General features: G+C 52.7%; 46 protein-coding genes (1 of these 46 running past the window's edge). 31 read left to right on the top strand and 15 right to left on the bottom strand.

Translation table 11 applies throughout. The annotated features are described in order from the left end of the window. From ACAW87_RS11110 to ACAW87_RS11085, 6 genes are all read left to right on the top strand, one after another. Positions 1-923, top strand: partial view of an XrtY-associated glycosyltransferase XYAG1 gene (locus ACAW87_RS11110; protein ID WP_370723466.1) — the 3' portion only. It extends 217 nt beyond the left edge of the window; the window shows 923 of its 1,140 coding nt (coding positions 218-1,140); the start codon falls outside the window, past its left edge; its stop codon occupies positions 921-923. A 40-nt stretch (positions 924-963) separates the two neighbouring features. Then, positions 964-1,548, top strand: a complete 585-nt coding sequence (locus ACAW87_RS11105; RefSeq protein WP_370723465.1) for a DapH/DapD/GlmU-related protein — start codon at positions 964-966, stop codon at positions 1,546-1,548. Between the two features lie 96 nt (positions 1,549-1,644). Further along, positions 1,645-2,469, top strand: a complete 825-nt coding sequence (locus tag ACAW87_RS11100) for a glycosyltransferase family 2 protein (RefSeq protein ID WP_370723464.1) — start codon at positions 1,645-1,647, stop codon at positions 2,467-2,469. A 37-nt stretch (positions 2,470-2,506) separates the two neighbouring features. Beyond that, positions 2,507-2,917 (top strand): VanZ family protein, encoded by a 411-nt coding sequence (locus ACAW87_RS11095; protein ID WP_370723463.1) that lies wholly within the window; start codon positions 2,507-2,509, stop codon positions 2,915-2,917. A gap of 6 nt (positions 2,918-2,923) precedes the next feature. Beyond that, positions 2,924-4,216 carry a WcaI family glycosyltransferase gene (locus tag ACAW87_RS11090; RefSeq protein ID WP_370723462.1) on the top strand — a complete coding sequence of 431 codons (1,293 nt, stop codon included), beginning with the start codon at positions 2,924-2,926 and terminating at the stop codon, positions 4,214-4,216. Between the two features lie 420 nt (positions 4,217-4,636). Continuing rightward, positions 4,637-5,119 carry a laminin B domain-containing protein gene (locus tag ACAW87_RS11085; RefSeq protein ID WP_370723461.1) on the top strand — a complete coding sequence of 161 codons (483 nt, stop codon included), beginning with the start codon at positions 4,637-4,639 and terminating at the stop codon, positions 5,117-5,119. A 25-nt stretch (positions 5,120-5,144) separates the two neighbouring features. Here ACAW87_RS11085 and ACAW87_RS11080 read toward each other — a convergent pair whose 3' ends face one another. Further along, complete coding sequence (locus ACAW87_RS11080; protein WP_370723460.1) at positions 5,145-5,909, bottom strand: tyrosine-protein phosphatase; 765 nt, start codon at positions 5,907-5,909, stop codon at positions 5,145-5,147. Positions 5,910-6,150: 241 nt separating this feature from the next. Between ACAW87_RS11080 and ACAW87_RS11075 the strand changes: the two genes are divergently transcribed. From ACAW87_RS11075 to ACAW87_RS11065, 3 genes are all read left to right on the top strand, one after another. Next, a complete protein-coding gene (locus ACAW87_RS11075; protein ID WP_370723459.1) occupies positions 6,151-7,701 on the top strand; it encodes a DUF1800 domain-containing protein in 1,551 nt (516 codons plus the stop codon). A 205-nt stretch (positions 7,702-7,906) separates the two neighbouring features. Further along, positions 7,907-9,472, top strand: a complete 1,566-nt coding sequence (locus ACAW87_RS11070) for a DUF1501 domain-containing protein (RefSeq protein ID WP_370723458.1) — start codon at positions 7,907-7,909, stop codon at positions 9,470-9,472. Positions 9,473-9,554: 82 nt separating this feature from the next. After that, on the top strand, positions 9,555-10,274 hold the full coding sequence (locus ACAW87_RS11065) for a Bax inhibitor-1/YccA family protein (RefSeq protein ID WP_370723457.1): 720 nt from the start codon (positions 9,555-9,557) through the stop codon (positions 10,272-10,274). Between the two features lie 314 nt (positions 10,275-10,588). Here the strand turns inward: ACAW87_RS11065 and ACAW87_RS11060 are convergent, their stop codons facing one another. Further along, entirely contained in the window at positions 10,589-11,308 is a 720-nt protein-coding gene (locus tag ACAW87_RS11060) for an SDR family oxidoreductase (protein ID WP_370723456.1), read from the bottom strand. A gap of 458 nt (positions 11,309-11,766) precedes the next feature. On the opposite strand from ACAW87_RS11060, the gene ACAW87_RS11055 reads away from it, so the two are divergent. Together ACAW87_RS11055 and ACAW87_RS11050 are read left to right on the top strand one after the other, a co-directional pair. Next, positions 11,767-12,939 (top strand): PQQ-dependent sugar dehydrogenase, encoded by a 1,173-nt coding sequence (locus tag ACAW87_RS11055; RefSeq protein WP_370723455.1) that lies wholly within the window; start codon positions 11,767-11,769, stop codon positions 12,937-12,939. Between the two features lie 246 nt (positions 12,940-13,185). Then, positions 13,186-14,310 (top strand): hypothetical protein, encoded by a 1,125-nt coding sequence (locus ACAW87_RS11050; RefSeq protein ID WP_370723454.1) that lies wholly within the window; start codon positions 13,186-13,188, stop codon positions 14,308-14,310. Positions 14,311-14,395: 85 nt separating this feature from the next. Here ACAW87_RS11050 and ACAW87_RS11045 read toward each other — a convergent pair whose 3' ends face one another. After that, positions 14,396-15,271, bottom strand: a complete 876-nt coding sequence (locus ACAW87_RS11045) for an alpha/beta hydrolase (RefSeq protein ID WP_370723453.1) — start codon at positions 15,269-15,271, stop codon at positions 14,396-14,398. Positions 15,272-15,510: 239 nt separating this feature from the next. Between ACAW87_RS11045 and ACAW87_RS11040 the strand changes: the two genes are divergently transcribed. The 3 genes from ACAW87_RS11040 (at position 15,511) to katG (ending at position 19,303) form a co-directional block, all read left to right on the top strand. After that, positions 15,511-16,086 (top strand): DinB family protein, encoded by a 576-nt coding sequence (locus ACAW87_RS11040; protein ID WP_370723452.1) that lies wholly within the window; start codon positions 15,511-15,513, stop codon positions 16,084-16,086. After that, positions 16,087-16,788, top strand: coding sequence for a pseudouridine synthase (locus ACAW87_RS11035; RefSeq protein ID WP_370723451.1), 702 nt, complete (start codon positions 16,087-16,089; stop codon positions 16,786-16,788). A 250-nt stretch (positions 16,789-17,038) separates the two neighbouring features. Beyond that, the gene (gene katG, locus ACAW87_RS11030) at positions 17,039-19,303 is read left to right on the top strand and encodes a catalase/peroxidase HPI (protein ID WP_370723450.1); all 2,265 of its coding nucleotides are present in this window, start codon (positions 17,039-17,041) and stop codon (positions 19,301-19,303) included. Positions 19,304-19,614: 311 nt separating this feature from the next. On the opposite strand, the gene ACAW87_RS11025 is transcribed toward katG, so the two are convergent. Beyond that, the gene (locus tag ACAW87_RS11025) at positions 19,615-21,513 is read right to left on the bottom strand and encodes an AAA domain-containing protein (protein WP_370723449.1); all 1,899 of its coding nucleotides are present in this window, start codon (positions 21,511-21,513) and stop codon (positions 19,615-19,617) included. Positions 21,514-21,664: 151 nt separating this feature from the next. Here ACAW87_RS11025 and ACAW87_RS11020 point away from each other — a divergent pair, with 151 nt between their 5' ends. The 5 genes from ACAW87_RS11020 to ACAW87_RS11000 all read left to right on the top strand — a co-directional run bounded on the left by ACAW87_RS11020 (position 21,665) and on the right by ACAW87_RS11000 (position 28,432). Then, a complete protein-coding gene (locus ACAW87_RS11020; protein WP_370723448.1) occupies positions 21,665-24,004 on the top strand; it encodes a S9 family peptidase in 2,340 nt (779 codons plus the stop codon). Between the two features lie 54 nt (positions 24,005-24,058). Next, positions 24,059-24,739, top strand: a complete 681-nt coding sequence (locus ACAW87_RS11015) for a response regulator transcription factor (RefSeq protein ID WP_370723447.1) — start codon at positions 24,059-24,061, stop codon at positions 24,737-24,739. Continuing rightward, positions 24,739-26,121: a sensor histidine kinase gene (locus ACAW87_RS11010; protein ID WP_370723446.1), complete on the top strand. Its 1,383-nt coding sequence runs from the start codon at positions 24,739-24,741 to the stop codon at positions 26,119-26,121. Before ACAW87_RS11015 ends, ACAW87_RS11010 begins: the two co-directional genes overlap by 1 nt. 133 nt (positions 26,122-26,254) lie before the next feature. Further along, on the top strand, positions 26,255-27,205 hold the full coding sequence (locus tag ACAW87_RS11005) for a DUF8428 domain-containing protein (RefSeq protein WP_370723445.1): 951 nt from the start codon (positions 26,255-26,257) through the stop codon (positions 27,203-27,205). A gap of 45 nt (positions 27,206-27,250) precedes the next feature. Further along, the gene (locus ACAW87_RS11000; protein WP_370723444.1) at positions 27,251-28,432 is read left to right on the top strand and encodes an endonuclease/exonuclease/phosphatase family protein; all 1,182 of its coding nucleotides are present in this window, start codon (positions 27,251-27,253) and stop codon (positions 28,430-28,432) included. Between the two features lie 302 nt (positions 28,433-28,734). Here the strand turns inward: ACAW87_RS11000 and ACAW87_RS10995 are convergent, their stop codons facing one another. Further along, on the bottom strand, positions 28,735-29,706 hold the full coding sequence (locus ACAW87_RS10995) for an aldose 1-epimerase (protein WP_370723443.1): 972 nt from the start codon (positions 29,704-29,706) through the stop codon (positions 28,735-28,737). Between the two features lie 240 nt (positions 29,707-29,946). Here ACAW87_RS10995 and ACAW87_RS10990 point away from each other — a divergent pair, with 240 nt between their 5' ends. Beyond that, positions 29,947-31,161, top strand: a complete 1,215-nt coding sequence (locus tag ACAW87_RS10990; protein ID WP_370723442.1) for a PQQ-dependent sugar dehydrogenase — start codon at positions 29,947-29,949, stop codon at positions 31,159-31,161. Positions 31,162-31,179: 18 nt separating this feature from the next. On the opposite strand, the gene ACAW87_RS10985 is transcribed toward ACAW87_RS10990, so the two are convergent. After that, positions 31,180-33,096, bottom strand: a complete 1,917-nt coding sequence (locus tag ACAW87_RS10985; protein WP_370723441.1) for an OmpA family protein — start codon at positions 33,094-33,096, stop codon at positions 31,180-31,182. Positions 33,097-33,200: 104 nt separating this feature from the next. Beyond that, complete coding sequence (locus ACAW87_RS10980) at positions 33,201-33,833, bottom strand: 7-carboxy-7-deazaguanine synthase QueE (RefSeq protein WP_370723440.1); 633 nt, start codon at positions 33,831-33,833, stop codon at positions 33,201-33,203. A 148-nt stretch (positions 33,834-33,981) separates the two neighbouring features. On the opposite strand from ACAW87_RS10980, the gene ACAW87_RS10975 reads away from it, so the two are divergent. Next, entirely contained in the window at positions 33,982-34,224 is a 243-nt protein-coding gene (locus ACAW87_RS10975; protein ID WP_370723439.1) for a GlsB/YeaQ/YmgE family stress response membrane protein, read from the top strand. 151 nt (positions 34,225-34,375) lie between these two features. Then, positions 34,376-35,596: an MFS transporter gene (locus tag ACAW87_RS10970; RefSeq protein WP_370723438.1), complete on the top strand. Its 1,221-nt coding sequence runs from the start codon at positions 34,376-34,378 to the stop codon at positions 35,594-35,596. A gap of 101 nt (positions 35,597-35,697) precedes the next feature. Here the strand turns inward: ACAW87_RS10970 and ACAW87_RS10965 are convergent, their stop codons facing one another. Next, entirely contained in the window at positions 35,698-36,768 is a 1,071-nt protein-coding gene (locus tag ACAW87_RS10965) for an agmatine deiminase family protein (protein WP_370723437.1), read from the bottom strand. A gap of 64 nt (positions 36,769-36,832) precedes the next feature. On the opposite strand from ACAW87_RS10965, the gene ACAW87_RS10960 reads away from it, so the two are divergent. Further along, a complete protein-coding gene (locus ACAW87_RS10960; protein ID WP_370723436.1) occupies positions 36,833-39,247 on the top strand; it encodes a leucine-rich repeat domain-containing protein in 2,415 nt (804 codons plus the stop codon). Between the two features lie 273 nt (positions 39,248-39,520). Here ACAW87_RS10960 and ACAW87_RS10955 read toward each other — a convergent pair whose 3' ends face one another. Further along, entirely contained in the window at positions 39,521-40,081 is a 561-nt protein-coding gene (locus ACAW87_RS10955; RefSeq protein ID WP_370723435.1) for a superoxide dismutase family protein, read from the bottom strand. A gap of 189 nt (positions 40,082-40,270) precedes the next feature. On the opposite strand from ACAW87_RS10955, the gene ACAW87_RS10950 reads away from it, so the two are divergent. Then, a complete protein-coding gene (locus tag ACAW87_RS10950; protein ID WP_370723434.1) occupies positions 40,271-40,996 on the top strand; it encodes a universal stress protein in 726 nt (241 codons plus the stop codon). 98 nt (positions 40,997-41,094) lie between these two features. Here the strand turns inward: ACAW87_RS10950 and ACAW87_RS10945 are convergent, their stop codons facing one another. The 3 genes from ACAW87_RS10945 to ACAW87_RS10935 form a co-directional block, all read right to left on the bottom strand. Beyond that, complete coding sequence (locus ACAW87_RS10945; RefSeq protein ID WP_370723433.1) at positions 41,095-41,613, bottom strand: DUF4494 domain-containing protein; 519 nt, start codon at positions 41,611-41,613, stop codon at positions 41,095-41,097. Between the two features lie 161 nt (positions 41,614-41,774). Next, complete coding sequence (locus tag ACAW87_RS10940) at positions 41,775-44,384, bottom strand: PspC domain-containing protein (RefSeq protein WP_370723432.1); 2,610 nt, start codon at positions 44,382-44,384, stop codon at positions 41,775-41,777. Positions 44,385-44,399: 15 nt separating this feature from the next. Continuing rightward, on the bottom strand, positions 44,400-44,852 hold the full coding sequence (locus tag ACAW87_RS10935) for a PadR family transcriptional regulator (protein ID WP_370723431.1): 453 nt from the start codon (positions 44,850-44,852) through the stop codon (positions 44,400-44,402). Between the two features lie 211 nt (positions 44,853-45,063). Between ACAW87_RS10935 and porU2 the strand changes: the two genes are divergently transcribed. From porU2 to ACAW87_RS10910, 5 genes are read left to right on the top strand one after another with little or no spacing between them, the layout of a single operon-like run. After that, entirely contained in the window at positions 45,064-48,411 is a 3,348-nt protein-coding gene (gene porU2 / locus ACAW87_RS10930) for a putative type IX secretion system sortase PorU2 (protein ID WP_370723430.1), read from the top strand. After that, positions 48,408-49,628, top strand: coding sequence for a hypothetical protein (locus tag ACAW87_RS10925; protein ID WP_370723429.1), 1,221 nt, complete (start codon positions 48,408-48,410; stop codon positions 49,626-49,628). Before porU2 ends, ACAW87_RS10925 begins: the two co-directional genes overlap by 4 nt. Positions 49,629-49,665: 37 nt before the next feature. Continuing rightward, positions 49,666-50,040: a VOC family protein gene (locus tag ACAW87_RS10920; protein WP_370723428.1), complete on the top strand. Its 375-nt coding sequence runs from the start codon at positions 49,666-49,668 to the stop codon at positions 50,038-50,040. Between the two features lie 38 nt (positions 50,041-50,078). Further along, a complete protein-coding gene (locus ACAW87_RS10915) occupies positions 50,079-51,092 on the top strand; it encodes a zinc-dependent alcohol dehydrogenase (protein WP_370723427.1) in 1,014 nt (337 codons plus the stop codon). A gap of 33 nt (positions 51,093-51,125) precedes the next feature. Further along, positions 51,126-52,463, top strand: a complete 1,338-nt coding sequence (locus tag ACAW87_RS10910; RefSeq protein WP_370723426.1) for an MFS transporter — start codon at positions 51,126-51,128, stop codon at positions 52,461-52,463. Positions 52,464-52,499: 36 nt separating this feature from the next. Here ACAW87_RS10910 and ACAW87_RS10905 read toward each other — a convergent pair whose 3' ends face one another. Further along, positions 52,500-53,804 (bottom strand): DUF3472 domain-containing protein, encoded by a 1,305-nt coding sequence (locus ACAW87_RS10905; RefSeq protein WP_370723425.1) that lies wholly within the window; start codon positions 53,802-53,804, stop codon positions 52,500-52,502. A gap of 172 nt (positions 53,805-53,976) precedes the next feature. Between ACAW87_RS10905 and ACAW87_RS10900 the strand changes: the two genes are divergently transcribed. After that, complete coding sequence (locus ACAW87_RS10900; protein ID WP_370723424.1) at positions 53,977-54,165, top strand: hypothetical protein; 189 nt, start codon at positions 53,977-53,979, stop codon at positions 54,163-54,165. Positions 54,166-54,510: 345 nt separating this feature from the next. On the opposite strand, the gene ACAW87_RS10895 is transcribed toward ACAW87_RS10900, so the two are convergent. Together ACAW87_RS10895 and ACAW87_RS10890 are read right to left on the bottom strand one after the other, a co-directional pair. Then, positions 54,511-55,767, bottom strand: a complete 1,257-nt coding sequence (locus ACAW87_RS10895) for an RNA polymerase sigma factor (protein ID WP_370723423.1) — start codon at positions 55,765-55,767, stop codon at positions 54,511-54,513. A gap of 8 nt (positions 55,768-55,775) precedes the next feature. After that, positions 55,776-56,129, bottom strand: coding sequence for a YciI family protein (locus ACAW87_RS10890; RefSeq protein ID WP_370723422.1), 354 nt, complete (start codon positions 56,127-56,129; stop codon positions 55,776-55,778). A gap of 289 nt (positions 56,130-56,418) precedes the next feature. Here ACAW87_RS10890 and ACAW87_RS10885 point away from each other — a divergent pair, with 289 nt between their 5' ends. Further along, positions 56,419-57,582: a zinc-dependent alcohol dehydrogenase gene (locus ACAW87_RS10885; RefSeq protein ID WP_370723421.1), complete on the top strand. Its 1,164-nt coding sequence runs from the start codon at positions 56,419-56,421 to the stop codon at positions 57,580-57,582. Positions 57,583-57,671: the final 89 nt, after the last annotated feature.

The raw sequence follows: 57,671 nt of genomic DNA, 5'->3' as shown, positions 1-57,671 counted from the left end.
AAGGTAATACGCATGTATCGCCCAGTTTGTGGTTGAGCTTATTTAAGGAATGTGACAAATACGACGTTATCCATATTCATTCCTGGTGGAATCCCCTCGTGGTGATCTCGGCAGCTATATGCCATATGAAAAAGGCCAAGGTTGTTATATCTCCCCGAGGTATGCTCAGTCAATATATCATGACTAAAACGCACGGCACTTTAAAAAAAGCTATTCATAAATACATTGGTCGCTCAGCGTTACAGAAATCTCTTTTCCATGCAACAGCTGAGGGAGAATACATCGAATGCCAGAACTTAATTCAGGATTGGCAAGGATTCTTACTGCCTAATCTTATAAAACTTCCCGAGTTAACTCCGCCCAGATCAGGTAATGAAATATTTACTTTGGTTTTCCTATCAAGAATTCATCCAAAGAAAGGGCTTGAACTTTTGTTTGAAGCGATTTCTCTCCTTAAGATTTCTATTAGATTGCGTATTGCCGGTTCAGGCGAAGAAAGCTACATTCAAGATTTAAAGAAAATAGCTTCTTCATTACATATTGACTCATCAATTGAGTGGCTGGGCTGGATGGATAAGACGCAGAAGTTTGTCGAACTGGCTAATGCTGATTTATTTGTACTCACCTCTTTTAATGAGAATTTTGCTAACGTAGTCATCGAGTCATTATATGTTGGAACGCCTGTATTACTTTCTGAAAATATTGGGTTAGCAGGCTTCGTCAATAAAACAGATTTAGGATGGGTGTCTGAATTGAATGTTAATTCCATAGTCAAAACTCTCGAAACAGCAGTCCTTGATGTCGCAAAAAGAGATTTGATTAATAAAACTGGTAAATCAAAAATTACTGAATGCTTTTCAGAAAAGATAATCGCTACTGCTTATCTGGAAGAATATAGTCGGTTTGTCGGTATTAATAACTGATAGGTGTAATTTTTAATCGCTCATTCGTAGACTGATGTTTATGTCATCATCTCATAACAAGGATACGTACAATGGTCCTTCCTTTCCTTTAAAGAATAGGATAGCTCGTGTCATCTGGAATATTTCGTACGTGTTACTTTTCAAGATCACACCTAATCCTTTCCATCGTTGGCGGTCGTTCCTGTTAAGGTGTTTTGGGGCTACAATTGGACGGAATGTCCATGTTTATCCTGGCGTTAAGATTTGGGCACCCTGGAATCTTGACCTCGGCGACGAATGTGGTATCGCCAATGGTGTCGAGCTGTATTCACAGGGGAAAGTCAAGGTTGGTAAGCGAGCCATTATCTCACAGGGTACATATATCTGTACTGGTACCCATGATTACACATTACAGGGCCATCCACTGATCACATTCCCCATTGAAATTGGTGATTATGCCTGGGTAGCCGCAGAAGCATTTGTCCATCCGGGCGTCACGATTGGTGAAGGTTGTGTGGTGGGGGCGCGATCTGTTGTGACAAAAGATATGCCTGCCTGGATGGTGTGTGCTGGGCATCCCTGTAAGCCGCTTAAAAAGAGAGAATTTCAACCCGAAGCCTCAATTGAGGCAGTTGCTGTCGACTAACGCTTTTGCGGCAATTATGTCATCTGGTCAGTTCCGGTCACTGGGCCGAAGATCCAACGTGGTATTCATAGTTAATCCTTAGAACATTTAGTCATTATGGTATCAGTGCTTATTCTAACGAAAAATGAGGAACAGGATTTGCCTGGTTGCCTCTCATCAGTTGCCTGGGCAGATGATATACATGTATTTGATTCGTTCAGCGATGATAAAACGCTGGCTATCGCAAAAAATGCCGGTGCCATAGTCACTCAGCGGAAGTTCGATAATTGGTCCGCTCATCAGAATTGGGGAATGGCTAACATACCGTTTAAGCATGAGTGGGTACTGTATATCGATGCCGACGAACGAGTTTCACCCGAGTTGAAAAATGCGTTGCTTACACTTGAACCGGCAGATGCTACTATAGCTGCTTACGAAATTCAGCGGCGTGATTTTGCCTGGAACGGCAGGTGGTTAAAACACGCGCAAATGTCTCCGTACTACATGCGCTTGTTCCGCCCTGCCAAAATGCGCTATGAGCGGCTGGTAAACCCGGTCTCGATTCCGGATGGGGGCGTTTTGCGGTTATCAGGCTTTCTGGACCATTACCCATTCAGTAAAGGGTTTCGGTATTGGTGGCAACGTCACTTAGGGTATGCTGATCTGGAAGCTTCCATGCGCATGCAGGACATTGATAAAGGCACCGCCTTTTCCATGCAGAAAGCGATGTTCAGCAAAGATTTTAGCGAGCGGCGGTATCATCAGAAGGGGATTTTCTACAAAATGCCCGGACGTCCGCTAGTGAAATGGTTTTATCTGGCTATTTGGCGAAGAGGCTTTTTAGACGGTCATGCGGGCATGACTTATGCGCTGCTTCAGGCGGTATATGAATACTTCATTGTATTGAAAACGGAAGAGTTAGCGGCTGCCAATACTAAGTAGCGAGTTTCGCATTCTTTAACCTTCTATACTCAGCAATATGCGTTACCTCCCAATTCTTCTTATTCTGAGTGTTGGGGTTATTGGTGTCTGTTATCTCAGCTGGTTGCCTACGCCCAATCTGGGTGTTTATGGTATTCTACCCCGCTGGCTTACCCGATGGACAGATAGTACGGCAAATATGAATGTCAGAACAGCCGTTCCCCTCGGAATACTTGGCTTTTTGAGTGGGCTGTGGTTGCTAATGAGTAAACGTACCTGTTCGAGTTGGCTGGCTGTATGGTTGGTACTCGTTGCTGTAGTCAGTATCGCCGAGATTGGCCAATTAATATTGCCTCATCGACATTTCGATTGGGGCGATATTTGTTGGGGAAGCGTAGGCGCCTGTATTGGTTTGGGTCTGCCTGGCCTGGTTTATTTGATTGAAAATAGGAGGGATATTTTTAAGTGATAGTATATGAGAATCTTGATCTACGGCATCAACTATTCACCGGAGTTAACAGGCATTGGTAAGTATACCGGTGAAATGGGCAGCTGGCTGGCTCAGCAGGTGCAGGAGGTCGATGTGATTACCACGATGCCCTATTATCCGGAATGGGCGGTTCATGACTCGCATAAAGGAAAGTGGTGGTTTACCGAGCAGATAGATGGTGCCAACGTACACCGTTGTCCATTCTACGTACCTGAGCATGTGACATCACCCAAGCGTATTCTGCACGAGTTCTCATTTGTACTCAGCAGCCTGTTCTACTGGTTGCCCATCTTTTTCGGGAAGCGCTACGATGTAGTGATCTGCCTGGCTCCTCCTTTTCATTTGGGGCTGCTTCCGGTTTTTTACAGCAAGTTGCGCCGGGTGCCGTTGTGGTGTCACATTCAGGATTTGCAGATCGACATGGCAAAAGATTTGGGGATGATCAAAAACGCCCGCTTTTTGAATCTCATGTTTAAAGTCGAGGCATTCATTCTGAAAAGTGCCACTGTAGTATCAACGATCAGCGAGGGAATGGTCCGGAAGGTGGAGCAAAAGAAAAGCCTTACCGCCGACTGTGTGCTGTTTCCCAATTGGGTAGATGGCGATTTTATAAAACCCTTGTCGCCGGCACAATCATTACGTCATGAGCTGGGCTTATCATTGTCAGATAAGATTGTTCTCTACTCAGGCAGTTTAGGCGAGAAGCAGGGATTGGAGATCATCATTGATGCCGCTAAATCCTTCTCGGCTCAGCCTGAGGTCAAATTCCTGATTTTCGGCTCGGGTGGAGGTAAGCGTAAATTGGAGGCACTGGTGGAAAACAGTGGCTTAACGAATGTACGATTCTATCCCCTGCAACCTTACAATAAGTTGGCCGCCCTGTTAGCTACGGCGGATATTCATCTGGTTCTTCAGAGAAAATCAGCTTCTGATCTGGTGCTTCCTTCCAAGCTGACCGGGATTCTGGCGGCGGGGGGCTGTGCGCTTGTTTCAGCAGTACCAGGCACTACGCTACACGACGTTGTTGGCAAGCACAAGATGGGCATTCTGATCGAACCGGAATCTGTTGAGTCGCTGGTAGCAGCCCTGTCGACCGCCTTTACGACTGACTTAACAACTTATCGGATCAACGCCCGGCAGTATGCGGAGACGTACCTGAATAAAGAGACGACACTGAGCCGGTTTTTGGGGCATTTGCAAAGACTGGTTAAACCGACTATTGTTTCTGACACGTTTCGCCCTGTAGCCCCGCCATCTGCCACCGGACAGGTACGTTAGGTTTTGGGGGCCAGTATAAATTGGGCTCAAGATCATGGAGGCTTAGCTGTTTGGTTGGCACTTTGTTGGTTGCTATTGTAGTTAACAGGAGTTCATTGCCATTTATGGAGTGCCACCATTGGTGTATTGCTTCGATACAAAGGATGGGGATTGGGGAGTACGTAGGTGGAAACACCCTTTGCTAGAAAATAGCAACGGTTAAGGTAGAAGTCACATATCGACAGTTACGTAGTTTTGGTTGTGGAACTTTGGTATGTATATGTTCATTTGAACAGGTACTATTAAGTTTTTATTCAACTCGTCAGTAATAAAATGCTTTATATCCGAACCACAATAGCTCGCTATGTCTTTAAGGCTTTCTGTGGAATCATACCGTTAGCATTTGTTGGATGTAAAGACCTTGTCTATCTGACGAATCCTATGCCGATCTTCGACAGATTTGATGCAGACAACCAGGGCTGGAAGGTGAGCCCTGACGCTGTTAGTTACTATAACGCTTCCGGAGGAAATCCCGGTGGGTTTGTAGCTGCTGTAGATAACGCTACGGAAGCTTGGTATTTCATCGCGCCAGAGCATATGCTCCTCGAAGCAAAGAGAGGGTATGGTAAGTCGCTCAGCTTTGACCTTAAACAGTCGGCTATAGATTCTCAGTTTAACGGGGATGATATCGTGTTAACAGATGGCATTATTACACTGGTTTACAACACTAGCTACAATCCGGCTACAACCTGGACATCTTATTTAGTAAAGCTGGATGAAGTCAGCGGTTGGAAAAAAGGGAGCCAAAAAGCATCAAAAGAAGATTTTCTGAAAGTACTCTCAAAAGTGAGTGGCCTTAAGATACGGGGTGAATATCGAGCTGGTCCGGATAGAGGCGGACTAGATAATGTTTCTATTAAATAAGGCTTAGCGGTGAACTGCCCTTTGCTTAATCCAGTAATGACGTATTCAGCAGGGGTTGTTCGCTGAGGAGTTGGAGGTCTGCCTGGTTGAGAAGGTTTTTCATGGTTTTCAGGTCATGGGAGCGGTGGAGGTCGCTGCCGATGAAGCTGACCCATTTGCGTTCCAGCAGGAAACGGGCCTGTCGTTCTACCTGCGAGCCGTAGCGGCCGCTGAGCGACATCCAGTTTAGCTGAAACAGACAGCCCGTTTCGCGGAGCTGGGCGAGTGCCTCCCGGTCGGTATGGTAGTATTTGTAGCGTTCGGGATGGGCCAACACAGGTACGTACCCCCGGGTTTGAATCCGAAACAGCATATCGGTCAACTGGTAGGGGGGAGCCGACCAGCCGGTTTCAACGAGCAGGTAGCGTTTTTCGCCGAAGGTGAGCAGTTCGCCCCGATTAAGCTGTTCGATGAAGAAATCGTCGAGCAGGTATTCGGCGGCGAGTTCCAGGGTGATGGGCAGTTGATGCTCGTCGATGAGCGCCTGTACACGGGCCAGTCCCTCCTGCATGATGGCGGGCGTGTTGGGGTACCAATCGCGGCTGACGTGGGGGGTCGTAATCACCTTCCGGATGCCCCATTCGGCAAATTGCTTCAGGCAGATCAGCGTTTCGTCGAGGCTTTTCACGCCATCGTCGATATCGGGAATCAGGTGCGAGTGCATATCGACCTGCCAGGGACATTCCACCGGCTGATCAGTCGAGCCGGAACGGGTTGGAAATAAACGGTGCCAAAGGCTGGTGATGCGCATTAGTACAAAACTACGTTTTGCGTTTGATGTTTAGTGTTTACCCCCAACCCGAAACGTCGGGCCGCCCTGAAGGGGGCTAATGCGCTGCTTCTCTACATCGCGGAGCTTTAGTCCCCTTCAGGGCGGTCCGACGTTTCGGGTTGGGGGTAAAACCAGGGCAGCGCAACTTTAGACATTGAACATTAGACCTTGGACTTTAATACTTACCTTTCGGCCATTATTCTGGTAATCAATCCACTAAATGGCTCTGCTTGATTCCTATACATCCCCATTAACTGCCCGGCAGGCGGCGCATTTGTTGCGGCGGGCTACGTTTGGTCCGTCGCCGGAGCAGATTGCACTGTTTACGGGGATAACGCCGCAGGTGGCCCTGTCATTGCTCATGACCCCGACCGCGTTGCCGTCGCCCCCGGTAGACCCGACCACCCTGAAGCCGTTCGATACGCTGGCGTTTGTGACGGCGCAGCAGACCGTGTGGCAGAACGCCACCAAGTACTGGTGGCTCGGGCTGATGGTAAACGAAGCCCCGTCGCTGACGGAGAAGATGACGCTTTTCTGGCAGAATCACTTCGTGTCGACTTTCAACGACGTAAACGATGCGCGGTATATCTACCGGCAGAACGTGCTGCTTCGTCGGCATGCGCTGGGTAATTTCCAGGCGTTCGTGATCGAGATGACCAAAGATGCGGCCATGCTGCGGTACCTCAACGGCAATCAGAATGTGGTGGGAAAACCCAACGAAAACTACGCGCGGGAGTTGCAGGAGCTGTTTACCATTGGCGTGGGCAACTACACCGAAGAGGATGTGAAAGCGGCCTCCCGCGTGCTTACCGGCTGGGTCGACAGCGGCTACCGCAACACCACCACGCCCACCATTGCCGTTACGTTCAGAAGCGCCCAGCACGACACCACCGACAAGGTTTTTTCGGCTTCGTATCAGAACCGGGTCATCAAGGGGCGGTCGGGCGCAACGGCGGGGGATGAGGAACTGGCCGAACTGATCGAAATGATACTGGCGCAACCCGAAACGGCGCGTTACCTGGTGCGGAAACTGTACCGCTGGTTCATCAACTCAGACATCACGCCGGCGCTGGAACGGGATTTCATCGAGCCGCTGGCGAAGGTATTCAGGCAGGGCAACTACGAGCTGAAACCGGTGGTGACGGCCCTGCTGACGAGTCAGCATTTTTACGACGACGCGCTGCGTGGGGCCATTGTGAAATCACCCCTCGAGTTAAACCTGGGTACGTTGCGCTATTTCGGCATTAAAGCGCCCGATGCCGTAACCAACAACACCGGGTTTACGCAGCTGATGACGTTTGTGCAGGCCCGCAACCGGGAGCAGCAGCTCGACGTGATGAATCAGCCCAGTGTCTTTGGCTGGCCCCCGTATTACGATACCGGTTTCTACGACCTCTGGATCAACAGCACCACGCTGGCCCTGCGCGGCTACTACACTGATCTGCTGACCGGCGGAACGGTGAAGTACGGAGCCGACAAACTCACGCTGGATACCATTGCTTTGGCCAAACAGACTTCAGACCCCGCCGACCCGGTGAAGCTGATCGACGAATGGGCGGCCCTGTTCTACGCCGTTGACCTCACCAAAGCCCAGCGCGATTTCCTGATCGACAACGTGCTGGTATCGGGCCTGCCGCGCTACGAGTGGGCGGTAGAATGGTATGACTACATCAACGACGCCACGAACAAAAACAAGCAAATGGCCGTCAGCATGAAACTCAACACCACCCTCCAATACATGTTCCGCCTGGCGGAGTATCAACTAAATTAGTTCAATGTTTAATGTTCAAAGTTGCTTCGCGAGGTAGGCTTCGTGCTACGTGCCCTTCGACAGGCTCAGGGTGACAGGAAACTAAAAGATGTTAGACTGAACACCCAGATGATTGATGTCACCCTGAGCCTGTCGAAGGGCACGGGGCGCGAAGCAACTTTAAACCTTAGACATTAAACATTGAACCCCCTTTCCCCTTCTCCCCATGGATCGTCGACATTTTCTTCAACATGCGTCTGCTTCGTTGCTGCTGCCCGTTCTGATTGATGGGTTTGGGGCGAAAGCGTTTGGGGCGCCTAACTCGGCGTTTATGCAAACGCTGATTCAACTGGCCACGAAAACGGACCGGGTGCTGGTGATGATCCAGCTCAACGGCGGCAACGACGGGCTGAACATGGTTATTCCGCTCGATCAGATGAGCCGGTACAACGCCCTGCGGAGCAACATCGCCCTGCCGGAAAACAAGGTGCTGAAGCTGACCAACAACCGGGCAACGGGTCTGCATCCGGCCATGACGGGCTTGCAGAGCATGTACAACGACGGGAAGTTGTCGATCGTCCACAGCGTGTCGTACCCCACGCCCAGTTTTTCGCATTTCAGGGCCAACGACATCTGGTTCACCGCCGCCAACGCCAATCAGTTACTGACTACCGGCTGGGCGGGCCGCTACCTGGAGTCGGAATGGCCGGGTTACCCCACGGGCTATCCCAACAGCAACGTACCTGACCCGCTGGCGATTCAGATCGGCTACATCACCTCCACGGCGCTGGCCGGGCCGGGTGGTCCCATGGCCGTGGCGATTCCCAACCCGGATACGTTTGCCCAATTGGTAGGCGATAAACCGGCGATCGATCTGGCCCCGCCCCCCAACACGCCCGCCGGTAAACACATCAGTTACATCCGGCAGCAGCAACTGTCGTCGGTGGCGTATGCCGCGCAGATCAAGACGGCGGCGGGGAAAGGGAAAAATTTTGTGGCGTTCCCGACTGGAAACAGCCTGGCCGATCAGCTTAAAATCGTGTCGCGCCTCATTCACGGCGGCCTGCAGACGCGGGTGTATTACGTCACCATCGGCGGTTTCGACACGCACGCCAATCAGACCGACGCCACCGACAAAACCATTGGCACTCATGCGACCCTGATGCGTCAGCTCTCCGAGGCGATAAAGGCGTTTCAGGACGATCTGCGCATTCAGGGCACCGAAGACCGGGTGGCGGGCATGACCTTCTCGGAGTTCGGTCGACGGGCGATCTCCAATGCCAGTCTGGGCACCGATCACGGCATAGCCGCGCCGTTGTTTGTGTTTGGAAAGGGGGTGAAAACAAGCGTGATCGGTCAGAACCCCAACCTGTCGGATCTGGAAAACAACAACATCAAGCTGCAGACCGATTTCCGGCAAGTCTACGCCGCCATGCTCACCGACTGGCTGGGGGCGGGTAGTCCGGAGGTGACGTCGATCTTACAGAAAAGCTACAACATCGTGCCGGTGTTCCAACAGATCATCACGGCTACCGAACCACTGGTGGCTCCGTTCCGGCTGTATCCCAACCCGGCCTCCGATCAGGTCACACTGGAAGGGGAGGCCCTGTCGGCGGGTGTGCAGACGGTGGAGGTATACGATCAGGCGGGACGTGCCACGAACGTACCCGTCAGTCGCGTATCCGACCAGGCACTGAGCCTCACCGTGCGAGCACTAGCCGCAGGTACGTATGTGGTAACCGTCAAGACAAGCGATCAGCGGTTATCAACCCGGATGCTGGTGGCGAGGTGAAACTTGAAACTTATTTCTTTTTTTCATGTCAATCTGGTCATGAATTGTGTTACTATATCAAGCACTCACTAAATTACGCCTCATGAATAATCAGAATCAACCCAGAGTACAATCAAGATACATCACACCGGAAGACGTTGAACGCGAGCAGGCGGCTTTCATGACCCAGGTGTATGGCTGGATGAGCGTAGCGCTGCTGCTAACGGCGGTGGTCTCGATCTACACCGCCTCATCGGAAACGTTGCTGGGTTTGATCTTCGGCAACCGGTTTGTTTTCTACGGCTTGCTCATTGTTCAGGTATTGATGGTCATTGGCCTGTCGTCGATGATTAACCGGATGACGGCGCTGACGGTAACGGCGGTATTCATTGCCTATTCGGCCCTCAACGGCCTGACGATGGCGAGCATCTTCCTTATTTACACCGGCTCATCGATCGCCTCCACATTTTTTATCACCTCGCTGACGTTCGGAGCCATGAGTGTCTATGGCTATTTCACGAAAACCGATTTAACCCGCATGGGTAGTCTGCTGATGATGGCGCTGATAGGCCTGATCATCGCGTCGGTGGTCAATCTATTTCTGCAAAATGAGGCTGTCAGCTGGATCACCAGTTTTCTGGGTGTGCTGATCTTCACGGGCTTAACGGCCTACGACACGCAGAAGATCAAGGAGCAATACGCCGTTGGCACCACTGACGCCGAATCGGACCGTAAAGGAGCCATCATGGGCGCCCTCCGCCTCTACCTCGACTTCGTCAACCTGTTCCTGTATTTGTTACGGTTCTTCGGGGGGAGAAAATAGAGTTTGTGGTTTGTTGTCTGTGGTTTGTCGTTGCGCTGCTGATCAGCCTTTCCGTTGATTGGCAACGCAACGACAAACCACAGACGACAAACTACAAACTTTATTTCTTCCCTCCCGGAATCGTCTGTGGTTTGTCGTTGCGCTGCTGATCAGCCTTTCCGTTGATTGGCAACGCAACGACAAACCACAGACAACAAACCACAAACTCTATTTCTTCCCTCCCGGGATCGTCTGTGGTTTGTCGTTGCGCTGCTGATTAGCCTTTCCGTTGATTGGCAACGCAACGACAAACCACAGACAACAAACCACAAACTCTATTTCTTCCCTCCCGGAATCGTTGGCCGTACTTCGATTTTGCTGGGTAGCGTGCGGGGATGCATGCTGAGGAGGTCGATGACCAGTTTACCGATGTCTTCGGGCTGAATCTTCCAGGCGTCGGCGTCGGAGGGCGTGTGGTCGCCGAACTCGGTCGCTACGGAGCCGGGCATGATGGTGCTGACCTTGATACCTTCGCTCCGCAGGTCGAGCATGATGGCTTGTGAGAAGCCGACCAGTCCGAATTTACTGGCGTTATAAGCCGATCCTTTCTCGAAGAAATTGGTGCCCGCCAAACTGGCGATGCTGATGAAATACCCTGCTGTTTCTTTCAGGGCCGCAATCGATGCTTTGGCCGAGTTGAACACCCCCGTCAGGTTGATGTCGATGGTTTCCTGCCATTGTTCCGGGGTCAGTTCCTGAATGGGCGCGAAGTGACCCACGCCGGCGTTGGCGATCACGTAATCGAGTCGTCCCCATTCCGATACGATCTTGTCGACCACCGCCTGTTGCGAAGCCAGGTCGCGCACGTCGGCAGCCATCCCGATGGCGTATCCTTCCTTAATCGTGTTGAGTTGTTGTGCTGCTTTATCGGCGGCTTCCTGCGAGCGGCTGGTAACGGCCACTTTCACGCCTGCCTTAACGAGTGCTTCCGCTACTCCGTAGCCAATGCCTTTTGAGCCCCCTGTAACAAGAGCGGTTCTGATATGATCTGCCATAGTGTGTTTTAACGATTAGTTTGTGGTTTGTCGTTTGATGTTTGTAGTTGCGCTGCTGATTCACCGGGATTTGTGAATCAGCAGCGCTTTTGTCATCCCGACGACAGGAGGGATCTTGGCATTCCTTCAGGTAGCGCCTGACCCTTCCAGTAGGAACGCCAAGATCCCTCCTGTCGTCGGGATGACAAAACAACTGATGACTCACCAAGCTTCATGGTCAGCAGCGCAACTACAAACCCAAAACGACAAACCACAAACCAATAAGACCACTTTGCCCCGATAGGTTTCGGAAAAGGGGCGGATTTTAGGCAATAGCCAACATTGAGCGGGGGAATAACGTTGAAATGTAAAGTTTACTGTTTACCGTTTACAGTCTTCTGTTGCGCTGCTACATCTTGATATGTGTCTAAGCGAAGCAACTGTAAACGGCAAACAGTAAACTGTAAACTCAAAATGTTATGAAGTACTCATCATCTCTGCTAGCTGCATGTTGCGCCGTGGCTGCGCTGAATTTTACGGCTTGCAAACAAACCGAAATCGTCGATACCGGCGATACGCTGATCACCGCGCCGGTGGGCACGCCAACGGTACGTACCCAGACCCTATTGACGGGTTACGACATTGTGTGGGGTATGGATTTTCTGCCCAACGGCGATCTGCTCTTTGGCGAAAAACGGGGGCGTATGTACCGCCGCACCGGCGAAACCGTGACCGAACTGACGGGCCTCCCCACCGACATCAACACCCAGTCGCAGGGCGGACTGCTGGATATTCGGGTGCATCCAAACTATGCGGCGAACGGTTGGGTATACGCCTCGTATGCTGCTACGGCCACCGGGACATCGAACACAAAGTTGAATTTGATCCGGTTCAAAGTAACCGGCAATGCGCTGACAGACGTGCAAACGATCTTTACCACGGCGGCCACCAATCAGTGGAAAGGGCATTACGGAAGCCGGATCGAGTTCGACCGTAACGGCATGCTGTACCTGAGCGTAGGGGAGGGCGGTCCCTCTAGTCAGGGCGGAGCTTCGTCGCCCAATCAGAACGGACAGAATGTAAAGACCGAATGGGGTAAAGTCCACCGCATGACCGATGCCGGAGCCGTTCCGTCTGATAATCCGGTGCTGCCGGGCAACACGGTTGGCACAACGCTTTATTCATACGGCCACCGGAATCCGCAGGGGCTGGCGTTGCACCCCGGAACCGGTGATCTCTGGGAGACCGAGCACGGCGCGAAAGGCGGCGATGAGCTGAACATTGTGCAGCGGTCGAGAAACTACGGATGGCCCCTGGTGTCGAACGGTGTCAACTATGATGGCAGCGTCATTTCTGCTTCGCCGACGAGGGAAGGCATTGAAGCGCCCATTTATACCTGGACACCGTCGATGGGTCCTTGCGGGATGACCTTTATCACGAGCGATTCGTTTAAAAGCTGGAAAGGCAACCTGTTGGTTGGCGGTCTGGCCTTAACGTACCTGAGTCGGCTGGAACTGGATGGCAACCGGGTAGTGCGCGAATCGAAATTGCTGGAAGGCAACCGCATCCGCAACGTAAAACAGGCCCCCGATGGAAGCATCTACGTATCGGTAGAAAACCCCGGCCGCATACTGCGATTAGTGGCGGAGTAGGACCCCACCGATACGTCGGACCGCCCCGGCCCCTCCCCTTAAACAAGGGGAGGGGAGATGCTCTACAGTAGCTTCGCCTGTAAGCGGAGCATTGCTCCGCATGTCTAACGGGAGGGAGTTGCTCTACAGTAGCTTCGCCTGTAAGCGGAGCATTGCTCCCCTCCCCTTGTTTAAGGGGAGGGGCCGGGGGTGGGGTAGCAATTATCTACTATATTGCCAGCCACATTATTCCCTATTCCTCAACGTGTGAAAACGCTACTTATCTCGCTGCTCCTTCTGGGCAGTTTACAGCCCCTTACGGCTCAGTCGAAACGAAACAGTACGCCCACGCTGTATTTTATCCTGTCCGACAGTTCCGTTGTATCGGGGCGGCTGGTGCGGGAAGATAGCAGTGTGGTGGTGGTTCGGAAACGAAACGGTGACCTGACGTACCTGGAACCGTACCAGATTGTGCGGCGGGAAGTAACCCTCCCCCGAGAGTCGACCCGGCCGGGTGAGGGCATGTTGGCATTTAGCCTGAAAGACGGGTCTACCGTGTACGGGCAAATTGTGCGGCAAACGCCGTTAGCGGTGGTAGTCCGGCAACTCAACGGCACCCAAACCTACATCGACCCCGGTGATATTCTGAGCCGCACGTCGATCGCTCCCCCGCCCGATACCACCATTACGATTCCCGGCAGGTTACAGGTTGACCTTCCGTTGGCGATACCGTACCTGCTGAACGCCAGAACAGCCTATATGCCTCGGGGAGGCGAGGTTTTTTACCGCAACACCAACGTGATTCGCAACGAACTGGAATTTGGCATCACCAACGGCTGGAGTGTGGGCGTAATCGCCAACCCCCTGCTGACGCGTCTGTTCCTCACATCTGAGTTGGTCAGCGACGCCATCTACACCAATACCGATTTCGGCACGCAGGTATACTCCCGAGTCGGTATTCCGATTGGCGCCAAACTGCGGATCGGAGCCGGTGTGATGGCGCAGATACAAAGCCCTGATTTTATACTGTCTACACAGACAACGTGGCTGGGGCAGGTGTTGACCTCCTTCGGCGATGCGCGTAGTCACGTGACGTTGGGGTATACTTTCCCGGTAGGCGATAACAGGGGTGGGCTGCTGACCGAAAATGCCCTGACGGTAGGAACGATTCAGTACCTCAGCCCATCGTTGTCGTTCATCAGCGACAACGCCATCAAGGTCAAGTCGTCATACGGCCCGGTAGCCCGCCTGTCGGGTGCCCTGCGCATCAAGAGCCGCCGCCACGCCTTCGACCTCGGCGTTCTGACCGCCCTCAACACACTCTATTCCTTCAATTACAACCAGATCAGCTACCGCGCCTACCCGTATGTGGGGTATGTGGTGGGGTTTTAAAGTGGTTTGTTGTTTGAGGTTTGTGGTTGCGTTGCTAACTCACCGATCTCGATAAGCAGCGCAACCACAAACCTCAAACCACAAACTATTTCATAAACTCCAACGCCTCCCGATAGATCTGGTTGCGTTTCCAGAAGAGCTGTTTCACCATGGGGACGTGTTCTTTACCGGGCATGACCGTGTACTGGCTTTGGGTGCCAACGGCCTGCAATCGGGCGTGGAGTTCTTCGGTGCCCCGAATGATGCTGGGGTATGTTTTGCCACCGGTATACAGCAACATAGGCGGTGTGCCTTTTTCTACCTGGAAAAGCGGCGACATGGCCCGCCAGCCGTCGGGGTCTTTGCCGAAGGAAGCCAAATACTGCCGGTCGCTGGGGAACTCCATTTTTTTCAGGTAATCGTACATGTTGATCCCCGCCGGATCATTCAGAATGGCCCCTTTCACCGGATTGTTAGGCAGACCAATCGACGCGAAGAGCGCATTGTCTACGGCCAGCAAAGCAGCTAGTCCGCCGCCAGCCGAATGGCCCATTACGTAAATACGGTTAGGGTCGCCACCATAGTCGGCGATGTGCCGGGCGGTCCAGGCAACGGCGTGGGCGCAATCGTTGGCCATGGCGGGAACCTGTACGGCGGGCGCCAGCCGGTAGCTGATCACCACGGCCACCACGCCCTGTTTGGCCAGTCGACGGCCGATAAACCAGTAGATGTTTTTACTGCCGCTGTTCCAGTTTCCGCCGTGAATAAACACGACAACGGGGGAGGGGGTGTCCGATTTTTTGTTGGGCCGATACACATCCAGGATATGCTTTTCGGCGTTGAAACCAGCCGTGGTTGCCGCTTTGTACGGAATATCCTTAAACCGTTTACTGGTCAGCGAAATGCCAAACGTGTGGGTAGAAAGTAGCGTCAAAAAAAGCGCAATCAAAGCGACCAGCCGGCCGGGGGAGGGGGTGTGCATGGGGGGAGGTTTAATGTTCAAAGTCTAAAGTTGCTTCGCGCATCCTTTGGTACACTTGTGGGTTAGTTTTCTAGATGTTGGTGTGCAACGCTTTTGTCGTCGGGATGACAAAAGCGCTGCTTATCTAAACAACTAAAGTAACAGGCACTAGTTACCAAATGATTAATCAGCGCACGTCGAACATCAAACTCAAAACATCAAACTCATTTCTTGAAACTAACTTCCGTACTTTCGGCCTTATGGAAGATCGTCACCCGTCGAGCATCACCGGTCCAGTTACCGAAGCCGAACGTACCTACGCCCTGGAGGCCCTGATTAGTACCCGCGATAGTCTGCGGGAATCGCTCAAAGGGCTTTCCCCCGCGCAACAGCACTACAAACCCGCCCCCGATCGCTGGTCGGTTGCCGAGTGCGTCGAGCATATTGTGCTGGTAGATCGGGGTATATTTAAAAGTATTCAACTGGCCATGACCGCACCCGCCGACGAAGCCAAACGGGCTACTATTCAGGTGTCGGATGTGTTTGTGATCCGGGCCGTTCGTGGCCGGGGAACGGCGGCACCTGCACCGCCCCAATTTGTGCCAACGGGCCGTTATGCCGACGTAGAAACGGCGATGGCGGTGTTCGAGCAACAGCGCGCCGACACGATCGAATATGTTGAAACGACCACCGATGATTACCGGACGCATTATTTTCAGCACCCGTTTCTGGGTACGTTAGATGCGTTTCAGGCGGTTCTGGCGCTGGCTTCACACGGCGAGCGGCATCGCAAACAGATTGAAGAAATAAAGGCCGATGCCGGCTTCCCCGCGTAAATGGCTGATCTGGACATTCTGCATCAGGCCGACGGGCTGGTAGCCATCAACAAACCACACGGGCTGTTGGTACACCGATCGTTCATCGCGGCCGATGCCAGTGAGTTTGCCGTACAGCGGCTCCGTGATCAGCTGGGGCAGCGGGTGTATCCCGTCCACCGTCTCGATCGTAAAACGGGGGGCGTGTTGCTCTTTGCCCTCACCGAAGCCCTGAATTCTGCCCTGCAACAGCAGTTTGCCGAGGGGCAGGTACACAAGACGTACCTGGCCATTGTGCGCGGCTACACCCCCGACGAGCTGGATATCGACTACCCCCTCCGGCGCGATGATGGCGACGGAAAGCTGGGTACATTGCAAGATGCGTTTACGGCCCTGAAAACGTTGCACCGGGCAGAGGTGCCTGTTCCATTCGGTAAGCATGACACGTCGCGTTATTCGCTGGTCGAACTTACGCCTACTACCGGTCGCATGCACCAACTCAGGAAGCACATGGCCCATATTTTCCACCCCATCATTGGTGATCGTCCGCATGGATGCAACAAACAGAATAAGCTTTTTCTGGAGCAGTTTAACATGAACACCATGCTGTTGCATGCCCGGCAGCTCCAGTTCACGCACCCCACTACCGGCGAAGCAGTCACGATAGAAGCCCCGTTTCAGAGCGAATTTGCCCGCATGCTGGGTACGTTGTTTGGGTTGTAGTGGGGATAAAGCCGCACCACGAAATCTACGCCTGATTTTTGTCAGTAAACTGCCTGTCGCGGGTCAAACTAACCTGTCTGTTATCAATCAATGATGCAAGATAATAATCTGTTTGTCAGTTATTTAACTAGTTGTAGAAAATGCCTTTCATGTGCATATAGATTCCATCTATGTGCATATAAAAACAATAGATAATAACTATAGCTGTGTTCTACTTACATTTGAGTGTTCAAAAGTTAAACCTCAAACAATGGAAAGTAATACCATCTCCACCACTGCACCTGAAGAGGCCAGTTATAACGTAAATAACGTTCACGGCGAAATGAAGTGCCCGTTCACGGGTCACACGTCGCCCGCCAAGCAGAGCGCCGGAGCCGGTCCCCGGAACCGGGATTGGTGGCCTAAGCAGTTGAACCTGAGCATTCTCCGTCAGCATGGCGTAGCGTCGAACCCAATGGGTAAGTCGTTCAACTATGCAGAAGCGTTCAAATCACTTGATCTGGCGGCGGTTAAAAACGATATCTTCGAGTTGATGACCACGTCGCAAGCCTGGTGGCCTGCCGATTACGGTCACTACGGCCCATTCTTCATCCGGATGGCCTGGCATAGTGCCGGTACCTACCGTACGGCCGACGGTCGCGGCGGTGCCAGTGCAGGTACGCAGCGTTTTGCGCCTCTCAATAGCTGGCCCGACAACGCCAACCTCGACAAAGCCCGGCTGTTGTTGTGGCCGGTGAAACAGAAATACGGTCAGAAACTGTCGTGGGCCGATTTAATGGTACTCGCCGGTAACTGTGCTATGGAATCGATGGGCCTCAAAACCTTTGGTTTTGGTGGCGGACGGGAAGACGTTTGGGAGCCTCAGGAAGATATTTATTGGGGTGCCGAAGCCGAATGGCTGGGTGACAAACGCTACAGCGGTGACCGTCAACTGGAAAACCCACTGGCAGCCGTTCAGATGGGTCTGATCTACGTGAACCCTGAGGGACCTAACGGACACCCTGATCCGCTTGCTTCGGCACGCGATATTCGGGAAACGTTCGGCCGCATGGCCATGAACGACGAAGAAACAGTGGCCCTCATCGCGGGTGGACACACCTTCGGTAAAACCCACGGTGCTGCCGATGCGGGTGAATACATTGGTCGGGAACCGGCCGGTGCAAGCCTGGAAGAGCAGAGCATGGGCTGGAAAAACTCATTTGGTACAGGGAATGCCGGCGACACGATCACGAGTGGCCTGGAAGGTGCCTGGACGATGAACCCAACGAAGTGGGACAATAACTACTTTGAGAACCTGTTCGGTTTTGAGTGGGAATTGACCAAGAGCCCTGCCGGAGCGCATCAGTGGCGGCCGAAAGATGGTGCCGGTGCCGGTACTGTACCCGATGCCCACGATCCGGCGAAGCGTCATGCTCCGATGATGTTTACGACCGACCTCGCCCTGCGCGTTGACCCCATTTATGAGTCAATTTCGAGACGCTTCCTGGCCAACCCGGATGAGTTTGCCGACGCGTTTGCCCGTGCCTGGTTCAAGCTGACCCACCGTGATATGGGACCCATTTCGCGTTATCTGGGTCCTGAAGTGCCTGCTGAAGAGTTGATCTGGCAGGATCCAATTCCAGCAGTAACCGCTCCGGTGATCGATGAGCAGGATATTGCCGCATTGAAAGCCACAATTCTGGCTTCTGGCCTATCGGTATCACAGCTGGTATCGACCGCCTGGGCGTCGGCGGCTACGTTCCGTGGTTCCGACAAGCGTGGTGGTGCTAACGGTGGCCGCCTGCGCCTTGCCCCGCAGAAAGACTGGGATGTGAACCACCCGGGTCTGCTGAGCAGTGTGCTCGCCAAATATGAAGCCATTCAGACCAATTTCAACAGCGCACAAACCGATGGTAAGCAGGTGTCGATTGCCGATCTGATTGTGCTTGGCGGCTGTGTCGGTGTTGAGCAGGCGGCTAAAAATGCCGGTCAGACCGTAACCGTACCGTTCACACCGGGACGGACTGATTCGTCGCAGGAGCAGACAGATGTTGATTCATTCGCTCTTTTGGAGCCTGAAGCAGACGGTTTCCGCAACTACGCCAAGACTCAGTTCACGGTGTCGGCCGAAGAAATGCTGATCGACAAAGCCCAGTTGATGACGCTGACTGCGCCTGAGTTGACGGTGCTGGTAGGCGGTATGCGTGTGCTGAACACGAACTACGGTTTCTCGAAACACGGTGTGTTCACCAAGCGCCCCGAAACCCTGACCAACGATTTCTTCGTCAACCTTCTCGATATGGGTACAACCTGGAAAGCGGTTTCGCACGCAGAGGATGTGTTTGAAGGTCGCGACCGCACAACGGGTGACATTAAATGGACGGGTACCCGGGTTGACCTTATTTTCGGTTCTAACTCAGAACTCCGCGCCCTGGCCGAAGTATATGCCTGTAGCGATGCACAGGAGCAGTTCGTACACGATTTCGTAGCGGCCTGGAATAAGGTGATGAACCTCGACCGGTTCGAGTTGGCATAAATTGGGGTTTGTAGTTTGTGGTTTGACGTTTGTGGTTGCGCTGCTATGGCAGTGTATTTGAAACTTGAGCATCAAGCGTCAGCGACACGTACCCAGCTCACTTTTAAAATAGATTGAAACAGTAAAGGCAGCCCGGAAACAGGCTGCCTTTACTGTTTTGTCATCCCGAAGAATGAGGGATCTTGGCGCTATTAGAAGGAACGCCAAGATCCCTCATTCTTCGGGATGACAAAAAAACTCAAAAAAGTTAAACCGCCCTGCCATAGCAACGCCACTTTAAACATTAAACTTTAGACCTTAAACTTTAAAGATCAAACCCACTCCCACGCGCTCTGATACGCATTCAGGTTTTCGGCGTAGGTGATGAAATCGGCGTAGAACGGGTTGACGGCCAGGGTACCGCTATCGCCGATGACGATTAGTTTTTTGCGGGCGCGGGTCATGGCAACATTCATCCGCCGAATGTCGGACAGGAAGCCAATCTCGGACCGGTCGTTGCTGCGGGTCATGGATATGTACACAATGTCGCGTTCCTGCCCCTGAAAACTGTCGATCGTGTTCACCGAAATCGACGCTTGATAGGGTTGCAAATCCGGGGCATGGCTAAGCTGTTCGTTCAGCACGACTAATTGCTGCTTGTAGGGCGAGATAACGGCAATACGCGGAAAATTGGTGGGGCTGTAGAGCGAACCAAGGTGGGCTACCAACTGGGTCAAATGCCGAATCAACAGGGCCGCTTCTTCGGGGTTGGTAGAGCTGGTGCCTTCCAGTTTTTCCTCAAATCCACAACCGGCGGTATCGATAAACAGCAACGGACTATCGTCGGGGAAAAGCGTGTGACCCGCCACCGAGGCATGCGCCCGCAGTTGATTGTGATAGAATACGCTGGCTGAGTACCCCATGATCTGTTCGTGCATCCGGTACTGTTCCTCCAGCAACTTCACTGCCTCGGGGTGAAGCGCGACGCACTTTTCAAGCAGGGTTGTACTGAGTCCGTTACGGGCCGCTTCGCCCGATTTGATCGTGGGCGACAACTGACAATGGTCGCCCGCCAGCACTACTTTCTGGGCTTTCAGGATCGGTATCCAGCAGGCGGGTTCCAGCGCCTGACCCGCCTCATCGATAACCACCGTGTGGAAGCTGCGGCTACGGATGGTGTAGTGATTGGCTCCTACCAGGGTAGCCGTAATGACCTGAGCCCGGTCTGCCAGATCGTCGATCACGTACTGCTCGGTCGAACTGACTTCTTTCATCAGGCGGTGGGCTTCGTCGAAGAGCGCCTTTCGCTGGTCGCGTTCGGCTTTGCCAAAGCTGCGCTTGTACTTGTGGGCCATCGATTTAAACTCATTAGCCTGCTTTTTCAGCTTTTTGGCTTCCCGCATCAGACTGTGTTCGGCCATTTTATGATCCAGCGTCAGAGCCGTTAGTCGCTCCGATATCCGGCTGGGGTTGCCGATCCGAAGCACGTTCAGCCCCTCTTCGTGGAGCTTTTCGCTTAGCAAGTCAACCGCGGCATTGCTGGGAGCCACTACCAGAATTTGCCGATGGTCCCGGTCGATCAGGGCCTTGATAGCCTGCACCAGGGTTGTTGTTTTGCCTGTTCCCGGCGGACCGTGTACGATGGCCAGTTCGTTGGCGGCCAGTATGGTCTGAACGGCCTTCTGCTGACTCTCATTCAACCGGGGCAGGGCAATGGGGGTCAGATCGGGATGAAAGGTGGGCGGGGCAATCCCGGTGAGGATATTGACCAGACGATGATTTCCCGCTTCGCCGAAGAGGTTAGCCTGCTTAAGGGCCTCCTGCATGTCGTCGTAAGTGGTATCGTCGAACAGCATTTCGATGCCCAGCTTACCGTTTCGCGACCAGTCGGGTAACTCATCGGTCAGGAGCGTGATCTTGAGCCGGTTGCCGTTTTGGTACGAAACCGTGCCTTCGACCCGGTCTGTTTTGGGGTCATGATTGCTGAACAGAAGGGCAGGGACTCCCGTCCGAAGTTGATGCGACAGGTCCTGATGGGTCGTGCGTTCTACCTCCACGGTCAGGTAGTCGCCCCGGCCTAGTTCAGAACCCCGAATGGCGATAGGGTACCAGGTAAGCCCGTTGGCCCTGCGCTCGGCTACGCTGGTCGACTGGGTGAGTTGTTGATATTGATAGCGATCTTCCTCCCGTTCGATTTTCAGCAAATCGAGCAGTTTTTTAAAGTAATCCATCGACAAAAGTAATTCCCTGCGCGCCTATTACTGCTTTTTAAGGTCATATGCTGGTCAATCCTCTGGAATTAGGTAGTATTGTGAAAGCCGATGAAAGTTGGCTCAATTGCAAAGTAGTCAACAAGCAAACCGTAAGCCATTCAGTTTTTCTATGCGTAAAAGGATAGTGCTATTTTTTTCATCCGTGCTGGCGCTACAGGGCTATGCACAGCCCCGAACCGTGTTGACGGCCCGGGACTATGAACAGGCGCAACGCTTCATGGGCGCCAATACCGAGCAGTTCATCGATCGGAGTGGTGTTCGGCCCAACTGGCTACCCGACGAGCGCTTCTGGTATCGGATACTGACCGCAACGGGCAGTGAGTTTGTGCTGGTAGATCCCACCAAAGGCACCCGTACAGCCCCGTTCGACCATCAGAAACTGGCCGTTGCCCTGTCTGAGGCGATGAGCCGTACCTACGATGCCGCTAAGTTGCCGTTCCAGAGCTTTACGTATACGCCCGACAGGCAGTCGGTTCTTTTCCAGGCCGGTGGTAAATCGTGGCTGTACAACCCACAGCGAAACCAGCTCATGACCGACACCACCAGCTCGGCGGTTTCCGGCTCGGCTGGTCGACGTTCGATGAGGGAGGGTGACTTCAATGAAGTGCCATCGCCCGACCGGAAGTGGGGAGCCTACATTAAAGACTACAATCTCTGGGTACGTAACCTGCAAACGGGAGACCGCCTGCAACTAACCACCGACGGCGTCAAAGATTTTGGGTACGCTACCGACAACGCGGGTTGGCGATCAAGTGACCGCGCTGTGCTGGCCTGGTCGCCCGACTCGAAGAAGATTGCCACCTTCAAACAGGATCAGCGGGAGGTGAGCGATATGTATCTGGTCACCACCAACGTAGGCAAACCTACCCTTAAACAGTGGAAATACCCGCTTCCGGGCGATAAGGTCATTCCAACCATTCAGCGCGTGATCATCAACCTGGAGGGTCCCAAAGTAATCACCCTCCAGATTCCGGCCGATCCGCACCGGGCCACCCTGAGCGACGACATTTCCAGCAGCGGTACGTTCGACGATGTAAACTGGACGCAGGATGGAGCAACGCTGGCTTTCGTATCGACGTCGCGCGATCATAAACAGGAAAAAGTACGCTTGGCTGATGCTGCCACCGGCGCTGTTCGGGAAGTATTTGAAGAAACTGTAGCCACGCAGTTTGAATCGGGTTGGGGAGCTATTAACTGGCGCTATCTGGCGGGAACCAATGAATTTATCTGGTTTTCGGAACGCGATGACTGGGGCCACCTCTATCTGTACGATGCCCTGACCGGTCGGGTGAAAAATCAGATCACCAAAGGCAACTGGCTGGTGACCAGACTACTTCGCGTCGATGAAAAGAAACGGATGCTGTATTTTATGGCGGTAGGTCGTCAGGAAGCGAACCCGTATTTCGGGCAGCTTTGCCAGGTTGGCTTCGATGGGAAACAGTTTGCCGTGCTGACCCCCGAACCGGGTAATCATCAGGTCACGTTCTCGCCGTCAGGGAACTACATGGTCGATACCTACTCGGCCCCCGATGTGCCACCGGTAAGTGTCGTGCGTACTTTGGCGGGCAAGCTGATCACGACGCTGGAAAAGGCCGACATCTCCCGCCTGACCGCCACCGGCTGGCGTCCGCCCACCCCAATCCGGGTGAAAGCGCACGATGGCAAAACCGATCTGTATGGCCTGATGTACACCCCCAGTCAGCTCGACCCGACGAAAAAATACCCGGTGGTCGATTACATCTATCCCGGTCCGCAGGGAGGTAGCGTTGGCAACTGGTCGTTCTCAACGGCGCGCAAAGACAACCAGGCGCTGGCCGAACTGGGGTTCATTGTGGTTGAAATTGAAGGCACAAGCAATCCCCTGCGGTCGAAAAGTTTCCACGACATGAGCTACGGCAACATGGCCGAAAATACCCTGCCCGACCAGATCGGCGGTATTCGGCAGTTGGCCAGTCAGTATACGTACCTGGATACCAACCGGGTAGGCATCTGGGGGCATTCGGGCGGCGGCTTCGCTACGGCAACGGCTATGTTCCGCTACCCCGATTTCTTTAAAGTGGGTATTTCTGAATCGGGAAACCACGACAACCGGAATTACGAAGATGATTGGGGCGAGCGCTACAACGGTCTGGCCTCGGCGGTTGATTATGAAGCGCAGGCAAACCAGAATTACGCTAAAAACCTGAAAGGGAAACTGATGCTGGCCCACGGCATGATGGATAATAACGTGCCACCTTCAAACACTTTACTGGTGGTTGAAGCGCTGCAAAAAGCCAATAAAGACTTCGACCTGGTGCTGTTTCCGAACAGCGCACATGGTTTTGGGAGTTATAGTAACTACATGGCCCGTCGCCGCTGGGATTATTTCGTGAAGCACCTTCAGGGTGCCGAACCGCCCCGCGAGTTTTTGATAGTAACCACGCCCGACCCGCGCAACCTGATTCGTTGAGCGATTAATGGGTAAAGCAGCGGGCGCTAACCACCACCTAGTCAACGTTGCGACATGAGAATACTTATCGTTGAAGATGAAGTCAAAACGGTTCAGAGCATTAAGCAGGGGCTCGAAGAGCATCAGTGGGAGGTCGATGTCGCCTACGATGGTGTTACCGGGTTTCAACTGGCGAGCCGAACCGCCTATTCACTGATCATCTCAGATCTGATTCTGCCCGGAATGAGTGGCCTGGAGCTGTGCCGAAAGCTGCGCCAGGCCACCATTTCTACCCCCATTCTGATGCTGACAGCGCTGGGGACCACCGATGATAAAATTCAGGGACTGGATGCCGGCGCAGACGATTATCTGGTGAAACCGTTTGAATTTCGGGAACTAATGGCCCGGGTCAGAGCGCTGACCCGGCGCAATACCGGGGTGCTGCAAACGGTCAATCTGCTGAAAATTGCGGACCTCGAACTCGATCCCGACAGCAAGAAAGTAGTGCGGGCGGGCAAAGAGATTACCCTGACGGCCAAAGAGTTTCAACTGCTCGAGTATTTTCTGCGCCATCAGGGGCGGGTACTCTCCAAAGTTGAGCTGGCCGAGCGCCTCTGGGATCTGACCTTTGATACGGGCACCAACGTGATCGAGGTGTATATCAATTTCCTGCGCAAAAAGATCGATCGGGATTTCGATCCTAAACTGCTGCATACGCAGATTGGCATGGGCTACGTGATGAAAGTGCTGTCGTGATGATCAATATACGTACCCGGCTCACCTATCAGTTTGCCTTGCTGGTCACGCTCGTGCTGCTCTTCTTTTCGCTGGGCGTTTATTTCTTTAGTAAGCTTTACCTCGAAAAAAGGTTTTTCAAACGTCTCCAGGATCGGGGAATCACCACCACCACCCTGCTGTTCGATTTGCAGCAGACCGACAGCACCGTGTTACGCCTGATCGACGTGGCCAACAAAGAGCCGTTGCTGAATGAAAGCATCACAATCGTCAACGAAAAGACGAAGCAGATTCTGTTTGCGACTAATCCGGCAAACAGCGCTTTTCATCAGCAATTTACTTCCCAACTCGATTCCACGGCTCAAACCCTGTATCTGCATAAAAACGGATACCAGATCAGTGCCATTCACCTCACGGGTCGTAATGGGGGCAACTGGGTTATCGTGAGCGGCATCGATCAGGCGGGCAACGAGGCGCTCGACGATCTGAAGCGGATATTGACGGTCATGATTTTGGCCGCTATGCTGTTGCTTGGCATCTCGGGCTGGTTCTTTGCCGATCGTGCATTGGCTCCCATGTCGGGCATCATTCAGCAGGTGAACGCCATTTTTCCCCGAAACATGGGGAAACGGGTAGCCCATCCCAACCGATCGGATGAGATTGGGTTGCTGGTCACCACCTTCAATCAATTACTCGACCGCATTGAGCAGGCGTTGAATAATCAGAAAATGTTTATTGCCAACGTGTCGCACGAGTTGAAAAATCCCCTCACGAAAATCAACTCGCAGATCGACGTGGCCCTTATTCAACCGCGTAGTTCCGAGGCATACGAGCGTTTGCTACGGTCACTTCAGGAAGATACCCGCACATTGGCCCAACTGACCACCGCCCTGCTCGAACTGGCAAACACGTCTGGACATACCAATACACTGCCTACAGAGCCGGTCAGAATGGATGAACTTCTCTGGGAATCGAAAACGCAGGTACAGACCTGGCACAACGATTACCAGATTCAGATTTCGTTCACCGATTTCCCCGATGAAGAGGAGGCCTTGATCGTTGCCGGCAACAGGGCCTCGCTGAAGGTGCTGCTGATGAACCTGATCGATAACGCCTGTAAGTTTTCGCCCACCTGCACAGCCCGGATCACCTTTGCGTCGACAGACGGACAGATCACGATTACCGTTTTCAACGAGGGTACCCCCATTCCGGCTGCCGATCTGCCGCACATTTTTCAACCGTTCTTCCGCAGCAACGCCACGGCCCAATCGGTAAACGGGCACGGGGTGGGACTGGCTATTGTGTGGCAGGTGGCGCAACTTCACCGGGGTACGTTGCAGGTACACTCAACCGGGGAAGGCACTACGTTCACCTTTACCGTTCCAACGTTGGTAATTGGGTAAACGGTCTCACCAGGTAAAACCCGGTGAGACCGTTTACCCAATCTCTTCCCCGTTTTAAGGTGGTTTTAAGGTGAGGTTAAGTCCTGGTTAAGGTGGTGGTTGTTCCTTTGCAGACCACCAATTCAACTCATTTATGGAAGCCGAAGCCACAAACCCCCGACAGGAAATGCTGAAACTAGCGGTAGGAGCCCTGGCCGGTGTACTGGCATTGCTGGCTTACCTGTTCATGGGCTCGCGTAATGAAACCCTCGAAGTACAGAAACTGCTGACGTCTAAAGTAGAGCAGTTTGCCTCTACGCAGATCAAACTCGATTCGATCTCGAAAGTCCTTGATCAGAAATTGGTGGAGGTACGTCAATTAGGCGGTAACGTGACCGAACTGGAGCGCATTAAACGGCAACTGGAGTCGGATAAGAAACGGCTAAAGTCTGATTTTACATTTTCGATTCAGCAGTACGATCTGAAAATCAGGGATTACAAGAATTTTCTGACTACCAACGATGCTGATCTCCGAAAGCTACGGGCCGAAAATGGATCGTTGCTGAGCCGCACCCGCACGCTCGAAGAGGAGAAGCAACACATGCTGACTGAAAATGAAGGGCTGAAATTCGAAAAGGCAGCACTGGTTCGGGCGGTCGTTGATTATTCGTTGCAAAATGCAGACCTGCAAAGTAAGGTTACGCTGGCATCGGCCATGAAAGCCGTTGGGGTAGAAGTTGCCGCGCTGGCCACCAACGGAAAAGAACGCCGGACAGGCCCCTACAAAGCATCGCGCATCGACCGACTGAAAATCGATTTTGTGCTGCTGGCCAATCCTGTTAGCCAAAAAGGGGATAAAGACGTGTATGTACGCATTCTTGACCCTCGAGGTGCCGTTGTGAGCGAAAGTGGCGTTGGCGGTGTGCTGATGATCGACGGCCGTGAGCTTGGCTACAGCATTCGGCATACTGTTTCTTACGCCAATAACGATCAGCAGGTTGAACTGCTTTATCGTCGGGAGAACGCTTACAAACCGGGTTCCTATACAGTAGAGTTGTATGCCGAAGGGTTCAAAATAGGCGCGGGGCGGTTTGACGTAAAGTAGCCCTCCAATAGCCGTTATTCAACACCATAACATCACAACTCACGTATGGCAGCTTTTCGCGTATTTTTTGAACGGTTGTCGGCCGCACTGTCTCCCTACCTCGACTTTTTGCTGGCCGGAGGCCATTGGCTGTTTACCGCCTATCGCCGGTTTCCGGTGGCTTACTCAGCACTGCTGTATCTCTTCTTCACCATGGCCTCGGGCTACTACCCGGTAACGAGTCACTGGTTGGGCGGCTTTTTAATGATGAGTTTACCCCTGGCCATGCTGGGTGGCTTTGCGGCCTGTGTGTACCTGTTCTACAGGCAGCAGAAAATGATTGCCATGGCGGGTCTAACTTGGGTGCTGTTTTCATTTCTGGTGGCCAAACGGCTGGTGGGTACCCATAATGGCTATGAGAGTGCCACGCCGCAGCCAACGCTGAACGTGCTGAGTTTCAACAGCGAAACATTTCCGGAGCAGGGTGATAATGCCTTCAATGCGTCGTTGCTGAAAGCCGATATCGCCTGTTTTCAGGAGTACTCGCCAAACCGGCAAATCGAGCGGCAGTACGCGTCGACCATCAAAAAGCTGACTTGCTTTGGTGATCGGGAAGTGGGGTTAGCCTTGTTTTCGGAGTACCCCATTGTGCAGCAATACGGCCGGGTCTGGACCAAATCAAAAGGGCCAAACATCAACGGATTTATCTGTGCCGACATTATGTATGGCCGGGACACCATCCGGGTTATCAACGTACACTTATGGTCGATGGGCGTACGGTCTAACCAGATGGTCGACGCACTGAAAGCCGGTAAAATCGGGGAGGGCTGGGCCGAGCTCGTAAATACTGTTGGGCGGCTGAAAGAAGGTTTTGAAAACCGGAATGAACAGCTGCGAGAGGTGGAATCCTACGTGACCGGGAGTCGGTTCCCGGTCATCATCTGCGGTGATTTCAACGAAACGCCATTCGGCTATGCGTATGGAAAGCTCCGGCAAAATTTCAGAAATGCGTTTGAAGAAGCAGGTGACGGCTTCGGTTTCACCCTGAACCGCCACCCGTACTATGTGCGTATAGACCAGCAATTCGTCAGCAGCGAGTGGCATATCAAAGCCTGCGAAACACTATCGGGCGTTTCTTTCTCCGACCATTTCCCGGTGTTAGCCCAGTATGCGCTGAAGAAAAAAGAAGGGTTGCCCATCAATGCGCTGACCGCCAACAAGCCCGTCAATCTGGCGCTAGCCGAGTAACGAATGCTTTTCTGGTGAAGGTGTTGTGCGATGGCGAGAGGTAGGTAGGCCATGTAAAACGCATGCTACGCCCCGCTGGGGCTGTGTTTGTAGGCCTATGGCATTCATACTACCGACGCTACGGCCCGTTGGGCCTATGTGTACGCGTGGTTGTTTGCTTACAGGATTGACTCGATTGCCGTCAATACGGAGTAGGCCCAGCGGGCCGCAGCATTGGTAGCCCATGGCATTGCCGAAGAACACGCAAGGCCCAGCGAAACACAGCGTTTCAGCTACCTTATTAATCAACACCACATTTCACATTACGTCAACTGCACCCCGATTTGCCCACTTAATGTATCGCCGGGTTGCAGGACCGTGAGCCCTTCGCCGTTATTAAACGCGTTGACATTGGCCGTTTGTGGTTCAATGGCAATGCTGTCGCGGCGATCGGGGGTATACACTACCACGTAGCCTAACGAATCGCTTTGCGTTATTTCGAGCGACACGTCGTCGGCGGGCCACTGCAACACGGTTTTAGCTTGCCGTTGTCCGTCAATATCAATGAAACTGGCGACCCAGGGTGTGTCGAGACTGACTTCCTTCAGACTGAACGTACCCAGCCGGTTGGCGGCGGCGGGCGCTGTTCCGGTCGCAATCATGTGGTCATCCAGCGTGACCACGGTCTGCGAAGGCAAGGTCAGCGTCAGTTCGTCGGTAGGCGCGTTGTTGAGGGTAAAATACGGATGCCAGCCAAACGCCGCCGGACTAGGCCGAATGCCGGTATTGAGCGCTTCGAATTGCAATGTCAGTCCCTGCGCCGACAGCGTATACGTGATGGTCAGTGAAAACAGAAAGGGATAACCCGGCTCATCGCCGCGATACTCATACGCCATTGATAGCAGCGCATGTTCGTGGGTTTGTTCCTGCGTAATTACCCGAAACGGCTTAGGGTGAACAAAGCCATGAAGCGCATTGTCGCGCATGGATTCGTTCATGGGCAAGGCGTAGGCCTCTCCGTCGAAGCGGTAAATTCCCTGGAAAACGCGGCTGGGAAACGGGTACAGAAAAGCGCTGGCAAACGTTTCATCGGCGCGTAATGCCTGGGCTGAAGCGGGGCTATGAATAAGTGTGTAACGGGTATCTCCTTTGCGTAGCACTAGTTGGCGGAGAATTGCACCATATTCGGGCAGAATGGTGGCCCACTCACCGGTTTCGGTATTGGTAAGGATGTAATCCGTGAGTGGTTCGGTGCCTCCGAGAGGACCAATGGGGCGGGTTTCAATCGTGAACATGCTGGTAATTTTAAGCACAAAGCTGATCACAAAAGCTGAAAACCAGACGGGATGTTTACAAAACTTACCTTTTAATCTCTATGAATTGAGCCTACGGATACCTAACGAAATCCGGTAGAACGGTTTTTTACCAGTGGGCTAACCAGATCCTCAAACAGGTGGTTCTATAGGCAAAGCCGGTTTTGGCAACATAATTTAATTCAGAGCATTTCCCGTGCTCATCAATTCTTCGTTCAACGTATGAAAACAAGACAAAAAATTGGCTGGCTGGTAGCAGTGGCTCTAACTGGTTCACAGGCAACGGTTCTGGCCCAAAATGATTACGAAAAATCAGTGGAAGATAAATACGCCGTAAACGTATTTAAGCCGGGTCAGGTAGAGGCCACGCCGACAAGGGTATCTGCCCTGAAAGCACCCGCCGGCTTTACGGTGACCACCTTTGCCGAAAAAATGGGCAATCCCCGCATGATAGCCGTTGCTCCAAACGGCGATGTGTACGTATCGGATCGCACAAAAGGCACGGTGATGCTGGTGCGCGATACCAACAAAGACGGCAAAGCCGATATGACGAAAGAAGTGGCCAAACGCCCCGATCTGCACGGGATGGCCCTGCGAAATGGTAAGCTTTATCTGACTTCTATTCGGGAACTGTTCGTAGCCGATATTAAGGCCGATGGAACACTGAGTGCCATGAAAACGCTGTACAACGATTTGCCGGATGCCGGGCAGCACCCCAACCGGACCATGAACTTTGGGCCTGATGGTAAACTTTATCTGTCGATAGGCAGCACCTGTAATGCCTGCGATGAGCGCAACAAGGAAGCAGCCACGATGCTTCAGATTAATACCGATGGTTCGGGCCGGAAAGTGTTTGCCAAAGGGTTACGTAACACCATTGGCTTCGACTGGCACCCGCAGACCAAACGGTTTTTCGGCTTCGACCACGGCATTGACTGGCTGGGCGACGAAGATCAGCGCGAAGAGTTGAACGAGATCAAAGCCAATGCTGATTACGGCTGGCCGTATGTCTACGCGGATGGTAAAATTCCCCCGCACCCTCAGCCTGCCGGTGAGACGCCGCAGGAATATGCCGCTAAAACCGTTAAACCGTTGCAGTTGTACGATGCCCACGCGGCTCCGCTAGGTATGGTCTTTTACAAGAATACTGCAGGTATGGCAAGCAGTTTTCCGAAAGAGTACCAGCAGGATGCGTTCGTAACCATGCATGGCTCCTGGAACCGGGCGAAACCGTCGGGTTACAAGATTGTTCGGGTCAAGTTCGATGAGCAGGGCAATCCTACCGGCATAGAAGATTTTGTGTCGGGTTGGTTGGTCGGCAACAACAAAGAGCATTTTGGCCGGGTTTGCGGCATAGCCCAGCATACAGATGGTTCGCTACTGGTGACCGATGATGCCAATGGCGTCGTCTACCGGGTGGCTTATACCGGCAAGTAAGGTGCTCCAGCGCCGATTTTATAATACCCGCCACTCAATACGGCGGTTGCGCTGACGGGCTTCGTCGGTGGTGCCTTTCACGGCGGGGCGGGTTTTTCCGTACCCAATAGCTTTGAGTCGGGCCGGGGCGATACCCATGCGGGCCAGGTAGTCAACAACGGTCTGTGCGCGTTTGCGCGACAGTTCTACGTTGGCTGCCGGGTCGCCCCGGTCGTCGGTATGCCCTGCAATTTCAATCCGGGTGGTGGGGTTAACCTTTAAAAATTCGGCAAGTCGTTCAAGTTCTGTCAACGATTTCCCCGACAGCACGTATTGACCTGACTCGAAAAACAGGTTATTCAATGTCTCTTTCCCGGTGGCGCTGATCGGCTCAAGGCCCGCATCGAGTGAAACGCCCTGACCCATGCCTGTTTCGGTAGAAGTTTTGTCGGTATAATTGAACGACAGGCTTTTGAACAGATAACCCGGCGCGCTGACATACAGCGCATAATCGCCCCCGGCGGGTAACACGGCGATGTATTGCCCAGTCTCTGTATCTGACGAAATGCGGGAGAGGGGCAGGTTCGTTTTGAGGTCAATCAGATCCAGCGTGGCGCTGAGGGGTTTGCTGGTGCGGGCGTCGGTGATCAGGCCTTTGAGGTAATTGACGGGACGTACCTGCTCACGTAGGTTGGCGGGCAGATCGAACGTGTAAATCCGCGATCGCTGCGAAACGCCGTTTTTCTGTTCCTCAAATGAGTAGTAAGCGCGGGTACCGTTGGCGGATACAAACAGCGACGCCTGATCTTCCGACGTATTGATGGGGTAGCCCAGATTGGTTGGCGTTGACCAGCCAGCCTGAGCGCTATCGGGGCGGAAGCGAGTCAAAAACAGATCATAGCCGCCCATGCCGATATGCCCTTCCGACGCAAAAAACAGCGCCTGTCCATTGACATGGATAAACGGCGACGCTTCGTTAAACGCCGTATTTATGGGTTTCCCCAGATTAACGGGAGTGGTCCAGTCGCCGCTGCCATTGCGGGTGCTGCGCCAAATATCGCGTTGCCCCAATCCCCCCGGCCGATTCGAGACGAAGTACAACTGCCGTCCGTCGGCCGAAAGACTGGGCTGTGATTCGTAATCGCGGGTGTTGATGGTTGGGCCGAGGTTTTGGGGGGTGCTCCACACATCGCCGGTTTTCTGGCTGCTATACAAGTCACAACTACCAAACCCCTGCCGTGTTCCGCTCTGACAGGCCGTGAAGACCAGCAGCCGCCCGTCGGCCGAGAGGCTGGCCGTTCCTTCATTGTCGGGCGTATTGATCTTGGGCGATAGGGGCGTGGGGGTTTGCCAGCCGCTTTCATTACCCGCCCAGGTGGCCGTCATCAGGTCTTCGTCGCCTTCAGGTTTCAGCATGGTAAATACCAGCGTCTGCTCATCGGCGGTCAGTACCGGGAAATACTGTGATTCGCCCACTTTCAACGATTCGGAAAGCGGCTTCGGGTTCACCGAAACGGGATGTTCAACGGCATTTTGACCAAAACGCGCTATAGCCAGCGAGCGTTGCACCTGCCGCGCCTTCGCCGATTCGGGGGCAAAGTAACGCTGGAACGTTTCCAGCATGGGGATGGCTTCGCTGTAACGCCCCAGTTTTAGCAAAATCTGGGCCGACCCCTGATAGGCGGTGGCTACCGCTCCCGTTGGTGTACCGGGAGTGGCGGCCGGTTGGCTGGCCTGAAGAGCAATGGCAGCCCGGTAAGCGCTGAGGGCCGGTTCGAGACGACGGGTAAATTCATAGGCTTGCCCCAAACGTACCTGCGCGTCCAGAAAAGTAGGCGTCTCTTTCAGGGCCTGCTCAAAGAACGGAATCGCCTCGGTGGCTTTACGCTCGTTGAACAACCTGATTCCCTGCGTGTAAAACTCAACGGCTTTCTTCGACTGCGCCGAAGCTACCAACGAAGTCAGCAGGAGAAGAAAACATGGACCGAAAAATAAAACGACCCTGTTTATAACTAGCATCCGACGTCCACCATCTAACGTCCGGTAGCTAGTACGGTTCCCTAAGGAATCTGCATGAATTTGTGCGTTTGCAGGGAGATTTGCCACTGTGGATTTGCCTTTACATACTCAACGATACGGGGCAGCATTTCGTCTGATCGGCTCCATTCCGGTTGCAGTAATAACCGGCAATCGGACCGCAGGTTTGACGTGAATGATTCCGCGAACGCAAAATCAGACTGGTTGTAGATAATGACTTTTAGCTCGTCGGCCTTGGCGTAGATATCCGGGTGCGGTTGTTTGAATTTCTTGGGTGAGAAGCAAATCCAGTCCCATGAACCACTGACGGGGTAAACGCCTGATGTTTCTATATTCGTCTGAAAGCCAGCGGTCTGTAAGGCATTGGTAAGTAGCGTTAGGTCATGCATCAGCGGTTCGCCGCCCGTAATCACGGCCATCCGGCCTGGGTACGTCAGGGCCTCAGACACCAATTGATCAATGCTCTGTTTTGGGTGCGCGTCAATCGGCCACGACTCTTTCACGTCGCACCAGTGGCATCCCACATCGCAGCCGCCAAGGCGGATAAAATAAGCAGCCTTACCCGAATGGGCGCCCTCGCCCTGGATCGTGTAAAACGCCTCCATGACCGGGAGGGAATTGATTTGTGTTGTTTGTTGATACTGTTCCGTACTCATAGGGCAAAGATACGGCTTTCCTAAAAGGCAATTGTAATCACGAGGGAGTGGCAATCGCGTTCTACTTACTTATCTGGTTAAACATAAAGACGCTGTTGCTGTTATGTTTCTGTTCTTATCTAATACTCAACATAAACGAAAAACAGTCATGGGCATTTTGATGTCAATCCTCATTGGAGCAGTTGCTGGTTGGTTAGCCGATCTCCTATTCAAACGCTTCTCTTTCTCATTGCTCGTGCAAATTCTGCTCGGCATCGCCGGTGGTATTGTAGGTGGTCTGGTCTTCGGTAAATCGGCCGGTGTTCTCGATGCCATTGTTACATCGTTTGTAGGTGCCGTAGTTATCCTCGGCATTGCAGCCCTGATTAAAGGGTCTACACGACGCGCTTAGATTATAAACCGGAAACGGTCTGACAGTAAAGGTCCAGGGTTGGGTTGCTTCATCGGCAACGCAATTTTGGACCTTTGTCTGTTTACGCCTTATCCGTTTTATACGTAGCTTCGACCTTCTACAAGCAATACACCCTAAACGAACGTACCTGATGTCGTTGACTACCCGCCTGCAATTGTCGGCCATGATGTTTTTTCAGTTTTTTATCTGGGGTGCCTGGTACGGACAGGTTACCAAGTACATGGAGAAAAGTATGGGCGCTACGGGCGTGCAGCAGGGCGCTGCTTTCGCCACGTTTTCGCTAGCCATGCTGGTGGCTCCCTTCTTCGTAGGCATGATTGCCGACCGTTATTTTGCAGCTCAACGCGTGCTTGGCATCCTTAATTTACTGGGGGCAGCCGTCCTCTATTTCCTGATCGATGTCACTGACCCGGATCAGTTTTTCTGGGCACTGCTGGTCTATTGCATCACCTTCGCCCCCACATTGGCCCTGACCTCGTCTATTGCCATGCAGCAAATGGTGAGCCCTGAAAAAGAATTTCCGGGCATTCGGGTCTTGGGTACCGTAGCCTGGATTGTGGTAACGAACATTGTAGGCTATTACGGTTTTGGCGACAAGGTGGCCATCTTCGAACTGTCGATGTATATGTCGGTAGCTCTGGGTGTGTTCTCGTTTTTCCTGCCAAACACGCCGCCCAAAGCAACCGGAGGTGCTTCAATCAGCCAGATTCTGGGCCTGAATGCGTTCCAACTTTTTAAAGACCGGTCGTTCGCCATTTTCTTCCTGTCGTCGGTGCTTATCTGTATTCCCCTGTCCTTCTACTACGCCATGGCCAACTCGGCCCTGACCGATTCGGGCATGAAAAACGTAGAAAATGTCATGTCGCTGGGGCAGGCTTCGGAGGTGATTTTTATGCTGCTGATCCCGTTTGCCTTCACCCGGTTTGGGGTGAAAAAGATGCTGATCATCGGCTTGGTGGCCTGGATTGCCCGGTTCCTGTTTTTCGGCTACGGCAATGCCGACGCGGGTATCTGGATGTTCTACCTCGCCATTATTCTCCACGGCGTTTGCTACGATTTCTTCTTCGTAACGGGGCAGATTTACACCGACCAGAAAGCGGGCGACTCCATTCGTTCGTCGGCGCAGGGCCTGATTTCGCTGGCTACCTACGGCATCGGTATGAGCATCGGCTCGTATCTGTCCGGCTTCGTGAAAGACTGGGCCAAAACACCAACGGGCATCGATTACACCACATTCTGGATGGTGCCCGCCGCCATTGCGGGAGTAGTGCTGCTTCTCTTCGTCTTTTTCTTCACGGATAAAAAAACAACCCAGCCTACGGAGGGTGAGCTGGTTACGGGACCATTATAAAAAAGTTTGTGGTTTGTGGTTCGTAGTTTGTGGTTGCGCTGCTGAGTTACCATTCTTACCCTCAGCAGCGCAACCACAAACTACGAACCACAAACCACAAACTAAACTACCGGCTCCTGCTGGCTTAGGCAGTGGAAACTGCCGAGTCCCCACACGATTTCGGTGGAATCGATGCCGATGATTTTACGGTCGGGGAAGCATTGACCGATGAGGTCGAGGGCAGGTTGGTCTTTAGCGCAGCGGAATGTTGGTACGATTACAGACTGGTTGGTAATCAGAAAATTAGCATACGATGCCGGTAGCCGCTGACCGTCGCTTTCAACCGGGTCGGGCATGGGTAGCTCCACAATGTTAAGTTGCTTGCCGTTAAGCAATCGCATCTGCCGAAGTTCGTGGTGGATTTCCCGCAAAGGCGCGTAATTCGCATCATTCTGATTCGTTTCGATGGCGGCAATTACCGTGTCTTCGTTTACAAAACGAACTGTATCATCGATGTGGCCGTCGGTATCATCGCCCACGATGCCGTCTTCTACCCACAACACCTGTTGCACACCGTAATAGTCGCAGAGGTAGCGTTCAATTTGCGCCTGTGATAAGTTCGGGTTGCGGTTTTTGTTGAGCAAACAGGCCCGGCTCGTCAATACCGTTCCGGCCCCATTGAACTCTACCGAGCCGCCTTCCATGACAATGCCCGGTGTTACGTACTCCAGCTTGCGGTAGTGGGCAATGGCCGTGGGCAACAGATCGTCGCGGTCGAAGGGAGGGTATTTGCCGCCCCAGGCATTATAGCCCCAATTCACGATCATGCGCTCTTTTTTCGCCGGATTGATCAGGAACGCCGGGCCGTGGTCGCGGCACCACGAATCGTTGGTCGGGAAAGGCAGCAGCGTAATGCGGTCCATGTTGGCCCCGGCCATGTGCAGGCGCATTGTGGCCTGTTGAATGATCAGTTCACTATGCGCGTTGATGCACACCTGCTCGCTTTCTGAAATTGCTTTGATAAATTCCAGGTAAGCGGGCATCATGAGTTCGAGCCGATCGCGGGTCCACGACGCTTCAGTGTGCGGCCAGGTAAGCCATGTAGCCACGTGCGGATGCCATTCGGCGGGAAAGAAAAAGCCCTGCTGGGCAGGTGTTAGCGTCGTTGAATCAATATCGGAGGCGAATGACATTTCGTTAACTATTCGTTGAAATCGTTACTTAACTTGCTGCCTTTATCAGCAATCGTACAAAGCTATGCAAGGATACCGTGGCAGCAACCGGCTCTTCTTCGTAATCGTTTCCTGGCTCATCTGTTTTTCAAGTGGTGCTTCAGCGCAGCAAAGCGATATCTTCATGCCGGTTTACAGCCCCAAGTCCGGCAACAGTTTCGTTTCGGCTCCCCGCCTGACAAACTATACTACCTTCTCGGATCTCGCCGGTAAGCTGGCCAGTCAAAAAAACGAAGCGTATCGACTCTACGCCGAATTTTCAACCAAAGAGCCTATTGACTGGGAAGCGCTCAGAACCATTCCGCCAGCAACGTACCTGTCTATACATTTGCTCGATAGTGTCAATATCGATCCGCTATTGCCGATACTAGCCACCTGGCCAACGCTGAAAACAATTATGATCAGCGGCGTGGCAAATGGACCGAATTCATTCACAACCCTGAGAAATGCCAAAGGAGAAATTATCTCCACTAGTAGAGTAAACGTGTACAAGCCATTTCCGATGAAGGGATGGGAAAAATTGCAGTCGGTTGAAGAGGTATTGATTTATGATGAACTCGAGCTTGGTCAGGTATGTACGGCACTGGCCACCATGCCCCGGCTTACTACGCTAACGATCCATCAGGCGCTGAACAGGAAGGAGTTGCCTTTGACCCCTAAACTGTCGGCGCTTCGGGGACTTCAAAAGCTCACGATCACCGGTTGGGTAATGTTTCAGAATTATGCCGACGCCTTTCGCGGATTGACGAATCTGAGGGAGTTGATCATTACCGATGCCGACTGTAACGATCTGACAGCGGGCTTGAACGTTCTTCCCGCTTTGCAGTCGCTCCATGTTACGGCTTCGTCCATAGACCGACTTCGGCTGGGCAAGTTGCCTCGGCTTGAAACACTTCACTTAAATGGGCAGCCTTTCGTACAGGCGCCTCGCTCGTTTACCGCCTCGAACAATACTTCGCCCTCGGTTGTATCGCTGGATTCAACATTTCTCGGTCTTACCTCGCTGAAAAAAGTCTCCTTCGAAAAGGTGAAGCTAGCGGCGTTTCCAGCTAGTCTACTGGCTAATGCGGGCCTTATGTTCCTGTCAATACCCGATGCCGACCTAAAGGCGCTGCCTGCCGATTTGGACAAACTGGTTGCACTGGAAGAGTTGATACTGGACAAAAATTCGCTTCATCAACTCCCCGACGCCCTCGGTAAACTCAGTCGATTGACTCGTCTGAGTGCCAGTAAGTGTGAGTTGACCTCGTTGCCCGCTTCTATTGGTCAGCTGACCTCGCTCACCAGTCTGTCTGTCGATACAAATCAGCTGACGGCGCTCCCCGCTTCTGTCGGGCAACTCACGGCATTGAAGCAACTGAACGTTTCCTTAAATCAACTAACGTCTCTGGCCGGGGAACTAGGTACGTTGCCTAATTTGAAGATCATTGCGGCTTTCGGCAACAGTATAGGCCGTTTTCCGGTGCATCTGATCCATGTTCAGGATCTGTATTTGAGCAATAATCAACTAACGACGTTGCCCGGATCGATAGGCGTGATGAAGCACCTGCGTCAGCTTTTTATCGACGAAAACCCAATCACCGCGTTACCTAACGAAATAGAGCAACTCGACTCACTGCGTACGCTGGTGCTGGGCGGAAATCAGTTGACTACGTTGCCGTCCTCTATCGGGTCGTTGCGCGGTCTCGTCCAGTTGACGGTAGGGAAAAACCAACTTCGTGAAGTACCCGAAACAATTGGTCGGCTCACCAAACTAACTGCCTTAGGGCTGAGTGATAACCCGATTGTTCGGTTGCCCGGTTCGCTGGGTAACTTATCGAATTTAACGCAATTGGGTTTGAAACTGCCACAACTGGAAGCCATACCGGAGACGGTGGGTCAGTGCAGCGCATTAAACTATCTGTATGTCGAAAGCGACATGATGCTGACGATACCCACTGAAGTGACCAACTGCTCACAACTTAAAATGCTCAGTCTGACAGGCAGCCGGTTTATCGGGTTACCCGAATCAATCGGTCAACTTACCAAACTGAACACGATCACGCTGGACGGTGGTACGCGGGCAGGGCTGACTCAGGGACAGGGACGGGTAGTTGCGCTACCCGCCAGTTTGGTAAAGTGCAGTGAGTTAGAGACACTGACAGTGCGGAATCAACAGCAGTTTGATGGATTAGACGGACTACAACTGGCCGCAGGGTTGCCGAATCTGAAGCAACTGACATTTAGCAATTGCGGCATCACTGGCTTAGAGGGTGGATTCTGGAAGAATTTGAAGGTAGTTGCCCTGGATCTGACCAAGAATCGGTTTAGTGAAATCCCCGCTGCTATCCTGGAAATGCCCAACCTAAACTTTGTTCATTTCTCAGAAAATTACCTGCCCATGGAGCTTAATCGCAGCTTTTATTTTAAAACCGACCTGGCTCGTCTGTTAAAAAAATAGGTAATTGTTTAAATAATGTGTGGTCAGGTCTCTGACCTGACAGGCATAGAGGTCCCCGACCCGGCTAAAGTACACTCAACCACCGCAGGTGGATTACTGCTTGGCTGCTCTTCGAGCGTTGAGTAGCCTTCGATCGGGTCGGGGACTCAAAAAAACGTCAGGTTGGGTCCTGGCGATACACGCTACCTAAACTGTTACAGAAATAGATAGAAAGAAATGTTGGGCTATGTTTTGATCAGAATTATACACTGACACAACCACAGCCACAAACGTTTACTGCCGGGTTACTACACCGGCGGCAATACGGCCACCGCTGTTACCCGACGGGTCAGTAATTTGATCGTCGGCGTTGGCGTGGATGACAAGGGCAGTACCATCGGCATCAAAAACCGTTTTTGTACTCTGCGATAGGGTAATGCGATCGGTGGAGGTTGTTAACGTACCTACGCCCTGCGCGTTGACTTCCAGATTGGGTAAATCGCCGTTATGTGCGCCACCAGGGTTGCTTAATCCATGTTGTTTGTTATCAGGGTTGAAGTGTTCGCCCGCGGTCATAAATGCCGTGTCCGGATCGGCTCGGCCAATCATATGGAAGTGAATGCCGTGCTGCCCGGCTGGCAGGCCCGTTACGCTCACGACCATAGATACAGTTCCGCTGGTTTCTTCGGTAAAACTGGCCGTGCCTACCGACCGTCCAGTTGTGTCAATGATGTTGGCCGTAGCCCTTGTAGTCGGCTCTGTTGTGTTCGAGTCGTTGTTGTTGCAACTGGCCATAATACCAATTGCTAAACAGGCGATAAGGCCGCGTGCCGCAATTATTTCGTACGTTGTCATACTGTTGTTACCTATTAAAGAGTTGGATTAAACAGTACAACGCGAGATCGTTGACAGAGTTAACTAAAACTAGAGAAAGGCATTTTGCTTTTACGAGGACTGAACAAGGGCAAGAGCATAGGATAAGGTTGCATAACTATCCGGTCTGTTGGGGAGTTGCGGGAGTGACTTTCTTCATGAAATCCACTTATGAAAACGATACTCTTCCCAACCGATCTCTTCGATCAATCCTCTACCACGTTTACGTACCTGAATCTGATGGCCCGTGCCTGGGAGGCCCGGGTTATTGTGTTACACGTGTACCAGCCTGTGGTAGCCGACACGTCTTTTTCTACGTTTGCCGATCCGGGAATGGGGTCAGTAGCAGTACTTGATCTGGAAACGATCAGTCAAAAGCATCTGGATAGACTTGTTGAGCAATTCCGCAACGAAGGCCTCGACGCGGTGGGCGAGTGGCGGGTTGGCGATATAGAGAACAGTATTGTCGATGCTGCCCGTGAATACAAACCTGACCTGCTGATTACCCAACGCAGCACGATAACCACGTTTTTCGACCGATTGGCCGGTAGTTCAGCCGACGATGTGGCCCGGCAGGCTCCGTGCCCGGTCTTGTTTATTCCAGAAAGTGAACTGGGTAAGGAGCCAATTTCAGTGGCATTCCGGTCGGTGGCGTATGTGCTTCAGCAGCATATCTCTCAACAGATGGTGAGCGATCAAACCGCTGCAATTATCGATACATTCGACGCTCACCTAACGGTGATTACCCCCGAGCAGATCGACGAAACAAAACCGGATCTGTTTGTGGTGCAGCGTAAGGAAACCGGTTTTCTGGGTGGCCTGATGGGCACCGATCCAACCGAGAAGCTGCTCTCAACCGCTAACGTCCCTGTGCTGGTGTATCACGAGGCGGAGTAATTGTTCAATGGAGCGTTGCTCCGTTAGGCTATAGGGATAAAAAAAGACAAGCCGTTTTGTCTCTACAGCTTAACGGAGCAACGCTCCGTTGAACATTATTATACCGCTGCTTCCAACTGAGCCAAGGGCTTCAAATTGGCGGGTACTTCAGGCGGCAGGGCGTCGTGCGGCACTACCTCCAGAATGGGAGTCAGGTTGATATCCGTAATTTCGACCGGAACCAGCATGGTGCTCAGGTTATCGACCAGGCGTTGATGCGCTTCGCGAAGATTGGAGCCGTTGATGAGCATCGTGCTCAGGACTTTTTTGGCCCGGCCTTTGTCATCTTCGGTCATGTAGAAGGTCTTGCATTTGTACCAGTTATCGCCACCCTCGACGTGGAAAACATCACTCAACCGCATGGGACGAATGGCGGTAATCTCAAATTCAGGGGTATTGTCGGCTACAATGCGGTATAAACGAGATTCGGCATCGGTGTACGAAACGGCGTCGATCAGGTACGTTTCGTTGATTGTTTTCATTTTCGGCAATTCAGCAGAGGCATCCTTACGGGTATCCACCGCGGCCGAATCGTCGGTTTGTTGGTAGCGTATTTTGCCGATAAACCAGGTTGGCATGAGTCAGTTATCAGTTAACAGTTATCAGTTATCAGGGAACAGTTATCGGTTATCAGGGAACAGTTATCAATAAGCAGTTAGCTTTCCTCACTTGACGAAGTCGATAACTGTTTACTGATAACTGTTCCCTGATAACTGATAACTGTTCCCTGTAAAGGTACTCAATCCCGGCTTTTGGTTTGCGTGATCTGCCCGTTGCCAGTGGTCTTTTTCGATAGGTTTGTTACCTCGCCAAGACGTGCACGGCTAGCTCCTGCTGCATTGACATCAGCTCGCTCAACGCGGCTTTGCGTGGCCTGCAACCGGCTCGCTCCCGACAGGGTCGATTGCAGTTGGGTGGCTTTTCCGCGCAACACAATGCTCGAGGCCCCAGTCTGATCGGTCGTGATCGATTTGGCCGTAGTCTTTACAAACGCTTTACTTTCTCCCGATAAATCGAGGGTTAGGGCGCTTAGTTCGTCGAATTCCGTGAGGCGCGCTTCAGAACGGCCCGACAGGCGGAGCACCTGAAGCGTAGGTACCGTGATGATAAGCCCAATCCGGTCGGTGTTGCCTTCGGGGTTTTCCCGCTGTTCAACCCGCAGATTACCGTCTTCTGTGGTAAGTGTCACCCGGTTCAACCCCTCTTCGCTGCCTGAGCCTTCCACTTTGAAAGTAGATCCTTTCTGAAAACGAACCCCGAAGTTGCCTGAAATGGCCACGGCAGTTGGCGGTGCAATAGCTGTTCCTGAAGCGGGAAGCAACGAGCGGGTTAACTCGCCGTTAACGTCAACATCTACTTCGTCGTCATTTCCTTCGTCATCATCGCGATCATCGTTGTCTCTGTCACGGTCGATCGTTCGTTCAAAGCCAACACCATTCAACCCTTCTGGTGTAAACTGCCACAGTTTGGTAGCCATGTCATTCAGCTCTTTCCGGTCGAATTGGTTGCTGATAAACTCACCAAATTCTTCCGTCATTCGGAACGGTTTTCCGTATGGAATGTAGACACGTACCTGAAGCTCCTGATTGCGGAATCGAACATCGTCGGGCAGGTTGTAGGTATCATCGAACGTCATGGTCGAATCCCTGGCTACAGGCAAGTACTGGATCTCGCGGGCATTGGCCTCGGCTTGTTCCCGGTTTCGGCCGCGTGCCGCTGCTTCCAGCTCAACCTTAATTTCGGTACCGTTATAGCCCAGTAGCTCAATGCGGGGACGAGAGCGGAATTCGTTATCGTTATCGGTATCGTTGAGGGCAAACGTAGGCGTGTTGGCAGGGCGGAGTACCAATGAGGTTTCAACTTTGGCACGTCGATTAAATTCGCCCACAATCTGCGGAACGGTAGAGGCCAGAATAACGCCGCTAACTACCCAAATGGCCAGCAACGTAAGCACGGTGTTTCCGGTAAGGAATGACTTGCGGGTAATCACAATCAATCCGGTCAACCCCAAAGCTACGCTGGGCAAAAAGCCAAATGTAAAACCCGATAGTAGGGTGATGAAACTGGCGTCTTCGCGCAGAATAGAGAGCGGAATACCATCACCATCACCGAAATTCGTTCCGGCCAGTACGCCAATGCCCGCTCCTAAAACGGTCAGGCAGGCAATAACTAAGCTAAAGCCAACCAACATGAGCAGCAGGCCAAACAGAATGCGTATCACGCTGCCTAGTCCACCCAGTGTTTTGCCAAACAGTTTTCCAAGGGCACTGAATATGGCGGCAATGGCCCGGAAGGGGAAAAGCAACAGTTGGGTCAAACCACTTTCGGGCGCGGTTTCGGCCACGTTGAGGTTGCTTTTAACGCTGCTTTCAATGTTGCTGAGCGTGATGGGTTTACCGGTCATCTCCATTTTTTCGGTCAGGCTACGGGCTTCGGGTGCTACCATCCAAAGCACGATGTAGGCCAGAATACCAAAACCGGCGATGAATACGGTGGCCACCATGGCAATGCGGATAATGCTGATCTCGACGCCAAAGTAAGCGGCCAAACCGGAGGCTACGCCGCCCAGCACTTTGTTGTCGGGGTTGCGGTAGAACTTCCGAATGCCTTTTTCGGCTTCCAGCGTAGCATCGCCGGGCAGAAAAGCCCAGAGCAGGATGTAGGCAATAATTGTTACGCCCGAGAGTGAACCAAACAGGCGCCCGTCATTAAACAGACCATTACTCAGGGCTGGAAAACCGATGACGAGTGTGACCAGCAACACGCGAATCCAGACCGGGTCGATGCGGAAGTAGTGGGCCAGTCCGGCGGCTACACCGCCCAGCGTTTTGTGGCGCAGGTCGCGAGACAGTTTCCGGCCATTGTATCCGTACGACGACTGCGTTTTGCCGGTGTTGGCATCGCGCTGGTAGGCGTATTCGTACTTACCGCTTTTGTAGCTGTAGCTGGTGCCCGGTGGTGGGGCGTTGGTAGTTTTCTCTTTGCCGGGTACGTCTTCAGGTGCATTGGGGCGTGGCGTCGGATTGGTTTTGGCGCGGCTGCTGCCTGTAACCAGTACCTCGTCATTTTCAACGGCTTCAAAGTCGGCCACGGTGCCCATTTTGGCAATCAGGCCATTCACGTCTTCGAGCGTAACGGCTTGCCGGGCGGGCGTTTTATCATCGCCTTTCAGGTTATTGAGTAGCTTTTCGGCAATGCGGTTTTCGATGTCGGTAACAATCTCCTGACTGTCATCGTAGGTCGAAAAATACTGCTGAATCGACTGGAGATAACTTTTAAGTTTCTCGTAGCCGTCTTCTTCAATATGGAAGATCACCCCGCTGATATTGATGCTGATGGTCTTTTTCATGGTTGTAATGGGGGCTTATTGATCTTGTTTAGGTTCAGGCATCACAATATCGACCGCTTCGGTGGAAGAATTGGTCAAAGGGGCAGGTTGTACCGTTACGGCTACCTGCGTGGGCGGAGCCACCTGTGTGCCGTTTGCCTGGGCGCGGTTGACAATCAGCATTACCGAGTCTGACAGCTCCTGCCATGTTTCGTTCAGCGATTCTAGCGAATTTCGGCCTAATTCGGTGAGCATATAGTATTTGCGGGGCGGCCCTGAGGTCGATTCCACCCATTTATAATCGAGCAACCCGGCGTTTTTCAGTCGTGTCAGCAGGGGGTAAAGCGTACCTTCCACTACCATGATTCGGGCCGAGGTCAGTTCGTCGAGCATATCAGAAGCGTAAATCTCGCCACGTGATATGATGTGCAGGATGCAGAATTCCAGAATGCCTTTTCGCATCTGGACCTGCGCGTTTTCAATATTCATGAGCCTTAGTGGGTCATAGGTCAATGGATAGGACAAACATACACTAAGGTACTTTGTGATGCAAGGTACTTGATGAAATAGATTATGTTTTCGGGATGAGTGGTGAATAACAAGGGATAAAGAGCGAATCAATACTTACCAATTTGTGCTGTGTGTTTAGGCATAAGCTCCTGAATTGCCTTACTTTGGAAAGTCGTTTTCCCACCACCGCATGAGACTATCCATCTACCTGTGCTTGTTCTTCACGCTGTTCAGTTTTGCTTCTGCCGCTCAAAAACCCGTATTCGGAAACGAGTGGATTAACGCTCAGCAGACCTACTACAAGATACCCGTGGCCCGGAAAGGGTTATACCGGATTACAGTTTCCGATTTGCAAAAAGCAGGTGTTCCCCTCACAAGTCTGGATCCTAGAACACTCCAACTTTTTCACCGGGGTGTTGAACAGGCTATTCTGGTAGAAGGCGAAACCGACGGAAAATTCGATACGGCCGATTACATCGACTTTCTCGGAAACGGTAACGACGGTACGCTCGATTCGGCGCTCTACCGGCCGGCATCGGCTCAGCCTCACCCGTATTACAGCCTCTATTCCGATACCACCGCTTATTTCCTGACCGCCCGCCTCGACGGGCAAGCCGGGAAGCGCATGACCCGCTATACTGACCTGGCCGTTGGCTCGCTGACGCCCGAAACCTATGTGTGGGCCGAGGAGCTGCGCGTATTTACCGATCAGTATCCCGCCGGAAACATCTACCCGATGGGGGCAGGCTACAGCAACGGAACCATTCTAACGGCGTACGATGTGGGCGAAGGCTGGATGGGCGCGAGTATCCGGTCGAAAGCGCGCTATGAACAGGCATTGACGCTCTCGAAACTAGTCAGCACGAGTTTGGCTACGCCCACACTGACGGTACAGTACATTGGCCGAACGCCCACTACGCATGTGGTGCAGGTGCAGGTGGGGCGGGGCAGCAGTCCCCGAACGCTGGATCTGGTTCAGAGCCGAAATTATGACCCGAACACGCTGACGATTCCACTTTCAGCCACCGACGTAGCCGATAATGGCCGGGTGATCTGTAGCCTGAGTCCGCAAAATGCGGATGATGACGTGTCGATGGCTTACCTGCTGGCTCGCTATCCGCATCAGACTGACTTGAGTGGCTACACCTACCGTGAGTTTACAACCAACCCGGCACCTGGTGGTCGGGCGTTGTTGCGCCTGACTAACGTACCTGTTACCGGCCGGATTTTTGATATCACCGTGCCGGGGCAAACGTCGGTGCTGTCGGGTACGTTGGTCAACAGTTCACTGACAAGCGGCACCTGGACGAGTGTGGTTCGGGAAGCGGCCGTAGCTCGAAAACTAGTGATGGTTAGTGCCATATTGTCAATTGTCGGCATAGAGCGGGTCGCTTTTCGGACAATCAATCCGGCTAAAGCCAATTTCCTGATCGTGGCGCATCCGTCTCTGCGCGTGCCTACCGCTGCCTCGCCCGATGCCGTGGCTGACTATGCGGCCTACCGCGCATCAAAGGCCGGTGGAAGCTACGATACACTGAGTGTAACCACCAATCAGTTATACAACCAGTTTAGCTACGGCGAACGAAATGCAGTAGCCATTCGGCGCTTTGCCGATTTCATTAGCCGGAATGGGTCGCCAAAAGCGTTGTTGCTCGTCGGGCAGTCGCGCGACCCGCAGGGCGTTCGAAAAAATCCGCTTGCTGCCAGTCTCGACATGGTACCGAGCGGCGGTTGGCCGGGTTCTGATCTGGCCCTAGTGACGGGCATTGCCGGCCGCCCGGACTACGTACCGGCGGTGGCCGTTGGACGGCTCAACGTTACCCAGCCTCAGCAGGTGCTCGATTACCTGAATAAAGTAAAAGAGCACGAAGCGGCGGCGAGTACAGCCCCGTGGCGCAAAAAAATGCTGCATCTAAGCGGTGGCCGATCTGCCTATGAACTGAGCCTGTTCCGCGCTTTTGTCGATGAATTTGCGGAGGATATCATCCGGAAATACGTGTGTGCTACCGTAGAAACCGTAGCGAAACGAACGGATGACCCAGTCGAAAATATTCCTATCGTGGATCAGGTGAACAAAGGAACAGGCATCATTTCCATGTTTGGCCATTCGAGCCTCGACGTGGCCGACATCGACATTGGGTACGTGAGCAATGACCGGCTCGGCTACCGCAACAAAGGCCGTTATCCGCTATTGCTGGCCAATGGCTGTGCGTCGGGTAACTTCTATTTTGGTCCCAAAACCTTTGTTTCCGATTGGGTGCTGACGCCCGACCGGGGGGCGATTCTGGCGTTAGCCCATACCTACAACGGCTTTGTAAGTCCGCTGAAAACATATACTGATAACCTGTATGCCGTTATGACCGACAGCACGTGGTATAGCCGGACGTTCGGCGAAATTCAGGTCGAAACTATTCGGCGGTATATGCTCACCAACACGTCTATCTATGACAAAACAAATGCTGAACAGATCACGCTTCAGGGTGACCCGGCCGTGCGGCTGTTCCCGTTCACCCGACCCGACCTTACTTTTTTGGAGGGTGGCGTGCAGGTGAAATCTCAGCCCAACTCGGTGTCGCTGACGGCCGTGGTGCTCAATCTGGGACGGGGCATGAGTCAGCGCCCCGAGGTACGTATCCGGCAGTACGCGGCCAACGGACAATTACTACAGGAACAAAAACAGGCTGTGAGCGCGGCCGCCTATGCCGATACACTCCGTATTAGCTTGCCCGTTACCACGCTGGCCAATACGTTTTTTGAGTTACATGCCGACCCGGATGGCGGTATAGAGGAAGAGCGAAAAGACAACAATAGTCTTCAGGTAAAAAGCGATGGTCAGCTAGCTAACCTTCCCTTCGAAGTAGATAACACGGCCCCGGTGGTCGAGGTGGCCTTTGATGGGCGGCGCATTGCCAACGACGCGTTTGTGGCTCCGCAACCTACTATTAGTATTCTGGTGGCCGACGAGAATACACGCCTGTTCCGCACCGATCCAGCCGGGCTGGAATTGTATCTGCAACGTCCCTGCGGGCAGCAGCCCTGTGCGTTTGAGAAGCTACTCGTGTCGGCTAACAACGCTAACTGGAGCAACAATGCAGGTACGTTCCGGCTCAATTACCGACCGGCGCAACCACTTCCCGACGGCGTGTATACGCTGGAAGTGTACGGCAGTGACCTGAGCGGCAACCGGGCGCAACCCTACGCTATTCGGTTTGTGGTGAAGCAGGAGGCGGTGGTCCAGGCGATATCGGTTGCGCCGAATCCGTTTGCTGTCCAAACCACGATCAGGTATGTGCTCACGGGGAGTCAGACTCCGCAACCGGCCACCCTTCGCCTGTTCGATCTGACCGGGCGTGAGGTGCGTACTGTTCAGCTTCCAACTGGCTTAGGCACCAACGAATTTGTGTGGGACGGCACCAACGATACGGGCGTACCCATGGCGGCGGGCTCGTATCTCTACCGACTTGATCTGCCGGGTTATAGTACGTTTGAAGGGTCCACCAAAAAGCAACTGACGGGCCGAATCGTACTGCTACGATGACGCGGGACGATGGCTGGTTGCTGAGCCTCTGGTTACTCCTCGTCGGTCTGATTGGTGGCCTCAGTTACGTTAATTCAAACCACTTTACCAGCACCGATTCGACCTATTATCTGTCGTTTGCGGGTTGGCTCGTGGGGCTCGATGGTGATCAGTACGGGCATGTGTCGGCAGGGTGGGAGAGTACTTTTCCGGTCGGCTATCCGTTGCTGATCGGCCTAATGGCCAGGGTTACCGGTACGTCGCTCCTCGTTGCCTCGAAGCTGTTGAATCTGTTGCTCATTGCGATTTTCCTGCTCATCTGGCGCCACCGAATTGGTGCCCGGCGCACGTTGTGGGTGAGTTCGGTAATGCTGTTGGGCGGGTTTGTACGCATCCTGACCTACACCTGGTCGGAATGGCCGTTTCTGCTGCTGCTGGTTGAATGGCTCTGGTTTGTCGCTCAACCGCCTGAACTGAATATGCTTGTGTTGAAACAGGTTAGGTACGTTACCAAACTGCTTTTGCTGACAATAGGCCTCTTCCTGCTCAGGTACGTGGGTGGGTACGTGGTACTGGTATATGCCTTGCTGGCAATACATACATACCGGCGTGATAGCTGGACAATGACCCGATTGCGCAGGCGGAACGATCTCATCTATACTGTCAGTTCGGTACTGTTCATGTTGGGGTATTTCATTTTAAACAGTCTGCTGACACAATCGCCTTTTGGTGGCGATCGGTTTGTAGAAATAACCGAATCACCGACAAAGATCGCGTCTTTAGTGGCGGTGGCGGTGGTAAATGAAGCCTTGATTCTCCGTGATTTTATACCCGGTGAGTCCATTTGGCTGGTCGTCGTAGGCTTGGTTGTGCAGATTGCCCTGATTCGTTGGATCTGGCCTGGAATTCGCGGGCAACGCCACACATTACCCAACTGGTTGCCCGCTGATCGTGAGTGGCTTCGTGTGCTGCTTTTTGCCGGGGCAACGTACCTGGTTTTACTGGTCACGCTACGGTTTTTTAGCCCGTTTAGTGGGCCCAACGCCCGGTTAATGGCTCCCGTAACGTTTCCGTTATTCGTGTTCCTCGCTGTCTGGATTAGTCAGTGGACTAACGTAGTGGCCCGGCGGCAACTCGGTTTCTGGTGGACCGTGCTCCTGCTTGGCTCGTGGTTGCAATTACTTCCACAGGTCGATATATGGGAGAAACTGCACAACTTTCTGTCTAAATTGACGTGAATTACCGTGTTTTGTCTCTGACTATTCCAACAACACAATGGCAACACCCTTACTCGGTCTGCGAACAACCATTTATGCTGCGCCCAATCTCGAACAGGCAAAAGCCTGGTATACAACATTTTTGGGCATAGAGCCCTACTTTGACGAGCCTTTCTACGTAGGCTTCAATGTGGGTGGTTACGAATTGGGGCTGGACCCTGACCTGACACCCGGCCAGGGAACACCGGTGACTTATTGGGGTGTCACTGATGTACAGGCGACCTGGCAACTATTACTGAACCAGGGTGCTACGGCCCAACAGGAACCGCAACACGTGGGTGGCGACATTATAGTAGCTACCCTGAACGACCCCTTTGGCAATACACTGGGCATTATCTATAACCCTCATTTTAAGGTGGAACAGGCGAACTAGAAAACAGGGCTGATTCAACTCATTGCCGCATTTTATTTATGAAAGCAGCTTTTCTCGAATCACCCCATCAGATCAGGATTCAGGACATACCGATCCCCGAACCCGGCACGGGTGAGGTGCGGGTGAAACTCGCTATGGTTGGCGTATGTGGCTCGGATGTACACCTGTTTCTGGGCCATCGTCTGCTCGAAAAACCCACGATTATCGGTCACGAAGGGCTTGGGTACATCGATAAAATTGGTGCTGGTGTGACGGGGCGCAGGGTGGGCGAACGGGTGGTGATTGAGCCCAATATTCCCTGCCATCAGTGCCGGTATTGCTGGTCGGGTCGTGGTGCTATCTGCATCAATAAACGGGTAATTGGCGTGAATGAGTCAGGCTGCTTTGCCGACTATATTGTGTTACCCGCCGATTTTTGCTGGCACGTACCTGACTCTGTGACTGATGCCGACGCAGTGACCATTGAGCCGATGGCTGTAGCCGTACATGCCCTGCTGGCTTCGAGTGCGAAACCGGGCGATACCATTGCGGTTATTGGGCTGGGTGCGATCGGGCTATTGCTCACCCACCTGGCGTTGGCGCTCGGGTATAGGGTGCTGGTTACCGAAATCAGCACTACTAAACGGAATTTGGCCGAGTCGATGGGTGCCATAGCGGTACCGTTAACCAATAACCCCGACGAACAACGTGTCGAGACAGCCAACGTCTGGTTGGCCAATGATGTCTGCGCCGTATTTGAATGTGCCGGTGCTGCCGTTACAGCATCGCTCGCCACGGCAGCGGCACCGCGTGGGTCAGAGATTGTGCTGGTTGGCTTATCGGGAAGTGCCGCCACGTTTACGCCGCTAAAAATTGCCCGCGAAGGCATTCACATAGTACCCTCGATTGTGTATGATCATCCGATCGACTTTCGCCGGACACTGCAACTGATCTCCTCACGAGTAATTCGGCCGGGATTTATCATTTCAAAACAAACACCGCTCGATGAGCTGCAACACGCGCTGGAAACAGCCGCGCTGGGTGAGGAAAGCAAAGTGTTGATCAGAATGTAGTCGCGTGTTGCCTTACCTACCGTCTCTTGTTGTATGTCTTTTTTAACCGAATCGCCTACTGCCGAAACCGTTCAGGCTGATCTGAAAAACCTGATCGATCACCAGCCGATGAGCCCGTTTCAGGTAATGATGGTTGCCATTTGTTTTATTTTGAACATGAACGATGGAATCGATGTGTTGGTCGTGTCATTTACTGGTTCAGAAATTGTCCGTGAGTGGGGGCTGTCGAAAAGTGAACTGGGCTATATCTTCAGCATCGGACTAGCAGGTATGACCGTTGGCTGCTTTTTTCTGGCTCCGTTCGGTGATAAAATTGGTCGGCGCTCGCTGTTTATCCTGTCGCTGAGCCTCATCACAACGGGTATGCTACTCTCATCGGCGGTAACTGCCTATTATCAGTTGCTGCTGATGCGATTCATCACTGGCCTGGGCATCGGTGGTATTTTGCCGAATCTGGCGGCGGTAGCGGCGGAATTTTCCAACAACAAACGGCGCGATTTCAACGTCGGGCTGGTGCAGGCGGGCTGGCCCATCGGAGCCATTCTGGCGGGTTTTTTTACGGCATGGGCCATTCCTGCCTTTGGCTGGCGGTCGGCCTATCTGGCGGCAGGTGGTGTATCGGCGCTGATGCTGTTGTGCATTACTTTGTTCATGCCTGAGTCGCTGGCGTTTCTGGCGGGTCGTCAGCCCAAACATGCCCACCGTCAGATCAACAGACTGTTAAAGCGCATGGGGCATAAAACGCTTGCACTTTTGCCGGCCGCAACGAACATTCGGTCAACCGTGCCAATTTCGGCTTTATTTACTTCCGAATACCGTGCCTCTACCCTCCGCCTCTGGGTGGGCATTTTCTTTGGATTTATAACGCTGTATACCCTGATGAGCTGGGTGCCAACCCTGGCTAAAGAAGCAGGTATGCCGTTTAACTTGGCCACCTATGTTGGTAATGCGCTCAACCTGGGTGCGTTTTCCGGTAGCCTGATTTTTGGCGTTGTGGTGGCTCGCGTTGGACTTCGCCGCTTAGTTTTGGCCTTCATGGTCATTGCCTTCAGCATTATGGTGCTATATGCCAGTTTGCCAATGACTTACCTGCTCATGTTTGTGATGACGTTTTTCATCGGCGTTTTCGTACAGGGAGGCTTCAACGGCTATTACCCAACGGCGTCCCGCGTGTACCCGGCGGCCATAAGGACAACGGGTGTGGGACTGGCCATGGGCGTCGGTCGATTCGGGGCCATTCTGGGACCAGCCCTTTTTGGGGTGTTGTCAGACGCCGGATTGAGTTTCTCCCTGCTGTTTTGTCTCTTCTCGGTTCCGTTACTGATTGCTGGGTTATCGGCCTATACCATTCCATCGAAGAATCTGGACTGACCATCAGGTACGTTCCTGAAACTATGGCTGCCTCTTTCAGGGTAAAGCAGGTATGTCGACGGTGGGTTTTCTTGCTGCAGGCACTCTGGAAAGCGGAGTGCCCAGGGGTGTGTAATCGTCGAAGAAGCCGCAGTTTCGGAGAAAGAATCGACCATTCCGCTGACCACCGGCATAATCCATCCGGTAGGCTTTTCGGGCTGTATTGTCTCCGGTGAATTGGGTGTTAGTCAATTCCAGCCATTGCCCATCCCGGCTTCTGACCCACTGATTCGAGAATTCGACCTCACGCGAAATATGGCCTGTTTCGGGCTCGAAATTTTCCAGAAAGGAGTAGAGTGATTTCAGGTACGTTTGGGTTTTTGGGCGTTTGAAGCTGGCAATCAACTGCCAGTTGGGTGTGCCAACTGCTCCGAAATAGGCCGAATAGGTAGTATATCCATCCGGGCCGGGGCTGGCGTGAATCAGAAATTTATAGGTCTGCCCCGCCTGCCAGTTATAGCGTAAAAAACTTTGACCGCCAGACCCTTCGTTCCCAAATTCGTTGGTGACCACAGACGGGCCTTTACGTTCGAGTTTGATCTTCTGATCATCAGGAATCGCTTTCGGGTCGTCGGTCTGAAACGGGCTCCAGATCGAAAACAGGATACGCCGCTCGGTTGGCGAATTGACCTGCATACCGAAATACCCCTCGCCAAAACCAGTAGCCATGTAATACGAACCGATCACGTCATTGCCTTTAGGTACCGTGACTTCGTTGTAAAACCACTCGGCTTCTACCCCCGTCGGCACCGGATAACGCAGGTGCACAGATGGCCCCCGCCGACCCCAGTAAAAGAAATTGCCCTCATTGCTACGCACAAAGGCAGTCTGTGCATCCACAAGCGCGCCACTGACACCCAAATCGACTACCTCCGCAAAGGTCTTGCCCGCTTTGCTTACTCCCTGTAGTGTGATTTTAACGTACCCAGGTTTAGCGATCGCCCACTGCCCAAGTGGGTGGTCAGCAAGGGCGTTACCTGTTACATCAATCTCTTTTAATTGCCCCGCCACGGTCACGCGAATCCGACTCTTGCCTGTCATTACGCGTAGATTGGCTGACAGCGTTAACGTACCCGCCTTTTCGAAACGAACATAGGTATCAATCGTACTGGATGGGTCAGACCAGCCGGTTAGCCCTTCTTTCGAAATAACGGCCGATTTACCCACCACCCAGCTATTGCCACCGAGCGGGACACGGAGTTGAACGTCGGTAGAGTCAGCTGGGGGATGGCCTGAAAATGCGAAAAAGCTAGATACTATCAGAAAAAGGCCGATAAGGGTAGGTTGGGCTAGTGTAAGCATATAATAGAATGAATGATGGGGCTACGGAATCTACCCCACAATATAAGCCGCTCTAACCTTTTAAGCCTAACGTGTCAGGCGCGAAGCAACGCCGGTTCTCGCATCGTACCCGTATATTGTGAAGCGGTTCTGTCTTGACATAAACCTGCTTTGCACGCAACCCTGTCTGATTATGACTAACGGAAACAAGTTTGTAATTGGCACCTGCCTCGCGATAGGAGTGCTTCAGTTTGTGCACATTATCGGCAGTGAGAATCCTACGGGCAGCATGGCCAGGCAAAAGCTTATTGTGGGTATCGTAATGATTTCAATAGCCATTGCCGGGTATAACTGGGCAAAGCGCAACCCACCGCAACGATAACGGGCCTATCTCGTTCAATCAGGGTCTGTCGTTATGAGTTCCACGACGTCTTCACCTAGCCCCTTCGGGGTGTCCTGTCAAGAGAACAGAAGTGTACGAGATGGATAAAGCTCCATCGGAGCGGCCTAGAATTGTACTCTGCCAACATAGATGGTAAAGTCCAACCTGATAATACTTTATCAATTGAATTGGACATTTCTAGCTTAGTTCAAGCCGCTCCGACGGAGCTTTATCCCATTTCGTGTGCTTGTGTTCTATTGACAGGGCACCCCGAAGGGATTACGAGTTTATTCATCGTTATTCGTAAAAATGCTTTGATAGTCAACTAATTAAATTGCTAAGGAGCTAGGTCAGGCGGGTCAGCTTACGTGTCAGTAATTCTTTCTCTGGTATCGAAACCGTCAATTGCAAGGCTTGTTGGTAATGGTGTTGAGCCTGAATTGGTTGGGCGTTTCGTTCATACAGATCGCCCAGAACGGTGTGGAAATAGTGGTTTTTTTCCAGACCGCCCAGGCTCTTCACCACCGTAATAGCCACCGACGGACCAGATACTTCAGCCACCGCCACGGCCCGGTTCAAGGCAACAATGGGCGATGGTTTATGGGTCATCAGCAAGTCGTAATAATGTAGAATGACGGGCCAGTTAGTGGACGCGTAGGAGGGAGCGCTGCAATGAAGCATGGCAATGCCAGCTTCGAGGTGGTATTCGCTGAGCGTTTCCCCTTCGGCCGAACGGTTGAGGTACGTATGGCCTTTCCGAATCAAAAGCTGGTTCCAGTGGCTGCGGTTCTGGTCGGCCAGTAAAATAATGGCCCCGTTGGCATTGCTTCGGGCATCGAAACGAGCCGACTGGAAGCACATCAGAGCCATTAATGCATCAACGACGGGCGTATGCGTATGTGGGGTTTCGGTAAGCAGCAAGGTCAGCCGCATCGCTTCCTGACACAAATCCTGTCGGATGATGGTATCAGGGTGCGACGAGTTGTAGCCTTCGTTGAACAGGAGGTAGATGCTTTTTAGCACCGAATCGAGTCTGAATGTCAGGTGTGTTCCGGTGGGTACGTTCAGTTGAATGCCCTCCTGTTTGATCTTTTCTCTTGCCCGATAAATCCGCTTGGCAATCGTATCATCGCTGGTTAAAAAGGCATTGGCGATCTCACGAACACTCAGACCGCACAGAATTTTGAGGCACATGGCCGTCTGCGATTCTGGCGAAATAGCCGGGTGGCAAATGGCAAACAACATCCGTAACTGACTATCGGTGATGGCCTCGTCGAAGAAAAGAGGTTGTGCCATATCGTCGTTCGTATCCTGCTGGCGGAGGTAATCGACTGATGAACTGATTTCGCGAAAGCGGATTTCACGTCGAATTATATCCAACGCTCTGTTTTTGGCCACCCGATATAGCCAGGCACGCGGGTTGTCGGGAATACCCTGAAAAGGCCAGCTTTGTAAGGCCTGAACCATAGCGTCATGCACAATATCTTCGGCTAGGTCGAGCCGGTCAAATCCGAGGGTACAGGCCAGCACCGACGTCATCTTACCCGCTTCGTGGCGAAACAGATGGGCAACTAATTCGCCGGATTCGGTCGGTGCTGGCATAACTGGACTTAGAAATTAACGACTGGCCGAACTTCTACCGAACCGCCTTCCATATCGAACATGGGGCATCCCTGCGCCAGTTCTACGGCTTCGTCTACACTCGCAGCCGTTACCAGCGTGTAACCGCCAATAATCTCTTTGCCCTCCGTAAAAGGCCCGTCTGTGACAACCTGACCACCGTTGGTCATCACCTTGCCAAACGGCATCAAGGCTTCGGTGCCAATCATTTTCCCCTGCGCCGCAATGTCGCCAATCCATTGATTCCATTTCTGAATCTCGGCCTGCATCTCTTCGGGCGATTGTTGCTGGTAGGCAACTTCCTGAGACTGGGGCGAGTGAAAAATGAGCATGAACTTTTCCATGTAGACTGATTTGGTTGGTTGAAAATTACCTGATTTCGCCCCTAAGACGAATAGGCCAATCAAAATCGGACAGCAGTTTTTAGAAAATTTCAATTTTTTGACAACTGACTTTGCACCGGGTTGCCCCAACGTACCCAGCCAGCTATAATCAGACTGCTGACACTGGCCGTTACCTTGTTCAATCAGGATGTATCATCGAGATATATGAAAAGTAGTATGATTCAATAGAACAAATAGACTATAGGCTGGTTCAAGGGTCAAACCAGTACCAAAACAACAGGTATCCGTTATGAAAGCCTTACAAATTCACGGTATGAGAGACGTGCGCGTCGATACCGTTCCTGACCCGATTATTGAAGACGGGCGCGACGCCATTATCCGCGTGACCAGCACTGCTATCTGCGGTTCTGATTTGCACATTTACAACGGCAGTATACCGCAGCCGAGGCCCATGGTACTGGGACACGAGTTTATGGGTATTGTGGAAGAAGTAGGAAAAGGCGTTGGCAACAAGCTGAAAGTGGGCGACCGGGTGGTGGTGCCCTTTCCTGTTGCCTGTGGCACCTGCTACTTCTGTAACCATGAATTGCCCGGTCACTGCGAAAACTCGAACCCGGAGCATTATGGCCCTGAAGGTGGTTTGCTGACCCAAAAAGGCGGCGCGTTATTTGGGTATACCGATATTTATGGCGGCTACAACGGTGGGCAGGCCGAGTACGTGCGCGTACCCTACGCTGACTTTGGCCCGCGTATCATTCCCGATTCGCTGACGGATGAGCAGGCGCTTTTCCTGACCGATATTTTCCCGACCGGCTATTCCGGTATCGACTGGGCCGACGTGAAAGGTGGTGAAATCATTGCCATCTTCGGAGCCGGTCCGGTGGGTATTATGGCCGCGAAATCGGCCTGGTTACGCGGTGCATCGCGGGTGGTCATTGTCGATACCGTGCAATACCGCCTCGACAAAGCCAAAGCAACCGCCAAAGTAGAAACCATTCTGTGGGAAGATGCCGACGGCGTGGTCGAGCAAATTCGCGCCATGACCAACGGACGAGGTGCTGATGTGTGCGTGGAATGCGTCGGTTTCGAACCCGACCGGAGCCTACTCGACCGGGCGAAGGCAGTGATCAACCTCGAGAAAGGCTCAGACAAAGTGCTATTAGCCTGCATGAGCGCCGTTCGTCGCGGCGGCGTGGTCACGATACTGGGCGTATACAGCTCACCGTTCGACAATTTTCCGCTACATCAGTTATTCGACAAAGGCATCACCATCAAAGGTGGTCAGGCTCCCGCCCAGAAGCACATCGACAAACTGCTGGCATATGTTGTCGAAGGTAAAGTAGTGCTCGACGATATCATCACCCACCGCCTGCCGCTATCCGAAGCACCCCACGGATACGAAATTTTCCGCGAGAAAAAAGAAGATTGCGTGAAGGTGGTGCTGACGCCGTAGAGAGGTTGAAAGAGTAGTACTCAGCGTAGCCCCCCGCCCTAAAGGGTGCCCGCTTGCGCATAATAAAGCGCAAGCGGGCACCCTTTAGG

This window comes from Fibrella aquatica, assembly GCF_041321135.1.
Lineage (GTDB): Bacteria > Bacteroidota > Bacteroidia > Cytophagales > Spirosomataceae > Fibrella > Fibrella aquatica.
The sequence above is the reverse complement of the archived record's forward strand: the minus strand, read 5'-3'. Positions and strand labels throughout refer to the sequence as shown.

What these genes read in the sequence shown, in the direction of transcription:
- ACAW87_RS11105 (WP_370723465.1), top strand. Translation starts at nt 964, where the DNA reads ATGTCATCATCTCATAACAAGGATACGTACAATGGTCCTTCCTTTCCT.
- ACAW87_RS11100 (WP_370723464.1), top strand. Translation starts at nt 1,645, where the DNA reads ATGGTATCAGTGCTTATTCTAACGAAAAATGAGGAACAGGATTTGCCT.
- ACAW87_RS11095 (WP_370723463.1), top strand. Translation starts at nt 2,507, where the DNA reads ATGCGTTACCTCCCAATTCTTCTTATTCTGAGTGTTGGGGTTATTGGT.
- ACAW87_RS11090 (WP_370723462.1), top strand. Translation starts at nt 2,924, where the DNA reads ATGAGAATCTTGATCTACGGCATCAACTATTCACCGGAGTTAACAGGC.
- ACAW87_RS11085 (WP_370723461.1), top strand. Translation starts at nt 4,637, where the DNA reads ATGCCGATCTTCGACAGATTTGATGCAGACAACCAGGGCTGGAAGGTG.
- ACAW87_RS11080 (WP_370723460.1), bottom strand. Translation starts at nt 5,909, where the DNA reads ATGCGCATCACCAGCCTTTGGCACCGTTTATTTCCAACCCGTTCCGGC.
- ACAW87_RS11075 (WP_370723459.1), top strand. Translation starts at nt 6,151, where the DNA reads ATGGCTCTGCTTGATTCCTATACATCCCCATTAACTGCCCGGCAGGCG.
- ACAW87_RS11070 (WP_370723458.1), top strand. Translation starts at nt 7,907, where the DNA reads ATGGATCGTCGACATTTTCTTCAACATGCGTCTGCTTCGTTGCTGCTG.
- ACAW87_RS11065 (WP_370723457.1), top strand. Translation starts at nt 9,555, where the DNA reads ATGAATAATCAGAATCAACCCAGAGTACAATCAAGATACATCACACCG.
- ACAW87_RS11060 (WP_370723456.1), bottom strand. Translation starts at nt 11,308, where the DNA reads ATGGCAGATCATATCAGAACCGCTCTTGTTACAGGGGGCTCAAAAGGC.
- ACAW87_RS11055 (WP_370723455.1), top strand. Translation starts at nt 11,767, where the DNA reads ATGAAGTACTCATCATCTCTGCTAGCTGCATGTTGCGCCGTGGCTGCG.
- ACAW87_RS11045 (WP_370723453.1), bottom strand. Translation starts at nt 15,271, where the DNA reads ATGCACACCCCCTCCCCCGGCCGGCTGGTCGCTTTGATTGCGCTTTTT.
- ACAW87_RS11040 (WP_370723452.1), top strand. Translation starts at nt 15,511, where the DNA reads ATGGAAGATCGTCACCCGTCGAGCATCACCGGTCCAGTTACCGAAGCC.
- ACAW87_RS11035 (WP_370723451.1), top strand. Translation starts at nt 16,087, where the DNA reads ATGGCTGATCTGGACATTCTGCATCAGGCCGACGGGCTGGTAGCCATC.
- katG (WP_370723450.1), top strand. Translation starts at nt 17,039, where the DNA reads ATGGAAAGTAATACCATCTCCACCACTGCACCTGAAGAGGCCAGTTAT.
- ACAW87_RS11025 (WP_370723449.1), bottom strand. Translation starts at nt 21,513, where the DNA reads ATGGATTACTTTAAAAAACTGCTCGATTTGCTGAAAATCGAACGGGAG.
- ACAW87_RS11020 (WP_370723448.1), top strand. Translation starts at nt 21,665, where the DNA reads ATGCGTAAAAGGATAGTGCTATTTTTTTCATCCGTGCTGGCGCTACAG.
- ACAW87_RS11015 (WP_370723447.1), top strand. Translation starts at nt 24,059, where the DNA reads ATGAGAATACTTATCGTTGAAGATGAAGTCAAAACGGTTCAGAGCATT.
- ACAW87_RS11010 (WP_370723446.1), top strand. Translation starts at nt 24,739, where the DNA reads ATGATCAATATACGTACCCGGCTCACCTATCAGTTTGCCTTGCTGGTC.
- ACAW87_RS11005 (WP_370723445.1), top strand. Translation starts at nt 26,255, where the DNA reads ATGGAAGCCGAAGCCACAAACCCCCGACAGGAAATGCTGAAACTAGCG.
- ACAW87_RS11000 (WP_370723444.1), top strand. Translation starts at nt 27,251, where the DNA reads ATGGCAGCTTTTCGCGTATTTTTTGAACGGTTGTCGGCCGCACTGTCT.
- ACAW87_RS10995 (WP_370723443.1), bottom strand. Translation starts at nt 29,706, where the DNA reads ATGTTCACGATTGAAACCCGCCCCATTGGTCCTCTCGGAGGCACCGAA.
- ACAW87_RS10990 (WP_370723442.1), top strand. Translation starts at nt 29,947, where the DNA reads ATGAAAACAAGACAAAAAATTGGCTGGCTGGTAGCAGTGGCTCTAACT.
- ACAW87_RS10980 (WP_370723440.1), bottom strand. Translation starts at nt 33,833, where the DNA reads ATGAGTACGGAACAGTATCAACAAACAACACAAATCAATTCCCTCCCG.
- ACAW87_RS10975 (WP_370723439.1), top strand. Translation starts at nt 33,982, where the DNA reads ATGGGCATTTTGATGTCAATCCTCATTGGAGCAGTTGCTGGTTGGTTA.
- ACAW87_RS10970 (WP_370723438.1), top strand. Translation starts at nt 34,376, where the DNA reads ATGTCGTTGACTACCCGCCTGCAATTGTCGGCCATGATGTTTTTTCAG.
- ACAW87_RS10965 (WP_370723437.1), bottom strand. Translation starts at nt 36,768, where the DNA reads ATGTCATTCGCCTCCGATATTGATTCAACGACGCTAACACCTGCCCAG.
- ACAW87_RS10960 (WP_370723436.1), top strand. Translation starts at nt 36,833, where the DNA reads ATGCAAGGATACCGTGGCAGCAACCGGCTCTTCTTCGTAATCGTTTCC.
- ACAW87_RS10955 (WP_370723435.1), bottom strand. Translation starts at nt 40,081, where the DNA reads ATGACAACGTACGAAATAATTGCGGCACGCGGCCTTATCGCCTGTTTA.
- ACAW87_RS10950 (WP_370723434.1), top strand. Translation starts at nt 40,271, where the DNA reads ATGAAAACGATACTCTTCCCAACCGATCTCTTCGATCAATCCTCTACC.
- ACAW87_RS10945 (WP_370723433.1), bottom strand. Translation starts at nt 41,613, where the DNA reads ATGCCAACCTGGTTTATCGGCAAAATACGCTACCAACAAACCGACGAT.
- ACAW87_RS10940 (WP_370723432.1), bottom strand. Translation starts at nt 44,384, where the DNA reads ATGAAAAAGACCATCAGCATCAATATCAGCGGGGTGATCTTCCATATT.
- ACAW87_RS10935 (WP_370723431.1), bottom strand. Translation starts at nt 44,852, where the DNA reads ATGAATATTGAAAACGCGCAGGTCCAGATGCGAAAAGGCATTCTGGAA.
- porU2 (WP_370723430.1), top strand. Translation starts at nt 45,064, where the DNA reads ATGAGACTATCCATCTACCTGTGCTTGTTCTTCACGCTGTTCAGTTTT.
- ACAW87_RS10925 (WP_370723429.1), top strand. Translation starts at nt 48,408, where the DNA reads ATGACGCGGGACGATGGCTGGTTGCTGAGCCTCTGGTTACTCCTCGTC.
- ACAW87_RS10920 (WP_370723428.1), top strand. Translation starts at nt 49,666, where the DNA reads ATGGCAACACCCTTACTCGGTCTGCGAACAACCATTTATGCTGCGCCC.
- ACAW87_RS10915 (WP_370723427.1), top strand. Translation starts at nt 50,079, where the DNA reads ATGAAAGCAGCTTTTCTCGAATCACCCCATCAGATCAGGATTCAGGAC.
- ACAW87_RS10910 (WP_370723426.1), top strand. Translation starts at nt 51,126, where the DNA reads ATGTCTTTTTTAACCGAATCGCCTACTGCCGAAACCGTTCAGGCTGAT.
- ACAW87_RS10905 (WP_370723425.1), bottom strand. Translation starts at nt 53,804, where the DNA reads ATGCTTACACTAGCCCAACCTACCCTTATCGGCCTTTTTCTGATAGTA.
- ACAW87_RS10900 (WP_370723424.1), top strand. Translation starts at nt 53,977, where the DNA reads ATGACTAACGGAAACAAGTTTGTAATTGGCACCTGCCTCGCGATAGGA.
- ACAW87_RS10895 (WP_370723423.1), bottom strand. Translation starts at nt 55,767, where the DNA reads ATGCCAGCACCGACCGAATCCGGCGAATTAGTTGCCCATCTGTTTCGC.
- ACAW87_RS10890 (WP_370723422.1), bottom strand. Translation starts at nt 56,129, where the DNA reads ATGGAAAAGTTCATGCTCATTTTTCACTCGCCCCAGTCTCAGGAAGTT.
- ACAW87_RS10885 (WP_370723421.1), top strand. Translation starts at nt 56,419, where the DNA reads ATGAAAGCCTTACAAATTCACGGTATGAGAGACGTGCGCGTCGATACC.